This is a genomic window from Pontibacter mucosus (genome assembly GCF_003054055.1).
GTDB lineage: Bacteria > Bacteroidota > Bacteroidia > Cytophagales > Hymenobacteraceae > Pontibacter > Pontibacter mucosus.
This window is the reverse complement of record NZ_QBKI01000006.1, coordinates 288358-346028: the sequence shown is the minus strand read 5'-3', so window position 1 is coordinate 346028 and position 57671 is coordinate 288358. Positions and strand designations below refer to the sequence as shown.

Below are 57671 nucleotides of genomic sequence, written 5' to 3'. Positions count from 1 at the left end.
CATGTACGCCTCGTCGTCGCCCATATCTGGTAGTTCGCCCTGGCCGTTTTCCAGCACCTCCACGTGGCAGGTGGCGCAAATGGCCATGCCGCCGCAAACAGCCTGCACCGGAAATTCGTTGGCCTTCAGCACCTCCATCACCGACAGGTTCATGTCCAGAGGCGCCTCCAGTTCAACGCGCTCGCCGTTGTCCTGCGCTACATATATTGTGATTGCGTCTTTCATTACTGTAGTTCCTGAATGCCGTTAACAGTGGTATACTTTAACACAAACTTCTTGTCCGGGTAGATAATGTTGTATGCGCTCTGCGCCATCAGGGCCGCCTCGTGGAAGCCGCAAAGTATAAGCTTCAGCTTACCAGGGTAGGTGTTGATGTCGCCGATGGCATACACGCCCGGCACGTTCGTGGAGTAATCCTGGGTGTCCACTACAATGGCACCCTTATCCAGCTCCAGTCCCCAGTTCTCGATGGGGCCCAGCTTTGGCACCAGCCCGAAGAGCGGAATGAAGTAGTCCGTGTCTATTTTATAAGGCTCCTTGTTGTCCACCATCACCGTCACCGCATCCAGCCCATCCTCGCCGTGCACCTCGGTTACGTTCGACTTCAGTAGTAGCTTGATTTGGTCTTCCTCAGCCATGCTCAGTACCTTGGCAGCAGACTCAGGCGCACCTCTGAAGGTAGTGCCCCGGTGCACCAGCGTCAGCTCTTTGCAAAGGCCGGCCAGGTAGATGGTCCAGTCCAGGGCGGAGTCGCCGCCGCCGGCTATCACCACGCGCTTGTTGTGGAACACTTCCGGGTCGCGCACCATGTACTCCACGCCGTTCTTCTCATACTTCTCCAGGCTTTCGATGGCAGGCTTGCGCGGCTCAAAGGAACCCAGTCCTCCGGCGATCACCACCACCTTGCAGGCGATTTCGGTGCCGTCCACCGTGCGGACGATGAACGAGCCGTCCTCCAGTTTCTCGAGGTCCTCCACGCGCTCGCCCAGTGTAAAAGTAGGGTGGAAAGGTGCAATTTGCTGCTCCAGGTTCTTTACCAGGTCTCCGGCCAAGATCTCCGGAAAGCCTGGAATATCATAAATCGGTTTTTTAGGATAAATTTCGGATAGCTGCCCGCCAACGGCAGGGAGCGCATCTACCACATGACAACGCATCTTGAGCAGGCCAGCCTCAAACACGGCAAACAAGCCTACCGGGCCAGCGCCCACAATGCATATATCCGTTGTTATTTTGCTCATTATTTATGTTATAGTTTCAGTTAATTCAACAGGTAAAGGTAGCCACCATGCGGCATCTTCCATAGTAAATTTCATACTTTTTGAGGTGTTTACGATCCAATTTATACTTGCCGGCGCGCTACAAGCTCCTGTAAACGAAGCGCGTTGAAGGCCGCATAGCCCAGCTGGTCGTTATCGAAGTATACATACACGTCCAGGCCCGCCTGCCGCCATGCCAGGCATTGCCGCGCCCACTCCTGCAGTGCCTCTTCTGTATAGGACCCGCTATACTTCCCGTGGGGGCCGTGCAGGCGCACATACACAAAAGGTGCGGTAACATGAAAGGGCGTAACATGGCCGTCCAACTCATAAATACAAAAAGCGGCATTATGTTTTCGGAGAAGGTCCAAAATTTCATCCGTGTACCAGCTCGGGTGGCGGAACTCAAAAGTATACCTGTAGTAGGGCGGCAACTGGGCCAGAAAGTCCCGTAAGCGGCTGGCGTTAACTTTCCAGCCCGGCGGCAGCTGGAAAAGCACCGGCCCCAGCTTGTGCTCCAGGGCGTTGGCGCTATGAAAAAAGCGACTCAGCGGCTCCTGGGGATGCAGCAGTTTTTTCATGTGCGTGAGGTAGCGGCTGGCTTTCACGGAGAAGATGAAGTCGTCGGGCACGGCGTTGCGCCAGCTGGCAAAGGTCTCGGGCGTGGGAAGTTTATAAAAGGAATTATTGATTTCCACCGTACGGAAGAACCGGGTGTAGTAACCTGTGAAGTCCTTTTGACGTACGTCCTTCGGATAGAAAGTGCCCACCCAGTGTTTATAGTGCCACCCCGACGTTCCGATGTGTAGCTGCTGCTCCATAAGCCTTTTTTAAGAAGGCTTATACCTTCTGATCAGTGCAATTGTTCAGGAACAGGCAGATAGACGCAACGCCACAGAACCCGATTTTTGGAGGTTGAAACAGCTTTAGAGGTAAGGAAAAGTAATCCTAAAGCATACGTAAAATCGGTATATAGGGAAGCAGTTTATACTTTATAAATATTTAATAGTGTGCAAATAAGGGTGAACGTGCCCTTTTAAGAAGTGGAGTATAGAACTAGCTGTTTTACAGGAGCGTTTAATTAATAATAGGGAAGATAAACTTTTAATGTGCATATCATGAACTTGGACTATCGTAATGACCGCAACGCTTACGGGCAGCGTGATGTTGGCAGCAACGAGGAGAGCAGCCGCATAAACCCGACAAATGACCGGCAACGCAGCTACGGGCGTGATAACGCCAGCATGCGCGGGAACGATTTCTACGGTACCCAGAGCTACAGCAGCGACTATAGCCGTGGCAATTACAGCGCCTCTACCTACAACAGCGGCCGCAGAAGCCAGGGAGGGTATGCCACCACCCATCCGGAAGGGCGGGAAAAGCAGTATGTAGAGTTTCCTGACTACAGCAACAGGCCTACTTACGGTAGCTATGCTGGCAGCCGTTTGTACACAGACTTTATCGACCACAACTACGGTTACCCGGTTGCTGAGCCCGGCAGTACCAGGTACAGCACACTTGAAGAGCATAAGCCTGCCAGCAGATCCAAGAGCCATAAAACCGGTACCCGCACCCCTTTCCGGTCTGCTGATCAGTCGCGCTACAGCGAGAACGATGGCCGCCGCCGGTAGCCGTTTCCCGGAAGTATAAAAGTATAAAAAGCCTGCCCCAAGGAGCGGGCTTTTTCTTTTCCTAAACTTTGCCACAATAACCGACAGAGGCTGATGCCGTTTATACTTAGCAGGATGAACGTTACACTTAACCACATAAGCTATGAGAGACGAACGAGATAACAGCAACTATTACCACGGAGGCCTGCAATCGGGCCGCGATGTGTATGACTTTAACCGCGACACCCGCGACGGAGACTTCGGGAAGGAGCACCAGGACCGCTACCGCCATGGCCATAACCCGCACGATTTCCGCGACCGCCGGGACTTCGATACCAACCGCTTCCAGACATATCCGAAGCTGGATTACGACATGGAACAGAACTACTATGAGCACACGCAGGGCAGCGGGCATGAACTGACAAACGTCCGGCAGCGGTATGGTTTCCCCGGTTTTGAGAGCCGCGATAATGAGAACGATGACCGAATACGGCACATGCAGCGGGAGCGCCGGGCACAGCAGGAGCAGGAATACCGGTCCGGCAGGATGGGGGGCTACAGCGGGTCAGCCTTTGGCGGGGCCAACTACAGCACGCACGGCGACTTTGGAGGTGCTGGCCGTTACAATGCCATGAGTGGCAGCGGCGGAAACGCGGAGCACTTGCCCTCGGCTTCGGGGTACGGCAGCGGCCACAGCAACAATTCGATGCATCCCGACAGAAGCACCCATACCGACAGGGGAGAGCCAAATTACTTCCATCAGGACCGCAACCCACGCGAGCGCCGCTACTTTGAGGGCAGCAACCGGCACCAGGACGATTATGGACGCCGCACCGACAGAGGCGGTTACTCAGACTACGATCCGAACTATTAAGGTAACTAGAGATCTTTTAAGCGACAGCACCTGCCATCGGTGGGTGCTGTCGCTTTTTTAGTAATCGTAACTTTTTATACTTTAAAATCCATGTTGCGATTTATACTTTGATGAAGGTGTAAACTCACTTCCCCCCGGAAAGGAAGTTACTGCAATTGTACTTATAATATGATTCCCCTCCTGGGAGGGAAGTCAGTTAAGTTCTACAGAAAACTGTCCCCTTGAGGACAAACAAGAACGAGAGTTCGCTGTTTGAGAGCAGCGCTCAATAGGGGTGTAAGGCCAGTAGCAAAAGCCTTAGCTAAAAGCTAACACCCCTCCATAAACTGCGTTCGCAAACTACGCACTCCCCGTGCTCGTTTGTCCTCAAGGGAAGAATCTTGTTCTTAATATTTTCAACTTTCCTGTCATGAATTAGCGCTTTAGGTTAGAACTTAGAGGTCCTGCCTCCTGAGAGGGGAGTTTCATCGGAGCTTGTTTTTATACTTTGCTCCCTGCCAAAAACTTGTGTTCCGAATGTCTGTTATAAGTATAACTTTGCCTGTAAGATGAAAAACAGAACCGTAGCCCGTTTGCTCTATGCCGAGGAAACCACCTCCGGTGATTTGGTGGTGCGCCAGCCCTTTCCCACACAGCAGGTAACCCAGCTGGACCCCTTCCTGCTGCTGCACCACCTGGTGGTGGAAATGCCGGAGTACGTTGTTCCGCGCCGCGAGGGGGCCGGGCCTCACCCGCACCGTGGCTTTTCGCCGGTTACGTTTGTGTACAGGGGCGGCGTGCACCACCGCGACTCGCGCGGCAACAACAGCGTGGTTTACGAAGGCGGCACGCAGTGGATGAACACAGGCAGGGGCATCATCCACAGCGAGCGGCCGCCCGAGGATATCCTGGAGCGGGGAGGGATGCAGGAGATCGTCCAGCTTTGGATAAACACGCCAGCCGCCCACAAAATGGACCAACCGGAATACATTCCCCTGCCCACCGAAGATACGCCTGCCGTGGAGGTAGATGGGGTAAAGGTGCAGGTGGTAGCCGGTGAATTCGAAGGTATTAGAGGGCCTGTACGACCAAAGTTGCCGGTGCTGGCCCTGCGCCTGGAGCTAAAGGCTGGCGCCAGCTATACGTTTCCGGTGCCACAGGAGTATAACGCCTTTCTATACTTGCTCGATGGCGCCTTGCAGGTAGCTGGCTATGGGTTGGTGGAAGGCCTGCACCAGGTAATCTTCAACAGGGATGGGGAGGCCATTACACTCACAGCTAAAGCAGACACGCGCGCGCTCTTGCTGGCAGGCAGGCCGCTCGAAGAGCCGGTGGTAGCCAATGGGCCTTTCGTGATGAACACCGAAACCGAGATAATGCAGGCCATGCGCGATTACCAGATGGGCAAAATGGGCATCCTGATCGAGGACTAGTATTTTAGTCGTTCATCTGGAGCCAGGCCATGGCAGCCTCGGCGCTCGTAAACTGCTCCACGTGGCCAATCAGGCTATAGTTTTGCTGTGCCCTGCGCAGCAGATCCTCGAACGTGATGTAGCTGAATACATCGGGCTGCACCACGCGCACAAACTTTTGCAGGCTGCTTGCCAGCAGCTCGGGTATGATTTCCTTTATGATCCACTGCTGGTCCTCGAAGGTGACATGGGTAAGGCGGCGGGCGTCAACAAACCACAGTTTAATGCCATGGTCCAGGACTACCTGCCTGAGGTGGAGAAGCCCCTGGCGGTACTCGGCGCTGCTAACACCTCGTAGCCAGGTGACGCAAAGCATGCTCTCCTCGGGTACCAGTTGCAGTTTCAGGTAATCAATAGAACCAGCGGATTCCATGGCAGTGTTTTAGGTAAGGCTACTAGGTTTTAAGATATAACAAGATACGTATTACTATATACTAAAGTATATTTTTATACTTTGTAGCGGTAAAAGCAATTCAGAATGCAGAGACAAAACAGATGGCAACTCATAGAATAAGTATAAAAAACATGGTCTGCGACCGATGCAAACGGGTGGTGGCAGAGGAACTACAGAAACTGGGCTATACGGTGCACCAGGTAAACCTTGGCGAGGCGGAAGTGTCTGCCAGTGAGGGCAATCCGGATTTGGAGCAGATCCGGGAGATGCTGGAGAGCAACGGCTTCGAGCTGCTGGACGACCGCAAGACACAGTTGATAGAAAAGGTAAAGCTGGCCGTGATTGAGCTCGTGCGCGAGGCAGGGGAAAGCGACCTGCACATCAACACCTCCGACTACATCGCCGAGAAACTCGACCTGGACTATAACTACGTCAGTTCGCTCTTCTCCGCGTCCGAGGGCATCACCATCGAGAAATACCTTATTCTGCAGCGCATCGAGCTGGTGAAGGAGCTGTTGGTATATGATGAGCTGAGCCTGAAGGAGATAGCCTACAAACTTGGCTACAGCAGTGTGGCCCACCTGTCCAACCAGTTTAAAAAAGTGACGGGCCTTACCCCAAGCCACTTCAAAAAGATTAAAAGCGACAAGCGTAAGACACTGGACAGGGTGCAGGAGTAACCCAGGAAGTATAAACAGAAAGCCGGCAGAAGTATAAACTTCTGCCGGCTTTCTGTTTTAGGTGTGGCAAAGTATAAATTACTTTTGCGTACTGGGGCACACGAAGTTTGTGCGCGGCAGGCTCGTTTCGGCAATAGCTTTGTAGCCGCCTTTAATATCTACCAGGTGCTGATAACCCCTTGCCCGAAGTATAGACGCTGCGATCATGGAGCGGTAGCCCCCTGCACAATGAACGTAGAGGGTCTGGTCTTTGGGCAACTCCGCCAGGTGCTCGTTCAGGTAATCGAGTGGGGCGAAGTGCGCCGCCTGCAGGTGCTCCGCCTCATACTCGCCCGGCTTGCGCACATCCACAATAAAAATGCTGTTGTCCTGCGTATACCTTTCTTCCAGCTCTGTTGCCGTGATGGATGTAATCGTGTCCACTTCCTTGCCTGCCGCTACCCAGCTCTGGAAGCCACCCTTCAGGAAGCCGATGGCGTGGTCGTAACCCACGCGGGCCAGCCTGGTCACCACTTCCTCCTCACGTCCCTCATCTGCCACAAAAAGTATGGGCTGCTGAATATCGGGTATCAGGGCGCCTACCCAAGGAGCAAAACCACCGTCTATGCCAATGTTGATGGCGTTCGGGATAAAGCCTTTGGCAAAGACCTGGGGCTTGCGCGTGTCCAGCACCAGGGCGCCCGTTTCGTTGGCCGCTGCCTCAAAGGCCTCCGGCGAGAGCGCCTGCAGTCCCTGGTGCATCACCTGGTCGATGCTGGCGTAACCCTCCTTGTTGAGCATCACGTTCAGCGGGAAATAGCCCGGCGGGGGCAGCAAACCATCTGTCACTTCTTTGATGAACTCCTCCCTCGTCATGTCGGCCCGTAGGGCGTAATTGGCTTTCTTCTGGTTTCCTAACGTGTCGTGCGTCTCCTTGCTCATGTTCTTGCCGCAGGCAGAGCCGGCGCCGTGGGCCGGGTATACCACCACCTCATCAGGCAGAGTCATAATTTTATTGCGCAGCGAGTCGTACAGGTGTCCGGCCAGCTGCTCCTGCGTCAGGTCCGATTTTGCCGCCAGGTCAGGCCTTCCCACGTCGCCTATAAAGAGCGTGTCGCCGGAGAAGATGGCATGCTCGCGGCCCTGCTCATCCAGCAGCAGGTACGTGGTAGACTCCATGGTATGGCCGGGCGTGTGCAGCACTTTTATCGTCACATCACCCAGTTTCAGCTCCTCGCCGTCCTGTGCAATATGAGCATCAAACTTGGGCTGGGCGTTTGGCCCAAACACAATACTGGCCCCGGTTGCTTTCGCCAGGTCCAGGTGCCCGGAAACGAAGTCGGCGTGGAAGTGTGTCTCGAGCACGTACTTTATATCAGCCCCATCCCTGGCAGCCTTCTCGATGTATGGTTTCACCTCGCGGAGCGGGTCTATGATGGCAGCCTCGCCCTTGCTTTCGATGTAGTAAGCGCCCTGTGCCAGGCAGCCGGTATATAGTTGCTCTACTTTCATGGGTGCACGTTTTGTTGATGATAAAGGCAAATATCGGTAAAATCTATACTTTCTGCAGTGACTTTTATCACAATCATACTTACAGCACCTGGTGAAGTATAGGTCCTGGGAAGAGTGAACTATGCAAAAAGCCCCTCCTGCACTAACAGGAGGGGCTTTTTATAGGTTTATACTTTGTTTGTTACTGCAGGGCAGACACTCCCCTAAAGGCATTTACGCGACCGTGGCCAAAGTATGGATCACGGCCCGGCTTACCAATATCGTCGGCAGAGGCGCGTAGCGCGGCTCTCACGTGGGCAGGGTCCATGTCGCCTCCGTTAGCACCGATGATAAGGGCCGCCACGCCTGCTGCATGCGGTGAGGCCATGCTGGTGCCGGCAGACCAGTACCAGCCATTGTTGCCGGTGCTGAACACCAGGTCGAATACATACACATACTGTGTTACAGGCCCGATCTTTCTGATCTCACTTCCAGGATATGCGGCGTCGCCACCTGGTGCGGCAAAGTCAACGTCGGTTACGCCATAGTTAGAGTAGGAGGCCAGGTTATCGAGGTTAGCTGTTAACGGATTCATGGCCCAGCCAACAGGGGCGGTGGCAGAAATGGAAATCACGTTAGCCGACCCGGAAGGAATGTGGATCAGCGACTTGTCCTTCTGACCGTTGTTTGCCGCGTTACCAGCCGAGGCAATAAGCGTTACCCCTTGCTGTGTGGCATAGTTGGTAACCTTGCTGATGGCGTTGAGCAACTCCTGAACAGCCTTGGTATCGTTGATCACATTGCCGTCCTCATCCAGGAATTTTCCGTTAACCGGAAGTGAGGCACCTAAGCTCATGTTTACCACGTCTGCGCCCATTTCAACGGCATGCAGGATGCCTTGCATCATCCAGGAGAAAGAGCCGCTACCAGAATCGCGCAGTACCTTTACAAGTATAAGCTCAGCCTCCGGCGCCACCCCAATCACGCCAAATCCGTTATCAGCTGCGGCCACTGTGCCCGCTGTGTGGGTGCCATGGCTGAAGGTGTTGTTTAGCATGTACTGCAGTTCCTCACCTACTACAAAGCTCCTGCTGGCAGCCATATCAATGTTAGGCGCCAGGTCAGGGTGATCCAGGTCAAAGCCACCGTCCAGCACGGCCACACGAACTCCCTTGCCGCGGTGCCCGGCGTTCCAGGCTTCTGGTGCATCCACTGCGTCGTGGCCCCACTGGAGCTCGAAGTACGGGTCATTGTCGCCGCTGTAGGGTGGGTTTCCAAAGGCCTCCGCATCAAACGCCATCACCTTCATGTCGTCAGGGTTGTACCACTGTATCTCCAAATCAGGCACAACGGTCACGCCCTTTATCTTGCTGGCCTGGGCAGCAAAGGCAGGGTCGTCGGAGGTAACGGTAGCAATGCCCACGTTTTTCATGATGCCTGTCAGGTTGCCCTTCATGCCCTTCACCTGGCTGCTCAGATCAGCTGGCAGCTCACTGCCGGAGGCAATCAGCATGTAATGGCCTTTCTTGATTTTCACAGCCTGGCTTACTGCGCCGTTTGCAGCGTTGGAGGTGGCGTCAGCGTTGAGGGCTGATGAAGGTGTAGCCTGCTCCTCGTCGGGGGTACAAGACAGCAAAAGGCCTAGCGCTAGCATGGGTAATGCAGCACGTTTCGTAAGGTTTTTGTACATAAGAGTTTGTTATAAGGTGAATGGATGGTTTATCGCAACAAACGAGCTTTGTTGCTATTCGACCTTAAACTGAAAAAGTGTACAAAAGGATGATGTCTATAGGATTTTGTTTATTCATTTATGGTGAAAGAAACAAATTTAAGGGTGAATGGAAGTATAGAGGGTGTAAGCGTCTTATAAATTTGCATGGCTAAGGTTGGATATTTCTATTGATGTTTATACTTTGTTTTTACCAGGGCAGCCTGAACCCAAGGCTAATGAACCCCCTCCAATCCGATTTGTTTTCATGGGCTATGCCTGCTGTTACGGGCCCGAACGGGGTGATGTACCCCAACGTGGCGCTGTAGCCCAGGCGCGTGGTTTTTCCGCGCAGCGTACGGTAACCGTGCAGCAAGCCGGTGTCCATCAGCGTGGAGTGAAGCTGCAGGTACAGTTTCCGCCGCAGGGCTACCTGCACCCCAAGGCCGGCATAGAGCAGGTTATCGGCAGAGTAGGCAAAGGGCTCAGCCGCACGGAACTCTACCATGTTAGGCAGCACCGAAGTATAACCGCCCACCAGGCTTTCCTCGCCTATCGGCAGGTCGTTGTTAGTGTACATCACCAGGCCCTGGCGCAGTATCAGGCTCAGGTTTTTCCGCAGCGGTACAATCCCATTAGCATGAAGCGCTACCCGGAAGTAAGCGTCATAGTGCTTGCCTGCCATACTTTCCTCCAATTCGGCATGGTCGGGCCGTGCCCGCACCGAAAACCTGTTCCCGAAAACATAGCTTCCCTGCGCCTCGGTGCGCCAGCCGCGGGTAGGGTATACCTGCCTGTCGAGGTTGTTGTGGCGGAAGAAGGTGGAGAGGCTCCAGTTTCTCACTTTTAGCTGCTCCAGGTGGTTGATGTCCACCGTCAGGGTGTCGATGTTCATCTGGCCTGCCACTTGCGGGTAGAGGCGCGAGAGTTTGTATTCTAGCTGCTGCCCCAGGGTCCAGGTATTGTTAGTGGTGGTTTGCCAGCCCAGGGTAGCGGTGTTGCTGTTGCGCTGCAGAATCGCAATTTTGTTGCCGTTGTCGTTGAACAGCGGGAGATCGGTTTTGTAATACTGACTGCCCAGTTTGGCGGCCAGATGATAGCGGTAACCCATATACTTGAGGTAGTTCACGTCGCTGCGGATGTTCTGCCCAAGGTCTACCTCTGCCACAAAGCGGGAGCCCTGCCAGAGCAGGTTGCGGCGCGTTAGGTTTACCGTGGCACCGGCCCTGTTTTCAGAGTCATAATAGATGGCAGTTTTAAGCGCTCCCAAGGCCCCATCCTCCAGGTTTACCTGCAAATGATAACCGCTGTCGGCGGGCACCAGCGCATAGGAAACCTTGTTAAAGTGCCCTGTGCCGTACAATACTTCGATGCGGTTCTCGATGGTGCTGACGGTGGTCGGCTCGTTTTCACGGAGACGCAGCCGTCGGCGCAGGATGCGTTTTGGGGTGGTTTTCGAGCCGCTGATCAAGATTTGGTTCAGCAGCACAGAGTCCTGCAGGGTGCTCAGGTCAGGCTCGTGCATCGGATCCCGGAACGAGTTAAAGTAGGTGCCCAGGCTCCGGAGGCTGTCTTCGTACTGGCGCGCCACCGACTCCCCAATCTCTATGATCTTCTCCGTGTCGGTGAAGCTGCTGGTTTTATACCCCTCCAGGAAGGGCAACACGTCTATAAGCAGGTCTGTCTTCTTTTTCTCGCTTTCCAGGTTGGAGGCGCTTGTGAAAAAGGTGGCCTGCACCAGCACGTCCAGCATGGTCTTGAGGTTCTGCTCCGGCTCCAGCCCGCCGCCCACGTTTACACCAATCACGAAATCTGCACCCATGTCCAGCGCCTCCTGCACCGGAAAATTCTGCACCAGTCCGCCGTCCACGAGCATACGGCCATCCAGTTTAATAGGAGTAAAAACAGTGGGTATGGCCATACTGGCGCGCAAGGCCTCCGGCAGAAAGCCCTGCTGCAGCACCACCTTCTGGCCGGTGACCATGTCGGTGGCTACGCAGGCAAAGGGAATAGGCAGCTTGCGGAAATCCTGGGTGCTGTGGGCGCCGCGCGTCAGCCGGATGAGCAGGTTGTTGAGCGCCTGCCCTTCTATCAGGCCGCTCGGAAAACTGATGCGGGTGCCGTTTACAGGCAGCTCCAGCAGGTAGCGGCTGTAGTACTCCTTTTCCTCGAAGGCGATTTGGCTCAGGGGCACCTGGTTGCTGAGCAGCATCTCCCAATCCTGCTCCAGGGCAATCTGCTCAATCTCGCTGGCTGAATAGCCCAGGGCATACAGCGCGCCCACCAGGCTGCCCATACTGGTACCTGTCACATAATCCGGACGGATGCCCGCCTCCTCCAGTACCTTTAGAAATCCGATATGCGCCATGCCCTTGGCCCCGCCGCCACTCAGCACCAGCCCGATTTTAGGGCGCTTGGCGGGGCGCTCCGGCAAGGCCTGGGCTTCTATCCGTGCAGGCACGAACGTAGAAAGCAGCAGCAATAGCAGTAACAGGTAGTGCCTCATCAGCTTTGGAGAATTTTATACTTCCATCCTAACCTCCACAAACGGAGTTTAGTACGGGAGCCACGGAGCCGGAAAGTTAAGCAATTCTAAGCAAGCTGCTAACGTATAAAACGGATTCTGAACTGGCTACAAAAAAAGCCAGCCCTTGGAGGAGCTGGCTTCTGGAAAGTATGGCGCGGTTTTATCCGTTTATTCCTGGATCTTATAACCGGAGAAGCCATAGTACAGAATGTACAGGTAGCAAAGCAGCGGCACCAGGAAAGATATCTGCAAGTCGCCGGTGATGTCGGCTACGGCACCCTGAATAGGAGGCAGCACGGCGCCGCCCACAATGGCCATTACCAGCAGCGAGGATGCCTGGCTGGTGTGCACACCCAGTCCTTTGATGGCCAGCGTAAAGATGGTCGGGAACATGATGGAGTTAAACAGGCCGATGGAGATGACCGCCCACATGGCCACTGAACCTGTGGCAAAGCACGTGATAAGCAGCAGCACCACTACCGTAGCGGCAAAGTAACCCAGCGTTCTGCTCGGGATGAATTTGCCCAGCATCAGCACCATAAAGTTCAGGGCGATAAGGCCCAGCACGATCAGCGCCTCATTCAGGCCATAGGCCAGGGACAGCAGCACAAACACCAGCGCCGTTATGCCGCCCATCGCCAGGTATTTACCGCCCGAGTTCTTGGTGTCGGACAGGGCAATGGCTCCGAAGAAACGGCCCACCATGGCGCCTCCCCAATAAAAGGCCAGGAAGTGGCCGGCCTGCGCCTCATTCAGCCCGGCAATCTCGGGCAGCATGAAAAAGTTGATAAGCGCGCTGCCAATCGATACCTCGCCCCCCACGTAAGCAAAAATACAGATGATACCGAGCAGCAGGTGGCGGTGTTGCAGCGCTTCGGCACCCGGTTTAATCTCGTCGCCGGCATGGATATTGGGCAGCTTGGCCACTTTAATGAGCAGGGCAATGGCCAGCAGGGCAGCCGCCAGGCCCAGATAAGGCATCTTTACAGACTCAGCACCGGTTTCGGCGGCATCTACCGCCCCGAAGATAAGGTAGCCACCGATGATAGGGGCCACTGTCGTTCCCAGCGAGTTAAGCGCCTGCGTCATGTTCAGGCGGCTGGCTGCCCCTTCGGGCGGGCCAAGTATGGCCACGTACGGGTTGGCCGCAATCTGAAGGATGGTGATGCCCGAGGCAAGTATAAACAGGGCACCCAGGAAAAAGCCGTAGCTATGAAAAGAGGCCGATGGGTAGAAAAGCGTACACCCCACCGCGGCCACCACCAGGCCCACAATGATACCGTTCTTGTATCCGATGCGGCGAATAGGGTCACCCTTGGTAACGGAAAGTATAAAGTATAGGAGCGACACAAAAAAGTAGGCACCGAAGAAGGCCGTTTGGATGAGCATGGCCTGCCACAACTCCAGGGTAAACGCCTGCTGTAATTTTGGGATCAGGATGTCGTTGAGGCAGGTAATAAAGCCCCACATAAAGAAGAGCATCGTTACCGTCACAAGCGGGCCCTTGTAATTGGTGGTAAGGGCTTGTGCCGGTGGCGTGTTAATATCGGTGTGCGTTGAGCCAGCCATATAGTCTGATGAAAGTTAAAAGTTGAGTAAGTGTAAGTGTAAGTATAGTTTGCTGTGTGTTGGTCTGCATCGTTCGGTTAGTAATGCTCTTCAGGCGCAACAAGCGTCATTTTTTTGTATAGATTGTATGGAATCAAGTTAGTTATTCCGCACCGAGAGCCGGTACAGCGTCTGCTGCCGGTAGATTTCGCCCGGCCGAAGTATGGCAGACGGGAAAGCCGGTTGGTTCGGAGAGTCAGGGAAGTGCTGCGTTTCGAGGCAGAAGGCGTAGTGCTTTGTATAAGCCTGGCCGTTCTTGCCGGTAAGCGATCCGTCCAGGAAATTGCCGGTGTAGAACTGTATGCCGGGCTGGGTAGTGTATACTTCCAGCACGCGCCCCGAAACAGGCTCAAACACCTCGGCCGCCTTAATTATACTTCCGTCAGTGTTAGGGAGCACATAGTTATGGTCATAGCCACCACCCGGAATCTGCAGCAGGTGCTTGCCAATCGGCTGCGCCTCCCGAAGGTCCATCAGGGTGCCCGCCACGCTAGCCAGTTCCCCAGTCGGGATAAAAGTAGCATCAACCGGGGTATAGGAAGCGGCATTTATCTGAATGATATGGCCGCTTATGTCGTTGCTTTTGCCAGCTGAAAGGTTAAAGTAGCTGTGGTTGGTCAGGTTTACGGGCGTGGCTTTGTCGGTAGTGGCGCTGTAATCAATTTGCAGGGCATTATCATCCGTTAAGGTATAAATTACCGTGGCTATCAGGTTGCCCGGGTAGCCCTCTTCCCCATCCGGGCTGCGGTACGTTAGCTTCAGGGCATTCTGCTCGGGTAGTTCCTCCGCCTGCCACACCACCCGGTCGAAACCTGCGTTGCCGCCGTGCAGGTGGTGCGGTGGGTCATTTACCGGTAAGGTATACTCCTGCCCGTCCAGCGTGAACTTACCCCTGGCGATGCGGTTGGCAAAACGCCCCACAATACCACCGAAGTGCGGATCATTGGGAATGTACCCTTCAAGTTCGTTAAAACCTGCCACCACGTCCCCCATCTCGCCATTTTTATCAGGTGTTACAAAGGAGGTGACAATGGCGCCGTAGTTCGTGATCCTGACAAGAAGGCCCTGCTGGTTGGTAAGGGTATACAGGTATACTTGCTCACCGCCCGGCGCAGTACCAAAGGGTTCTTTCTGTATATGCATGCTATGTTGTTAGTAATGTGGGTGATGCCTTTTGCCTTTCTGTCAGCCCAGGCATACTTGTTTTCGTAGTCGGGGAGTTGGGCAAAATCGGGTTATAAGTTAGCTGGTTTAGCCCAGAAAGCCAATAAATGCGGCAGCAATGTGGGAAACTTTAGTCAAAATTGAGCGCTAACTTACCGCTTGCGGGAAGCTTTTCCAGAGCCGGGGCAGCTTCTTCGGCAGGGGAGGGGGCCAGGCTGCTGGCCAACACGCGCACACGTTTGCGTAAAGAGGTAGACTCCTGTTTTTCAGGAACATGAAACAGCTTGTGCAGCTTGTCAATGGCTTTGTAGGTGAGCTTGTAAACGGATTTCTGGTCAATGCCCATGATATCGGCCATCTCGTCGTACTGCAGGCCGGTGTAGTATTTCAAAAAGATGACCTCGCGCTGTCGCTCCGGCAATTTGGTTAGCAACTGGCTGATACGCTGGCTGTCCAAATCAGAGGTCTGCAGTTTAATGAGTTCTGCCTCATACGAGGTCTCCGTTCCAAGTTGAGAGTCATCGGGGAGTGACTGGAACCTGCTGATAAAAGTGGCCTTCTTGGCAAGCTCGCACCGGAAAGCCTTGAGCAGGTAGTTGCGCACGCTAGGAGGGGTGGAGAGGTTCTGCCTGCTCTTCCATACCTGGAAGAAAACCTGCTGCACGCAATCCTTCACCAGATCCGGGTCAGAAGAAAGGCGGTGCCCATAGCGGAGCATGACAGGAGCATAGCGCCTGTACAGCAAGGTGAATTCGTGCTCACTCCCTTCCCTAAACCTTTTCCATATTTCCTGCTCTTCCATACGAACCGTCGTAGTAATTGCGGCAGCCAGCCTGCAGCACTGTGCTTCTCCTTCGGCTAGGCAGTCCTTTTTAAGCGACAGATACGACAAATTTAGGAATATTGTGATACAATAAAAACTATAATAAGTTGCACGGAGATTAGTGTCAGAACAGCGACCGGCTTAGGTGCTGTGCTGTAGCAGGTTAGAGGTTGAATTGATTTGAAGAAGGTGCATTAGTACTCACTCATTTAATATGCCTAGCCATACCAGGGAGGCGTAAATCTGAAGCCAAAAGTAACCATAGCGGCTGCGGGTAAAGTATACATGAGGTGCATGTTCTGAACATCAGCATAACACAAGGCTCATGCGTGAATTTTTTTACTGGCTTTCCGACCATACAGGGCTTTCTGCCGAATTTTTTGCTCAGCTGCTTTACTCGGTAGGGATTCTCTTTGTACTGTGGCTTATCAGTTTGTTTTTGCAGCGCTTCATCAACAAGCACCAGGCCGACATCCGGAAGCGATACCAGTGGCGAAAGGCTACCAACTATAGCATCACGGTGCTTGGCTTGGTCTTCCTGACCTACATCTGGTTCGATGGTTTCCGCTCTATTGCCACCTTTCTGGGGCTGCTCTCAGCAGGTTTGGTATTGGCCCTCCGCGAGCCGGTGCTTAACATGGCCGGCTGGGTCTTCATTATCTGGAAGCGCCCGTTTCATGTCGGCGACCGCATACAGATTGGGGAGCATGTGGGGGATGTGATAGACCTGCGGCTGTTTCAGTTTACGCTGAATGAACTGCAGGGCTGGGTGAAGGCCGACCAGGCGACCGGACGCGTGGTGAACATCCCGAACATGAAGGTGTTTACAGAGCCGCAGGCTAATTATAATTTCGGATTTCCGTTTTTGTGGGAGGAGGTATCGGTGCGCATCACTTTTGAGAGCAACTGGCAGAAGGCAAAAAGTATACTTTACGAAATCATGCACGAGCATGCCGAGCAGCTGACAGAGGCTGCCCGGGAGCAGGTAAGGCGACAGTCGCAGCAGCACCTCATTTTCTACAATAACCTGGACCCGCGCCTGTACACCAGTGTGCGTGAAAACGGTATCGAGCTGACGATGCGCTTTGTGTGCAGCATGATGCGGCGGCGCCAAAGTGCCCACCTGATATGGGAAGATGTGCTCACCAGGTTCATGAGTGCGCCTGATATTCAGTTTGCCTTGCCGGCCACCCGCTTCTACCGCGGTGACGGCGGCCAGGAGCCAACGGACATACCCAGGCGGGAGTAGGGTTATACTTCCTCGTTGAAGAATAAGGTCCAGAACCTGATTTGCCGGATAGGTGAAGTATACTTCTGAACCTCTCTAAAATAAAAGACCGCCACCAGAAAAGGGGCGGTCTTTTATACTTTATACTTTGGGTGCGGCTAAGCAGCGGCAACGTTTTGTGCGGTTACATAGAAGTTCGGGTCTACCTCCAGTTTCGGCTTCTTCTTTTTAAGCTTCAGCTCCTGCCAGGTGGTGGTGGGTTCCAGCCACTGTGCCTCGCCGTTCACCGTCACCTTTACCGGCATGTTGAACGTATCTACCGTATTGGCCCAGCGGTACTGCAGGGTCTTGCCGTTCACTCTATACTCCAGCCTCGGAATGCGCACATCGCGCAGGTACTGGTCGAAAACCGGGGTCAGGTCGCGGCCGATGTGCTGGCTCAGGTAACTCTCGATCTGCTGCGTGGTCACGGTCTGGTGGTAGAAGTCCTTGTTGAGGCCGCGCAGGATGCTGCGCCACTTCTCGTCGTTGTTCACGATCTGGCGCAGGTTGTGCAGCATGTTGGAGCCCTTCGGGTACATGTCGCCGGAGCCTTCCTGGTTCACGTTGTATACCCCAATAATCGGGATGTCATTCTGGATGATGTTGCGCAGCCCAATCACGTACTCGTTAGCCGCCTGGGTGCCGTAGTGGTAATCCAGGAAAAGCGACTCGGAGTAGTTGGTGAAGCTCTCATGTATCCACATATCGGCCACGTCCTTGTAGGTAATGTTGTTGGCAAACCATTCGTGCCCGGCCTCATGGATGATGATGAAGTCGAACTTGAGGCCCCAGCCGGTGCCACTCAGGTCACGGCCCCGGTAGCCATTCTGGTAGCCGTTGCCATAGGTCACTGCGCTCTGGTGCTCCATGCCCAGGTAAGGCACCTCTATCAGTTTAAACCCATCCTCATAAAAAGGGTAAGGGCCAAACCAGTGCTCAAACGCCTCCAGCATCTGGTGCGTCTGCGCCCATTGTTTTTTCGCCTTGTCCAGGTTGTAGCGCAGCGGGAAGAAGTTCAGGGCCAGTTCTCCTTTCTCTCCTTTGTAAGTTTCCGCGTAATGGGCATAATCCCCGATGCTCAGGTTCACGCCATAGTTGTTGATGGGGTTGGCGACGTACCAATGGTAGGTCTTGCTGCCATCGGCATGCTCCTGCACGCCTTTGAGTTGCCCGTTGCTCACGTCCATGAGGCCTTTCGGGGCACGCACGCTGATGCGCATGCTGTCGGGTTCGTCGTACATGTGGTCTTTGCAGGGCCACCAGAGGCTGGCGCCATCGCCCTGGTTGGAGTTGGCTACCCAAGGCTTCCCGTTGGCATCCCGCGCCCAGGTAATGCCGCCGCTCCAGGGTGGGTTCTCGCTTACCTGCGGCTTGCCACTATAGTATACTTTTATCTCGCCTTCCGTGCCCGCCTGCTGCGGTTCCCGCAGCTGCACAAACCAGGCATTGCCATCCTGCTGCACCGGCACGTCTTTGCCCTGTTGCGTCACCCGGCTAATGCGCATGGGCGGCTGCAAATCCACTTGCATGCGCTGTTGATTTGGCTCCAGCACTTTGTAGCGGATGGTGTTGCTGCCAGAGATGCTGCTGTCCTGCGGGTTTACGGCGATGTCGAGGTGGTAAAAGCTGAGATCCCACCAGGCGCGCTCCGGGGTGATGCTGCCGCGCAGGGTATCCTGCCGGGTGAACTCCTGTGCCTGCGCAGCGGCGGTGCCAAGGCAAAGTATACTTCCCAGAGCCATTGTTCGTAGCAAGTGGCGTGTTTTCATGAACAAGCGTTTTGTGTTGGTATGAAAAGAAACATCCTGCCTAAAATATACATTAAGCAGGATGCGCTAGCTAAGATAGCTGATTTATACTTTCGGGCAACACGGTTGCCGCCATTTATACGTGCTACTCGGGATGCACCATGTCCTTGTACTCCGGGTAGCGCTCGATGTAGGCCTCCACCACCGGGCAGGAGGGGATGATTTTATAGTTGTTGGACCGGGCAAACTCCAGGCCCTCTTTAACCAGTTTGCCTGCCAGGCCTTTGCCGCGCTGGCTATCGGGCACAAACGTATGCTCGAAGTCGATGATCTGATCCTCGGTGTAAAAGTAAGTCAGTTCAGCCTCTTCCTCCCCGAAGGTTACATAGAACCGAAGCTCCTCCTCATCATGAATTATGGTATGGCTCATATTTCAGTTTTTTAGTGTGTATACTTTAACGCTTGCCGAAGCTACTTGTTCAGCCTATTGCCGTGGCTTGGCGCGTTCGTACTGCGGTGGCCAGGTATGCCCGGCACCCAGTTCCTGCGCCGCGTGCATCGGGAAGTAGGGGTCGCGGAGCAGCTCGCGCGCCAGCAGCACCACATCGGCCTGCCCGCTGGCCAGTATCTCCTCTGCCTGCCTGGCCTCAGTGATCATGCCCACAGCACCTGTCAGAATGCCTGCCTCTTGCTTCACCTGTTCGGCAAACTTCACCTGATAGCCCGGCCCAACGGGAATGGAAGCGCGCGGCACATTGCCTCCGGTGGAGCAATCAATCAGGTCGACGCCCAGCTTCTTCAGCTCTTTTGCCAGCGCTACTGAGTCATCTACAGTCCAACCGCCTTCGGTCCAGTCGGTGGCGGAGATGCGCACGAGGAGCGGGAGGTCCTTGGGCCATACCTGGCGCACGCGTTCGGTTACCTCCAGCAGCAGCCGGATGCGGTTTTCAAACGAGCCGCCATACTTGTCGGTGCGCTGGTTGCTGATAGGGGAGTAAAACTCGTGCAGGAGGTAGCCGTGGGCGGCATGTATCTCTGCAACCTTAAACCCGGCTTCCAGGGAGCGCCTGGCGGCTGCCTCAAAAGCATCGATTACATTTTCAATTTCGGACAGCGAGAGCTCGTGCGGCACAGGGCCATTTTCGGAGAAAGCGATAGCGCTGGGAGCTACGGTTTGCCAGCCATTCACCTCCTCCGGGAAGATAGGGCCGCCTCCTTCCCAGGGTCGGTGGCTGCTGGCCTTCCGGCCGGCGTGGGCCAGCTGAATGCCCGGCACAGCACCTTGCTCCGAAATAAATTTTGTGATGCGCTGGAGCCCTTCAATATGTTCGTCTTTCCAGATGCCCAGGTCATGTGGAGAGATGCGCCCTTCCGGTACCACGGCCGTAGCTTCTGATAAAACAAGAGCAGCCCCGCCCACGGCACGGCTGCCCAGGTGCACCAGGTGCCAGTCGGTGGCAAAGCCGTCCTGGCTGCTATACATGCACATGGGCGATACGACAATCCGGTTCTTCAAGGTAATGTCGCGTAGGGTGAGGGGGGAGAAAAGTATAGACATAGTTTAAATCCTGTTTTAAAAGTATAGGTCAGTACAAGTTAACAGCTACTCTGCTGTAAGGTTTCGGGTTTAGGAGTATGGTGCAGATGGTTGTTGTGCATATAAATTCTGCCCCTTGGTTGTGCGCAAGTATAAGCAAAAGTATGGTCCAGTGTACCTAAGCCCGCGCCGCAACATAAGTGCTAGCGTGCCGCCTCAGCCAGTATGCGGTTCAGGTCGGTCAGAATGCTGCCCACGTCGCGGATGGTACGGTCGGTGCGGATGCTGCGCAAGGTGCCAAGGCAATGGTTCTGCCGCTCTTCGGCCTCCCGTATACTTGCCGACAGGGCCGGGCGGTGTTTCTCCGGAGGTCCCACCATCGTCTGGCTAAACAGGCTGATGCAGACCGCCGTGGCTTCCATGGCCTGTTGCAGCGCCAGCGTGTCCTGTAGCTCGCTTTCAAAGATGCGGCCAGAGTTCAGGTCCGCGATGCCGCGGCGGATACCCCTGATTTGTGTGGTGATATGCTCGAGTCGCTTCACGCCGATGGCCAGTCGGCTGAGCCGCGTGCGCTTGCGCGTCAGGAAGGGGTTATACTTCAGGCTCTGCTCGGCCAGTTGCAGCGATTTTATACTTTGCTCGGTGGCGGCGATGAGCGCGTCGGTTTCCTGGCGGCCCACCAGTTGCCCTTTCTCGGTTTGCCGCAGCTGCCTTGCCAGAAACTGCAGTGTCCTGGTGCCCTGCTCGCCCAGCGCCAGCATGCTGTTCTCTACCTCCGGGATGGCGTTCTGCGGCACAATCAGGGCGTTAATCAGCACCGCCACCACCGAGCCCACCACGGTTTCTACAATACGCTCCACTGCATAGCCATCCTCCTGCAGCCCGAACGCCAGCACCAGCAGGGAGCTGACCGCCACCTGCGATACTATCTGCGGGTTCATGCGCAGCGCCCTGGAGATGCCCATCCCGATAATGATGACCAGGAAAATGGAGAGCGTGCTGATGCTGAGCCAGTGACCAATCAAGAGGCTTACGGCCACGCCCCCGATAATGCCGATAATGCGCTGGGTGGCTTTCTCCACGGAGTCGGCCACGGTCACCTGCACGGTAAGGATAGAGGCAAGCGGCGCAAAGAAAGGGTACTCAGAGCCCAGCACAGTGGTGGCCACAACCCAGGACACGGTGGCAGCCAGCGCCGTTTTAACAATCTGCAGGGACAGCCCGATGCGGGCGAAGAAATTTATGACTTGGGGCATACAAAACTATACCGATGGCAAGCCCCAAAGTTATGAAATAGCGATGAGACCAGCGGTAGAAGGAGCTAAGGCAAGGGGGGCGGCCTCAGGAGTTAGGCCCATGGAGTATACGTTGGATGGCGCTTTCCTCGAGGGGCTTTTGCAGGAAACCTGCCAAAAAATCATAGCTCTTGGCCCTTCTGGTATCCATGGAATCGACGGAGGAGGTGAGGATGTAGAGCTGGCAGCTGCGTTTCAGGATCTCAGCGTACGGGCACAGCCTGTCCAGAAAGTGCCAGCCGTCCATCTGGGGCATGTTCAGGTCCAGGAATATGACATCGGGTATACTTTCAACTTCCTCCTGTTGCAGGCCGGGCAGCAGCTGATAGATTGCGTCGCAGGGGTTCTGGAAGGATTCATACTCCCGCGCAAACCCTTCTGCTTCCAGCATGGTCTGGGCAAGGAATATACTTACCTCGTCATCATCAATGATATACACTTTCTCGAACACGGGATCCCTATTGCAAGTACATAGCGCTTCTGCGGCAAGCTGCATTCGTGCCCGCCTGGTGCAGGCAGGGCATGGCGGCAAGCCAACGGGATGTACGGGTAAACCAGGCCGGGGTACCTCAGGATTTATACTTGCTTAGTAGAGGGAAGCATAAATTTAGCCAGCGGCCATACAGGGTATCTGCAAAAGCACTTTACCTGAAAACCGGGCGGGGAAAGTATAAAAGTATAAAATTAAAGTATGGGGAGCCGGAGGGTAAAGGTAGTGCCCGCGCCAGGGGTGCTTTCCACCTCGATGCGCCCGCCCAGCAGCCGGACCTGCTCCTTTACCAGGTAGAGGCCAAGCCCTTTGCCGTCTATTTCGTGGTGGAAACGCTTGTACATCTTAAACAGCGAGGTGCCTACCTGCTCCAGGTCCATGCCGGTGCCATTATCCGCCACCGAAATCACCGCTTCGTTATCGTGCTGCACCACTGAGACGACCACTTCAAGCGGTCGCCCCGGTTGCCTGTACTTAATGGCGTTGGAGAGCAGGTTGCGAATAATGCTGGTCAGGAAAGCCTTGACGGTAAAAAGGTGCAGACTTTCGGAGCCGGCCATTGTTACGGTAGCCTCGGCATTGCTTATTTCTTGTTGCAGATCACTCAGGCAGAGCTGCACCAGCTCCTCCACGTCGCACAGCTCGCGGGGCTCGTCGCCCTGGTGGTGCAAGGTAAGCATCTGGTTCAGGTCGCGCACCATGCCGTCCAGTTGCTGCGCCGATTGCAGGATAGCGTTTACAGCCGTTTGCTTTGTTTTCTCGGGCAGGTTGTCTTTTTGCAGGAGCTTGCCCAGGCCCAGCAGGCGGGCAATGGGGCTCCGGAAATCGTGGGCGATGATCTTGCGGAACAGCTCCAGCTCCTCGTTCTGGCGCTGCAGTTCCTGCGAGGTTTGCAGCAGGGCCCGCTCGCGCTCTTTCTGCAGGGTGATATCCTTGGCGATGCCCAGTATGCCCACCATCTCCCCGTCCACCTTCAGCGGGAAATTCGTAACATCCAGAAAAACAGACTCCCCGTTCTCCCGCAGCACCACGGTTTGGTAACGTTGCGGAGCTCCCTGGCTGGCGGCCCTGAAGTACCCCACCGATTCCTCCCAGTGCTCCGGGTGAATGAAAAGGCTGAAGCTTTGCCCGACGAGCTCCTCCCGGCTGCGCTGCAGCACCTGGCACACGGTGTTGTTCACCGTATGGAAGGCATTATCCATCCCGATCGTGTAAATCGCGTCAGGGTAATTGTTGAAGTAGCGCCTGTTCAGCTGTTCCAGCCTCATAGACTCGAGCCCGGCGCTATGTTGCAGGGGTGAGTAGAAAACGTTCATCGGGTGTTAAGTTTGTGTTGTGTAGTGTAATAGGGTGGTAGTGGTAAAATGCTGTTGGCTTAGTAGCTCCTCTTGAGCTGCAGAACCCATTGGTCTTCCAGGGGTTTTTGCAGAAAGCCGGCCACCAGGCTGCTGCTGTTGGCGCGCCGGCGCTCCTGCTCGTCCACCGAGGAGGTCAGGATGTAGATGCGGCAGCGGCCTTTCAGAGCCTCCTCGTACGGGGCGAGGGCCTCTATAAAGTCCCAGCCGCTCAGAAAGGGCATGTTCAGGTCCAGGAAAATAACTTCCGGGAGCGCCTCCTCGTTGCCTTCCGCGCTTTCCAGCAGGCTCTGCAGGGCCTGCTGCGCATCCAGGAAACCCCTGCATTCGGTGGCAAAGCTTTCGGCCTCCAGAATTGTCTCTGTCAGGAAGATGCTCACTTCGTCATCATCCACAATGAAAACCTTGTTATACATGTTTTGCTCCTAGATATATCTTAAATGTGGTGCCCTGGTCGGGGGCACTCTCAACTTCTATTTTACCGTTCAGGGCCTGCACCTGCGTTTTTACCAGATACAAGCCAATGCCTTTGCCGTGGGTGTTGGGGTGGAAGCGCTTGTACAGCTGGAAGAGCTGGTGCTGCACCAGGTGCATGTCCATGCCCGAACCGTTGTCGCGCACGGTGAGCACATAGCCCCGCTTGTCGCGCTCTGCCTTTATGCTTAGTTCCAGCTGCCTGAAATCGGATTTATACTTCAGGCTGTTGGAGATCAGGTTGTACAGGACGCTGTACAGGTAAGATCGGATGGACATGAGCCGGAAGCTGGGGTCCACCTCTACCTGCACCTGCGCCCCGGTAAGGGCTATCTGATGCTCAAACTGATCCAGCACCTGCTGGCAAACATGGCTGATGTATACGTTTTCGCGCTTGGTCACGCGGCCGTCCTCGCGCAGCGACAGGATCTCGTTAATGTCTTTCACCACGGTGTCGAGCTGTTCGACGGAGGCATGTAGCTTTTCGAGGGCGGCGTCATAGTGGGCCGTTTCTTTGGGCAGCCTGTGCACCAGCTGAACAAGGCCCAGGGCGTTGGCAACCGGGGCGCGCAGGTTATGCGAGATCATGTAGGTGAACTGCTGCAGGTCCAGGTTGTGCTTGTACACATCGTCGGCCAGCTTGATGAGGAGCCTTTGCGACTTTACGGTTTCCGTGATGTCTTTGGCGATGCCCTGCGCCCCCTGCAGCTCTCCCCGGAAGTATACCGGCATGATGGACACACTGACGTTACTGGTTTCGCCTTCTTTGGTGATGAGGCATACTTCCTGCGTCAGGGCCTGGCCTGCCCATACTTTCTTCATGGCCTCTGCCGCTGTCTCCAGCGAGTCGGGGTGCAGCAGCGAGTAGTAGGGCCGGTCGAGCAGTTCGTGGGCGTCGTAGCCGGTGAGCTTGTGCAGGTGCCCGTTCACCTTTTTAAAGGTTCCATCCAGGTTCAGGGTGAAAACAGTATCGGGGTGCTCGAAGAACAGCGACTTGTAGTAAGCCTGGTGGTGGTCCAGCTCATAGGCCAGCTGTGTGGCCGCTGTTACATCGCGGGAGCTGGTAAGAATGCCGCGCACGTGCTCATCGTGCAGCATGTTTTTTCCGGTGCCCTCCAGCCAGCGCCACTCGCCGCTCTTGTGCCTGAACCGGAAGGCAGGTACCTGGGCCGGTTCAAAAAGCAGCAGCCTGTTCAGCGCCTCCTTTACTCCTGCCAGATCCTCGGGGTGGATGAACGCAAAGGCTGGCTGGCCGAGCAACTCGTGCGGGGTATAGCCAAGTATAGCCGTCACAGACTCGCCCACAAACGTATAGGCATACTCCTCACTCAGCACAGCGATCAAATCTATGCTATTACCCACAACAGCGCGATAAAACTCGCGGGAGTAATCCTGGTCAATCTCTTTTAGTACAGGAGGTTGCAAGCGGCTGTTTTTATGTTTTGGCTAAAAGTTAGAGGAGCATCATTTGTTAAATCGTCATCAAAAACCGCTGTATGGCTGTGCGAAAACAATGCATAACTTCGCACGAATATACACAAGATTTACAAACCAAGTTCTGTTTTATGCTATTTTAATAAAAACTTCAAATCCAGTCCAAAGTATGGGTGGGCAATAAAAAAGCGCTGCCTTGTCTATAATTAATAAACGAAGCGGTAGTGTTTTTTATTTATCCTTTGATTTTTACCTTTCGCACTCAGGCAGTAAAACCGGCGTTTAATTATCCCGTATAGCCGGGCCTAAGTTACGTGTCACCTCACCTTAAATCAACCGCTTGCCTATGAAGCTTTATGCCCCTATCGCTTGTTTTTTCCTGTTTTGGCTTTTGTTATGCAGCGGGCGGCTGCAAGCGCAGGTAGTGACAACCGATCCGGCCTTCCCAACAGCAGACAAGGCGGTCACCATCACCTTCGACCTGAAGCAGGCCAAGGACAGCCGGGCGAAGGGCCTGTTCGGTAAAACCGGCGATGTATACCTGTGGTCGGGGGCGGGGACTTCCGAGGATGCGAATGCCTTTGAGTACCAGCCAGCCGGACAAACCAACTGGGGCGCCCCCTTCGAGCCGGGCAGAATGACACCGCTGGGTAATGACAGGTGGCAGATTACGCTGGTACCTCGGCAGTACTTTGGTGTGCCGGCAGGTGCGCCAATCCGCAAACTGGGGCTGCTGCTGAAAAACGGAAACGGCACTGCCCAAACCGAAGACATCATTATTCCTGTTTATGAAACGGCTTTTCAGGTGGCTTTTCAGCAACCGGAACGGGAGTTTTTCTTTGCCGCACCTAACAGCACGATACAAGTGGAGGTAAAGGCCTCGGAGGCAGCCGACCTGCGCCTGCTGCACGATGGCGTGGAAGTACGCCGGGCAAAGGGAACTGACAAACTCAGCTATACTTTACGCACTGGCGCTGACCGGGGGCTACGCCACCGCCTGGTGGTGGAGGCGAAAACAGAGACAGAAAACGCCACGGATGTACTGGAGTACATGATTAGGCCGACTTCTCCGGTGGCTGCCCTGCCCGCCGGCATGCAGGATGGCATCAATTACGTGGAGGATGAGGAGGTGGTGCTGGTGCTCTACGCGCCCCGCAAACAGTATGTGTACGCGGTAGGGGAGTTTAACGACTGGCAACCGAGACAGGAGCACCTGATGAACCGCACGCCGGACGGGGAACGCTACTGGCTGCGCCTGACCGGTCTCCCGGCAGGGCAGGAAGTGGCTTACCAGTACCTGGTGGACGGCGACCTGGCCGTGGCTGACCCTTACGCCGAGAAAATCCTGGACCCGGAGCACGACCGTTTCCTGACTGCGGCCAACTACCCGAATCTGAAGCCTTACCCGGAAGGGGCAACGGGCATTGTATCGGTGCTGCAAACCCAGCGGCCCAAGTATAAGTGGCAGGTACCTGACTTCGAACGGCCTGCTGTGGAGCAACTGGTGGTGTACGAGCTGCTGCTGCGCGACTTCGTGGCTACCCGCAACTACAAAACGCTGGCCGATACCCTGGGCTACTTTAAAAGGCTGGGCATAAACGCCATTCAGCTCATGCCGGTCATGGAGTTCACCGGAAACGAGTCGTGGGGCTACAACCCGACCTTCTTCTTTGCCCCGGACAAGGCCTATGGCACGGCAGACGATTTAAAAGCGTTTATCGATGCGGCGCACCAGGCAGGCATTGCCGTGATACTGGACATCGTCCTCAACCAGGCGGACTACGAATTCCCCTACGTGAAGCTGTACTGGGATGGCGACAAGCCTTCAGCCGACAATCCATACTTTAATCCGCAGGCTACGCACCCTTATAGCGTGTTTTTCGACTTTAACCACGACAGCCCGGCCACGCAGGCCCTGGTGCAGCGCGTGACGGAGTTCTGGCTCCAAGAGTATAACGTGGATGGTTTCCGCTTCGACCTCTCCAAAGGCTTTACCCAGAAGCAAACGGGCGATAACGTGGATGCCTGGAGCGCCTACGATGCCGACCGCGTAGCAACCTGGAAGCGCATCTACGACGACATCCGACGAATAGACGAGACCGCCTATGTCATTCTGGAGCATTTTGCCGACAACACCGAGGAGAAGGAACTGGCTAATTACGGGATGCTGTTCTGGGGCAACGCCAACCACGATTTTCGTCAGCTGGGTAAAGGACAAAATGCTAACCCGCAGTGGCTGTCGCACAAGGTAAGAGGGTGGGAGCAGCCGCACGTTATCGGCTACCTGGAGAGCCACGACGAGGAGCGCCTGGTGTATGACGTGAAGCAAAACGGCAAGTCCACCAGCAGCTACAGTACCCGCAACCTGCCCACGGCCCTGAACCGCGCCAAGCTGGCCGCCGCCTTTGCCCTCACCGTGCCGGGACCCAAGATGCTCTGGCAATTCGGGGAGCTGGGGTACGATGTGTCGATAGAGGAGAACGGCCGCACCGGCAACAAGCCGATCCGTTGGGAGTACCAGAACGACCCCGAGCGGGCCAAACTCTACCAGGTATACGCGGAGCTGATCAAGCTTAAAACCTCACAGCCCGCTTTTGCAACCGAAGATTTTTCTCTTGATTTGGCTAACATCGTCAAACGCATCACCCTTCGCAGTGAGGAGATGAGCGTGTTTCTGATCGGTAATTTTGATGTGCAGCAGCAGACGGCCCCGTCAGGTTTCCCGCAGGCGGGCACCTGGTACGATTACTTCAGCGGAGAGGAGCTGCTGGTAACCGATCCGCAGAGGGAGGTCCTGCTTGAGCCAGGCGAGTTCAGGCTTTTCACGACCCAGCAACTGGACCAGCCGAAACCGAACCTGCTCCCCTGGGGTCGCATTATACTTTCCGCTGACGAACTGCTGGTGGCCGGCACAAGTATAAAAGTATTTCCTAACCCCACCCCCGGCGCTGTGAATTTATACCTGGAGAGCGATTACCGCGGACAGGTGCAGCTGCAGGTGCTGGATGTAACGGGCCGGGTGGTTTACCGTGAATCGCTGGCTAAAACCCAGGAAGTATGGCAGCAACCGCTTCCCCTACATACAATGCCGGGTGGTTTATACTTCCTGCACCTGCGCGCCGGTGATACCTACCAGGTGCAGAAGCTTGTGAAGGTGACGGAATAAGTAAAGATATACTTCTAAGTATAAGGCCATGTGAGGTTAAGATGTTTGCCTACTCAAGAAATAAGTATGCCTGCAGCAATACCGCAGAGGGCATACTTTTCTTTTTAAAAAGATTTTGTTTCGGGAGGGATAAAAACGAGGTGATAGTGCTATAGTAGTTAGTGAGCAGGCACTGAACTATGATTAACGCTTAGAAACCGAATGAAGTACCCGAACTATACGGCTATAGATTTTGCTACGGATGAGGACTTCATCGAGTGGGTGCAGCACCCTACAGCAGAGGGAGACCTCTGGTGGAGTTCTTATTTGGAGGAGCACCCCTGGCAGCGGGCAGCTGTAAATGAGGCTCGTGAGATGGTGCTTCATTTATCTCATGACCTATTTCCAACCACGGATACGGAGCTGGATGAGATATGGGAGCAGCTCACTTATGCGCGTCAAGGCTGTCACAATTTTGACGAGGAGGCAGCCGGAGAAACGGCAATCCCACATCCTGAAAAGAACAAGTATACTTTCTTTTGGGCCGCTGCGGCAGCTGTGTTACTGCTAGTTAGCAGTTATCTGTTGTTTCAACCCCTGGAAAGTAACATTACGTATGCCACAGCAGCCGGAGAGCGGATGCACTTGCGCTTGCCTGACAGCTCTACGGTAGTGCTCAACGGAAACTCCAGGCTTGTGGTGCCGGCTAGCTGGCCAAAGTATAAAGCACGTGTGGTACAGCTACAGGGGCAGGCTTTCTTCAGCGTTACCCATCAGCACAACAAACAGCAATTTTTGGTGAAGACAGCCGATGGGCTGCAGGTGGAAGTGTTAGGCACAGAGTTCAGCGTGTCCAGCAGAGGCCAGCAGAAACAGGTGATCCTGGAAAGTGGCAAAGTGAGCCTGACCATGAAAAGCCAAGGGAAAGAAGCAAAGCTTGAGATGGTGCCTGGCGAGCTTGTGGAGGTTACCGGAGCTAAAGGTATTACCAAAAAGAAAGTGCAGACAGAATTATACACAGCCTGGAAAAGTAACCACCTGGCCTTAGAAAACAGAACCTTGCAGGAAGTAGCGCAACTGCTCCACCATAGTTATGGTTATACCGTGTCAATCCCGGACACAGCCTTACGTCATCAACGCATTACCGCCTACCTTAACGACAATACCCCAAACCACATCCTGGCTACATTAGCAGAAACCCTGGATGTGGAAATACAGCAGCAGCACAAACATATTACAATAAGCTATAACTGATTATTAACTAGATACCTATGTGGAAAAAAACTACAAACCGAACAAGGAAATACGGCCTCATCACGGCAGCGTGTTTCCTCTATTTTTCGGGAGCAGCCCAGCAGCATTACACGAGTGAGGTGGCCTTAGCTGCCAGCTCGGGTGTGGTAGGGCAGAGCTCCTCTACAAAGTCCTTGGGCGATGTGCTCAAGGATTTGCGCAGCAAGTATGGTATCCAGTACTCCTACAAAGCTGATGTCGCCCAAAACCTACAACTGCAAGTGCCTAATGGCCTAAGTGAAGGGCAGGATGTGGAGGTTGTGTTACAGAACATCTTAACTCCGGCAGGGCTCACCTATAAAAAGGTGAACAAGGTGTACATCATTGTTAAGGATGCTACTCCGGCGCCTGTAGCCACACCAACTGCTTCCCCTGCTAAAACCTCGGAAGCCAGGCAGGAACAGTCCATCCACGGCACGGTAACAGATGATACAGGAAACCCGCTGCCAGGTGTAACGGTAGTGGTGAAAGGCACTACCCGCGGTACTTCTACCGACGTCAATGGTACCTTCTCCCTCTCTGTGCCATCTAACTCTACCCTGGTGCTAAGCTTTATCGGCTTCCGGACGCAGGAGGTCATTGTTGGCAATCAGTCTACTTTTAATATTACCATGCAAACTGATGCCAAAGCTTTGGAAGAGGTTGTGGTAGTAGGCTATGGCACGCAGCGCAGGCAGGATGTGACAGGCTCGGTAGCCTCTATCTCCCCAGAGGAATTTAACAAGGGAGTGGTGGCCACGCCGGATCAGTTACTGGTAGGCAAGGTGGCCGGTCTTACCATTAACCGCAACAGCGGCGATCCAACAGGCGGCTCTAACATCCAACTGCGTGGTCCTTCTTCGCTTACGGCGGGCACCTCGCCATTTTACGTGATCGATGGCGTTCCCGGTGTATCCATTGACCTGGTGGCCCCAGACGACATTGTATCGATGGATGTACTTAAGGATGCCTCTGCTACGGCCATCTATGGTTCCAGGGCTGCAAACGGCGTGATCATGGTGACCACAAAGCGCGGAAAAGCAGGTAAGCCAACCTTGGCGTACAGCGGCTATGCTGCTCTGGAAACAGTTGCTAACCGAGTAGATGTGCTTAGTGCCGATGAGTACAGGAAGTTTCTGAGCGACAACAACATGAGCGTAGCCGAGAGCGAGGACGGGTATAGCACCGACTGGCAGGACGAGGTTCTCCGGAACGGCATCTCCCACAACCATAACCTCAGCTTCACGGGTGGTTCGGAACAAACCCGGTATAACGCCTCTGTCAACTACTTTAACAACCAGGGTATTGTTAAGAAAAATGATATAGAGCGCGTAGTTGCCCGATTAGGAGTTGATCAGGATGCTTTTGATGGCCGGGTGCGCATCGGTTTATCAGCGGTAAACAGCTTCATTAACTCCAGCCACATCGACTATGGCATATTTAACGGCGCTGCCCGTTACTTGCCTGTTTCGCCTGTAAGATCTGACGATCCTGCTTATGCCAAGTATGGCGGGTATTTTCAGGTGCCGGGCCGGGTGAACTATAACAACCCAGTGGCTATACTTAACCAGCGCGACGAGGAGCGCTCCCGCAACATTATACTGGGCACGGGCAAGGTAGGCGTAGACCTGCTACCAGGACTGGTGCTGGACCTGATGGGATCCCTGCAGCTCGAAAACTACGACCGTAGCTACTACATGAGCCGCGAAGACTACTCGCCGGCTGCATTAGGTATGGGCCGGGCAGAGCGTACAGCGCTGAAACACAAGGAAAAAATCTTCGAATCTTTCCTGAACTACTCTAAAACGCTGAACGAGAAGCATGAGGTGAAGGTGCTGGCTGGCTACTCTTATCAAAACGCCATTCGTAATGATGGCATCAATGCAGCCAACACCATGTTTACTTCCGATGACCTTGGTTCTTCAAACCTGAACCTGGGCCAGGGGGAAGGACTGCTGCACTTCCAGAACTACCCCGTTAAGGAGTTCTCCACACTGGTTTCCTTCTTTGGCAGGGTAAACTACAACTTTAGCGAGAAATACATGTTCAGCGCCACGGTGCGCCGCGATGGCTCCTCGCGCTTTGGCATTAACAACCGCTGGGCAACTTTCCCTTCCTTCGCCTTAGGCTGGCGTCTGATTGAGGAAGGCTTCCTGCGTGACCAGAACCTATTCAGCGACCTGAAACTGCGCATTGGCTATGGTGTGTCAGGTAACCAGAACATTGCACCCTATGCCAGCTTGACGCGGTATGGCGTACAAGCCGATCAGTTCTTCTACAAAGGGGAGTATATCAACAGCATCGGTGTGACGCAAAACCCGAATCCGGACCTTAAGTGGGAGAGCACTGCCATGGCGAACATTGGTTTGGACTTTGCCCTCTGGAATGGGCGTATCAGCGGTACGGTAGAGTACTATGACAAGCAAACGGATGATATGCTCTACTATTACACCGTGCCTATGCCGCCTTACCAGTACAATACCCTGCTTGCCAACGGTGCCAGCATGTCGAACCGAGGCGTGGAGGTAATGCTTAATGCCGTGGTGCTGGAAGGCAGCAACCTGAACTGGAACACCAGCTTTAACCTGGCACATAACAAGAACGAAATCGGGGGGCTTTCTTCCAATGTCGGTAACCTGACCGTTTCGCAGCGCCTGGAAGGCAGCATCGGACTGGATGGCTGGACAGGCCAGACCGTGTCGGTGGTGCAACCGGGACTCTCTATCGGCACCTTCTACACGCCTAAGTATATCGGCTACGATGCCGAGGCACGCAAAACAATTTACCAGCGTGCTAACGGCGAACTCGTAACAGCCGACCAGCTTAAAGCACCGGACGATTACCAAGTAATGGGCAATGCCTTGCCTAAACTCACATACGGCTGGATGAACAACTTTTCCTATAACCGCTTTGACTTAAGCTTCTTTATCCGGGGCGTGTACGGGAACAAGATATTTAACGCAACACGTGCTGACCTGTCGCGCTTGCTGCAGGCTGGGGTAACGAACCTGTCGCCACATGCTGTGGAGGATGGGATCTTTGAGGCGCCTGTAGCATCCAGCCGCTGGATAGAGGATGGCTCCTTCCTGCGCCTGGACAATGCCACACTGGGTTATAACCTGAATGTAAGCGGGCTAAAATACTTCTCCAGCGCCCGTGTATACTTGTCAGGCCAGAACCTGTTCACGATAACCGATTATACTGGTGTAGACCCAGAAGTAAACCTCGGTGGATTGGCGCCGGGTATTGACGACCGCAATTATTACCCTAAGACCAGGTCTGTCCTTATCGGCGTGAACCTGAGCTTTTAGTCCAACACTTTAAAAAGAAACGAACATGCATAAGATTATAAAAAGAGGTTTCCTATTGCTGGGGTGCATTGCCGTAGGAACTATGCCAGCCTGTACCGATCTGGACGAGGAAGTATACTCTGTCTATACGGATAAGAATTTCCCGAAAACACCTGAGCAATTTGCTGCTTTAACAGGACCGGTGTATGTGGCCGCGCAGAAGTTCTTCGACACCAACTTCTACGACATGCAACAGACCGGGACCGACGAGGTGGTGGTGCCAACCCGTGGTGGCGACTGGGCTGACGGAGGACGCTGGCAGGCCATGCACTTCCATACCTGGACCCCCTCAACCGACCTGATGCGCAACTCCTGGGACTGGGGCTTTAACGCTATCGGCACCTGTAACCGCATCCTGACCATGCTGGCAGATGCACCGGAGTCGGAAAGCAAGCAGCAGACCCTGGCCGAGATAAAAACCATGCGCGCCTGGTACTACTACAACATGATGGATGCTTTCGGCAATATTCCAATTGTGACCACTTTCGACCAGTCGGCGGCGGCGCCGGCGCAGGAGAGTCGAGCGGAGGTATTTGCCTTTATTGCATCCGAGTTGGAGGAGAACGCTCCATTGCTGAGCGAGGACGTAAGCATTACTACCTATGGCCGCCCTACCAAATGGATGGCGTATACGTTGCTGGCCAAACTATACCTTAATGCGGAAGTATACACCGGCACCCCCCAGTGGGACAAGGTAGTAGAGAATTGCAACAAAGTAATCGAGTCTGGTAAGTATGCGCTGGAGTCATCAGCAACCTATTTTGCTATGTTCGGGCCAACTAACGGAGCACAGTTTAAGGAGCCAATCTTTTCGGTACCCTTCGACGCCATCAAAGCCAAAGGTAACCTGCTCTTTAACAAGACGCTGCATTACGGCCACCGCACTACTTACGGCCTGACCACAGACCCCTGGAACGGCTGGACCACCACGCCTACGTTCTTCGATAAGTTTGAAGACAGCGACCTCCGTAAATCGCAGTGGCTCTACGGGCAGCAGAAAAATGCCGAAGGAGGTAACCTGATCTACAACGGCGTAAATGTGGTGCTGGACCCTTATTACTTCCCTGCCTTTGACCTGGGTGGCGAAGACGACAAAGGCCGCCTGGCCGGTGCCCGCAACGTGAAATATCAGCCAGACCCTAACGCGGTGAGCAACAACGCCAACAATGACGTGATCATTTTCCGTTATGCCGATGTGCTGCTTATGAAAGCCGAGGCTATTTTGCGAGGCGCCTCTAACGGGACCATGGCTGAGGCGGTGGACCTGGTGAACCAGATCCGCGACCGGGCCTTTAACAACAACCCGGCGAAGCGCTTTACGGCTGCAAACCTTACGCTGAACGCGCTTTATGATGAGCGTGGCCGTGAGTTGGTAATGGAAATGACGCGCCGTACTGATATGATCCGTTTTGGCCGCTGGGAAGAAGCTAACCTGTTTAAGCCGGCCAATCCCGGCGAGACTTATAAGCGCCTTTTCCCTATCCCGACCACAGCGCTGTCTGCGAACCCGAACTTGGTACAAAATCCTGGTTATTAAACTAATTGAGTTATGTTAAAAAGAACGATATTCTCCAAACTTTTGACGTTGCTTGCGTTGTGTTCTTTAACCTTCGCAACCGTATCCTGTGAGGATGAAGACTGGAAGTCACTGGATGATTTAGCAGTTACTATAAACCAGATTACCCCTGATACGGTGTTCTTTGGAAATATGTACAGCGTCAATGTGATTGCCAATAAAGCCTCAGAACTGCGCATTTCACTGGGACAGGCAGGAGGTGGCAATTCTGTGTTTGATACGGTTATCACCAACCCGGGTGGCAAGTTTGTCTTTACCAAGGATATCCCTGTTCCTGAAAGTGGGGAATGGGATGGCGATTATACTTTGAAAGTGAGCTCCGGCTCTATTGAGAAAGTAAAGAATGTGCACTTCAAAGAGGCACCCGGCTTTCCTACGCTTTGGGTTCCTGGTTCTCACCAGGGCTGGGATCCGGCAAGCGCTCCTAAAATTATTTCCCTAGGCAAGGATGATAAGTATGAGGGATATGTAAATTTCCCTAATTCCAATACCGAGTTCAAATTTACAAGTCATCCAAACTGGGACAATACAAATTACGGAGCCGGTGAAGGTGGTGCCCTTTCTACCGATGGATCTGCCGGTAACCTTACAGCTTCAGAGCCAGGCTATTATTTGCTCAAAGCGGATCTGAATGATAATACCTGGTCAGCCACTAAAACGAGCTGGGGTGTTATTGGTGATGCAACAGCCGGCGGATGGGATAGCGACCAGGACCTTACCTACGACGCGAAAGATATGGTTTGGAAGGGCACGCTTACCCTGAAGGCAGGCGAAATAAAGTTCAGAGCCAACGATGGATGGGATATCAACCTCGGAGATGATGGTGCGAATGGATCCCTTGAGTATGGAGGTGCTAATATAAAAATTGCCGCCGCTGGTACTTATGAGATTGAATTAAACCTAAGTGAGGCCGGTAATTATACTTACACTATTAAGTAAGTAATAACCGAACCAAGTATAAAAACAGCCCGGAGGCCTAAGCCTCAGGGCTGTTTTCGTTTATAGTAAAGTATAAACCAGCTGCAGCGTGTAAGCTATAGTGTGTTCTATACTTTGGGCTATACTTGCTGAGCGGTTATTTATACTTTCTCAGGCTATTCCTTTATACTTCCAAACCTGTTGCCGAAGAAGTCGCCCTCGTTCCAGGTAGGTCGTTGCGCGTCCTGGGCTACCAGGTAGCCGATCAGGAAGTTGAGCTGCACATACTTTTTGGCCGCGTCGAAGTCGAAGGTGCCGCCCTCGAAGTTGTCCTGCGGTTTGTGGTAATACTTCTCGCGCCATACTTTTACCGTCTCGTCGAGGTTGTTTTTGCCGTCTGCGGTTTTGTTGCCATACTTGATGTGGAGCGCCGGCACGCCCTGCACCACAAAGCTATACTGGTCGCTGCGCACAAAGCGGTTCTGCTCCGGCTCCGGGTCCTCTTCCACGTCCAGGCCCAGGTAAGTGCTGGCCTTTTGCACCTCTTCCTGCAGCGAGGAGTGGGCAGCCCCCAGCGGCACCACCGACAGCAGCGGCGCAATCAGCGTGGGCATGTCGGTGTTCACGTTGGCAACCAGTTGCGAAGCAGGCACGGTAGGGTGCTTGGCAAAGTAGGCCGAACCGAGCAAGCCCATTTCCTCCGCCGTTACCATCACAATCAGGATAGAGCGCTTCGGCTTTTGCTTTAAGTTGTTGTACACCCGGGCAATCTCCAGCAGGCTGGCCACGCCGGAGGCGTTGTCGTGGGCGCCGTTGTAAATCGAGTCGCCGTCTATGGGCCTGCCCACGCCAATGTGGTCGAGGTGGGCGCTGTGCACCACATACTCGTTTTTCAGCACTGGGTCAGAGCCTTCTATCTTACCGACCACATTCGGGCTTTCGATGTCTTCGTAGCGGTTGCTGTAGCTGGTTTGGATGCTGAAAGGCAGGTCGGCCGAGGCAGGCTGGCCGTTGCGGAGGTTAGTGGCTACTTGCACCAGATCGAGGTTCGCGTCTTCCATCAGCTTTTGCAGCACGTTGAAGTGGAGCATGCCCAGCACTTTTATACTTTCGTGGTAGCTGCGCGAGGCGGCTACCTTCCCGTCAGCCCCCATCACGCTGGACATGCCGCGCGTAGAGAACTCAGGCAGGTTGCTCGACGGGTTTAGGGAAGCTACCAGCACACCTACAGCCCCGTTCTTGGCCGCCGTATTGAGGATGGTCTGGTAGTCGGTGCTGTAAGAGGCTACCGTGGAGGGGAAGCCCTCAGGCGTGCCGCGCAGAATCACCACGATTTTACCTTTCGCGTCGAGGTTGGCGTAGTCGTCGTAGTTCATGTCGGGGGCACTGATGCCAAAGCCCGCAAACACCAGCGGCGCATCCACGGTCACCTGCTCCTGCCCGGCATTCGGGAAGATGCTGAAATCCTTACCATAGGCCAATTCCTCCACGCCGGTTTCATCTGCGGTGAGTTGCATGGTGGCATCGGGGTTGGTGAAGGCCGTGCGCACGCGAACGGTTTGCAAATAGGTATTGTTCTTTCCGGCAGGTTGCACGTTCAGTTTGCGGAACTGGTCGGTTACGTAATCCACCGCCATCTGGTAACCGGGGGTGCCGGGCTTGCGGCCCAGCAGCTTGTCGTCGGCCAGGTAGGCAATGTGGTTGCGGATATCGGTTGGCTTCACTTTCTCCATCGCCTTGGCCACCTTCCTGGGCACCTCCGGCGACTGGGCAAGGGCTGCAGGCAGGGCCAGAGCCAGGCAAAGTCCCGTGGCTATACTTCTCAGTCTCATGGTTGATTTGTTGATCATCCTGTAAATAAAACAATTCAGCGGCAGTTATCCCACCTCTACTAGCCCGGCGGTGAAAAATCAGGCACTTTTCGTATCGCAGAAGGTTGTAAACAAGTATGGAACGTATGCGGGCTGATTTTCAGATGGGTAAACCATCGGGGGTAGGATGGTTAGGTTATCGCACTGTATTCCTTATCTTTATACCCTATCGATTGCCCGCCATACTTTCTGCTAGCAGCAGCAAGAGGTATATGTTTAACTACCTTTCCGGTATACTGTTAGATGCTCATGAACCTGGATAAAACACTTGACCTGATCCGGCAGATTGCCGAAAGCACCGTTCGCGGCGAGGCCGACGCGGTAGACAAAGAAGCCCGGTGGCCGGAGCAAAGCATGCGCCAGCTGCAGCAGGAGGGGCTGGGAGGCTTTGTGGTGCCGCTGGAAAACGGCGGGCTTGGACAGGGGCTGCTGGGCTTGGCCCAGGCATGCGAAATCCTGGGGGAGGAGTCGGCCTCTGCGGGGCTTTGCTTTGGAATGCATTGTGTGGGCACAGCCATGATAGCGGCCAAAGCCACTGCGTATCAGAAAAAGCACTTCCTGGAACCCATCGCTGCCGGCGAGCACCTGACCACCCTGGCGCTGAGCGAGCCTGGCACAGGGGCGCATTTTTATTTTCCGCAGACACAACTCTTATCGGTTTCCAAAGATGAGTTTATGCTGCGCGGCGAGAAAACTTTTGTTACTAACGGAGGGCAGGCCGATTCTTACGTGATCTCCACGATGGGCGTGGACCCGGAGGCCATGCAGCATGAGTTTTCCTGCGTAGTGGTGGAAGCCGGCAGCCAGGGAATGAACTGGGGGAAGGACTGGGATGGCATCGGCATGCGGGGCAACTCGTCGCGCAGCCTGGCGCTGAAAGATGTGCGTGTGCCGGCACGAAACCTGTTAGGGGAACAGGGCGACCAGTTGTGGTACATGTTCCAGGTGGTGGCGCCCTATTTCCTGACCGCCATGTCGGGCACGTACCTGGGACTGGCACAGGCGGCCTTTAACCAGGCGCGGGAGCACATGATGCACCGCACCTACCGCCACAGCGGCATGTCGCTGAGCCAGAACCAGCTCCTGCAACACCGGCTGGGCACTTTATGGGCAAAAATCGAGCGCACCCGTCAGTTAATCTACCATGCTTGCCGGCAGTACGACAGCGGAGACGCGTCGGCTATACTTTCCATCATCTCCTCCAAAGCCGAGGTGGCGCACTGCTGCGTAGAGGTGGTAAACGAAGCCATGACCCTCTCGGGCGGCATTGCCTACCGCGATAACTCCCGCCTTGAGACCCTACTGCGTGACGCCCGTGCCGCACATATCATGGCCCCTACCACAGATGTCCTTTATACCTGGCTGGGGCGCGCCTTGCTGGAGCAACCCATCCTCGAAAGCTAAGCCGCCATGACTGAGATTCTCCATACCGGACTGTACCCTAACACACTCGACCTCCTGCAAGAGCACTTGCAGGGGCAGGAGTTTGTGTTTAAGGAAGTGGGAGAGGGGGAGGTACGGAAAATGGATGGCAACCTCAAAAAGTATGGGGCGCTGCTGGTAGGCGAGGAGACGAATAACCCGGTGCGGGTAGCGCAGGAAGCTTATGCCCGCGACAAAAACCTGTCGGTGCTGCTGATAAACGATGAGCGCAACTATGTGCGGGTGAAGCAGTCGCTGCAGTTCTCGCCTTTTGTGGGGCCGACGGTGGTATGCGTAGCCAACACGGTGCAGGAGCGGCTGGCGGCCATGGTACAGGACGCGGCGCAGCGCACCGAGCAGCGGCGCAGTTTCCAGACCTTGCGCAAGTCCATCGGGCCGGACCTGGACTTTAGCGTGGCGGCGCTGGAGAAGGTGCGCGGCGACTATACGGCCCGCGTGCTGGAGGAGGCTCCTATCGGCGCGGCGCTGGTATCAAAGTATGGCAAGGTACTGACGATTAATGCCTATGCGGCCCACCTTTTCGGCAAAACGGAGCGTGAGATTTTATCCGGCCCCTTGCTGGCGCTCTTCCCGGAGCAGGTGCAGCCACGGGTAGAGCAGTTCGTCAACCAGCACCCTATCACAGAACCCAAGCGCGTGTTCGAGTTACCACTGGCTGCCGGGCCAAAGTACCTGGAGATTTCACTGGCAGAGGTGGACGACCGTAACCGGGAGAACTTCAAAATCCTTATCATCAACGACATTACCGACACCATGCTTTCGCAGCAGCGCACGCAGGCCCACCTGGAGGAGCTGGAGCGGATGAACACAAACCTTAAGCGCCTGAATGCCGACCTGGACACGTTCATCTACACTGCCTCCCACGACCTCAAAGCGCCCATACTCAACATTGAGGGCCTGGTAGAGCTGCTGGAAGGAGGCCTGGGCAACAAACGCCAGGAGGTGGCGCAGGAACTGGAGCATATCAAGGCATCGGTGCAGCGCTTTAAAAACACGGTGGAGGACCTGACGGAGGTGGCCCGCATCCAGAAAAGCTTTGAGCAGGAGGCCACGCTGCTGCAGGTGGCGCAACTGGTGGAGGAGGTAAAGCAGCTGATCTCGTTCGATATAAAAGCCGCTGACGCTGTGATTGAAGTGGATTGTTCCTGCGCCCCGCAGCTATACTTCTCGAAGCGGAATTTCAAAAGTATACTTTACAACCTGGTGAGTAACGCCATTAAATACCGTTCACCCGACCGCGTACCACACATCCTCATTAGAACCTGGCAGGAGGGAGGCAACTTTCTGCTACAGGTACAAGATAATGGGCTGGGCATTCCACCGTCGAAAAAGGAGAAGGTGTTCGAGCTTTTCAGGCGCCTGCATACGCACGTTAAAGGCACCGGCATTGGCCTGTACATCGTCAAGCGCATCGTGCAGAACAACGGCGGAAGTATAGCCCTGCAAAGCATAGAGGGCGAGGGCAGTACGTTCACGATATCCCTGCCGGTGAAAGCATCTGTGTAGCTTAGGCTTCCTTATCTTTGTCAACCTTGCTTGTCAGTGCATCCGCGGCGAGGCCCGTGGCAACGGCATAAATTCCGTGCAGCAGCGCATCTTTGCCAACCGCTTCTGGTTCCCATTCCGTTACGGGTTCCGACAGGTCTAGTGATGGCAGCATGAGGAGAGCCGCGCCCCAAACAGCTCCAAAATGGGTGGCCGTGCCGGCAGCGCCTCTACTCCCAAACTCCGCCAGCAAGGCTCTTGGAATGCCCCAAGCTGTTCCGTAGGTAAAGTGCATCAGGTTATTAACCGTTTCCTTCGACTCCTCGTCTTCGGCCTTCACGCCAAACACTTTCTTCGCTGCCTTGTAAGGCGTATCGCTGGATTCGCGTCCGCTCAGCTGCATCTCAATCATTTGGGCAATGGTCATCACGGCTGTCCCGATAAGCCCGGCTACAATGCCTTTGCCAATCGCCCCGGCTACCCGGGCTGCTGTGGTGTCTTCTGTTGTTGGTTTGTCTGTTCGCATAGCTTTTCAGGTTAGTAGGTTTTATACTTACTCTGTAGGGGAGGTTTGTGTTTTGGCTGAGCTTTATACTTGCTGGTTTATACTTTCATAGCCACTGCTTCCCGCAACTGGACACAAGCTATACTTACTAGCTGCTGTTCATCCTCTAGTTCCCACAAACGTCTCGTTGCACCTCCTACTTGGCTCCCTCCCAGGCCGGGAGGCCTCGCCTTGGGGGAAGGGGCCCTCGATAAGGGCATCGCGCTGTCTACATTTCCTTTGCTCCTGACGTCGCAATTTCGCTGAAGCGAAACCGGAAATCTAGAAGGCGCTCAGCCCAAAGGCTGGGAAGCTGTTCGATAGCCACGGCTAACGGAGCTTCAGCTAAAGTCCCCCTTCGAACGGGGTAGGGGGATGTTAATCGCCTGCAGATAATTCCCCTCCTCGGAGGGGCAGGGGTGGGTTTATACTTGTAGGGACAGGTCGCGACCTGTCCGCGCGAGAACGTTTGCTACAGCACTTATACTTTAGCTACAGAAATAACAGGCTCCCCTCCTTGGCCAAGGAGGGGAAGGAGGGGTTGGACCCGGTATTGTAGAAACGCGGACAAGGATGTCCGCAGCAGAAGAAGTTCCGGACTAAGAAGTCCGGAACAGCAAAAAGGATAGAGGCCCTGGACAAAAGAGGAGGGTTGGGGAGGGATTACTTACACCCACAACAACCGCGCTCCACTTTCCCCCCCTGATAATGCTTCTCAAAAAACTCATCGCACCAGAGGCAGATGTTCTTGAGCTGGGCTGTCCGCTTGCGGGCGTACTCCTGGGATATGCCTATATTTTCGCCCAGAGCCAGGGGATTGCCTTCGTTTATCTTCTGCCATATTTCCGATTTAGACACCCGCTGCAGCACGTCGGCCACTTTTTCGGTGCGGGCATCGCCGAGTGGGATGCGGGTGCCGGGGCAGCAGGGGTTTATCTTCCAGAGCTGGATGGAGATTTCCTGCGGGATGTCATCGGCACCGGTCAGAAAGCCTTTGCCGCCGGAGAGGATAGCGCAGAAGTTATGCTCTGGGTCCTGTTTCCAGATGCCTTTTTCGTAGGCGCGGCCGCGGGCCCAGTTGCCGCCCAGCCACATATCGATGGTGGCTCCCCAGTAGCCCCAGCTGGCTTTGTGTTTGGTGATGTAAGTGCTTTTTTCGATGAGCGGGTCTTTGTCGTCGCCGTTCACGCCGCGGCTATGGAACATCTCGGCCAGTTCCATCAGGCGGGCGCCGGCGTGTTTGTGGTAGCGGTCAATGCTGGAGATGTCGAAGCGGGTGACGCCTTTTTCCAGCAGGGTGTCCAGTATCTGCTCGTTCAGCAGGTCGCCGTTGGTTTGTAGCATGATTTGCACGCGGCCCTGGTAGCGCTCCTGCAGGCGGTCGAGGATGGCGTAGAGCAGCTTTTTATCCGCCAGGGGTTCTCCACCGGATAGTATAAGCCGCCCCATGCTCGGGGGCAGGTTATCGATAATGGCCATGCACTCCTCCTCCGAGATGCGCTCGCCGTGTGGACCGGAATTGTTATAGCAGTGGTCGCAGTGGTCGTTGCAGAGCTGGGTGAACACCCAGTAAACCGATTCGATATGGTGGAAGTCTTGTGTCATGGTTGATAAGGGGTTTGCTGTTCAAGCGCACTCCAGAAGGCCAGTTCGTCGCGCACTCCTGTTTGCGGGTCTGCGATGAAGGCCTCCCGGGAAGTATAAACCTGCAGTTTGCCCGCCGCCATGTAGGCAAACCGATCGCCCACGAGCAGCGACTCCTTCACGTCGTGCGTCACAAACAGGGCGGTAATGCCATACTTTCGGGCCAGGCGCAGAAACAGCCGCTGCATGGTGGCGCGGGTCTGGGCGTCGAGGCTGGCAAAGGGCTCATCGAGCAAGAGCACGCGCGGCAGAAAGATGATGGCGCGGCCAAAAGCCACCCGCTGCCGCTGCCCGCCCGACAGTTGCGCGGGCTTTTTCTGCGCGTGCTCCTGCAACTCCAGTTCCTGCAACATTTGCGCTACCTTCTGCTGCACGTGGGTCTCCGCCTCTTTCCGAACACGCAAACCATAGGCAATGTTCTCAAACACTGTGAGGTGCGGAAACAGCAGGGGCTCCTGGAATAGGTATACCATCTCCCGCTCGCGCGGCGGCACGGCATCCATACTTTGCCCGGCCCAGTTTATACTTCCGGCGTCTGGCGTCAGCAGTCCGGCCAAGGCTTTGAGCAAGGTGGTTTTGCCGCAACCCGAGCGGCCCAGCACCGCCAGCACCTGCCCCTGCGGCAGCTCCAGCGATACCTGGTCGAGGACGGTGTGCGTGTGATAAGCTTTATGTAAGTTTTGGATGGTCAGCATCAGATTCCTCTAAAAACAAATTTTTTATTCAGCCACAGCAAGAGGGCAGGGGGCAGCATGAGGAGCAGTGAGGCGAGCGCCGCATGAAATATGTTCGCCTCGTTCACATACTTAAACACGAGTATAGTCAGTGTTTTTATTTTGCCCAAACCGATAAACTGCGTCAGGCCATACTCAAACCAGGAAATGAGGAAGGTCTGGAAAAAGCAGATGAGCAGCAGTGGCTTTGCCAGGGGTAGCAACACCTTCTGCAACGTATAAACCGCCGAAGCACCCAACGTTTGCGACTGTTGCTCCAGTTGCAGTACCTCCTGGGTCCAGAAACTCTGGAAGAAAATCACGGCAAACGGAAAAGCCAATATAAGCTGACCCAACAGCACGCCAATGACCTCGCCGCTCATGCCAGTTAACAGAAAAAAGCGCTGCACCAGGATGGCCAGCACCACCGGCGAGAGCACGAAGGGCCAGTAAGCCAGCAGCAGCCAGCGGTTTTTATACTTTGCCCGGGCAATTTCCTTGCTGATAACAAAGCCTGCCAAGGTGGAAAGTATAGCCACACCCATACCCAGCAGAAGCGAGAGCAGCAGGCTTACCTGCAGTTCGCTTTGCCCCACCAGCAGCTCCTGCCAGTTGCTCAGGGTGAAGCGCTGCGGCAAAATGCTGGGGTAAAACCAGGCCTGCCCTACCGATAGCATCCCGAAAAAGAGGAACGGCAATAGGATAGCCGCGATAAGTATAGCGGTAAGGGTTTTTCTAAGCATGGCGCTGCAGTTTTTTAAAGCTGATAGAAAGCAGGAGCAGCACAAACAGGGTAAAAGCCACGCTGATGGCATAGCCCTGCGGGATGTCGAGGAGGTTGAAGCGCTGGAACTTCTGCACCGCCAGCACCGACACCATCTGGTGTTGCTGGCTGCCGATAAGGAGCGGAATTTCGTAGGAGCCCAGGATGAAGATAAAGTATAACAGCAGGTTGGGTGCAGCGGTTTTAAGTAGCGTGGGGATGGCGATATGCCTGACAAAGTATGATTTGCCGGCGCCCAGGTTAGCCGATACTTCCTGCAGTGGCTCCAGGTTTTGCTCCCGGTAAATGGCATGGAAGAGCAGCGTCAGAAAGGGCACGGCCATCAGCACATGCGCTAGGATAATCCCAAAACTCAAGGTATCGTGCACCAGACTGGGAAACTGCTGCAAATCCGATATCCATCCTGATTGATACACTACGCGTGATACCAGCCCCGACTTGGTGAAAAGTTGAAACACCAGAAAGCCCATCACCATGGCCGGAATCGTGAGGGGCAAGTATAAAAAGTAACTGAGCGAGCCGCTGCGAAGGCTTTTCTGAAAGTATAAAGCCAGGAACAAGGCAGCGGCTGTGGCGATGGAAATAGCCACCAGACCAATGTATAAGCTGTAGGCCAATGAGTGTAGCAAAGCGCCACTGCTCCATACTTGCTGCCAATGCTGCAGCGTAAAACCAGTACTCAGCGCACCCGCTAGACCGAAGCTATAAGCCAGGCCATACGCCAGCCCGCCTGCCACCGGCAGCACCGCCAGCAACAGGAAAAAAGCCCGCAGGTATACTCCGGCGCCTGGCTTAGTTTTGCTCGATAACTGCTGTCCTAAAGTCGTCATACAATCTTATCATATACTCGGGTGCCAGTTCCTCAAAAGCCCTGTCCTGAATGGCAGTGCGGTCGGGAGCATGCCGGCGGGCGGGGATGTTGCGGAACTTCTCCTGCCATTCGGCTGGCAGCTTTTCCGTTGCCAGCACCGTGCCGTCGCCCCATACTTCGGGACTGGCTTTCCGGTACTGCGCCTCCGGCGACTGCAGAAAGTTTATCACCACCAGCGCCCCCGGCAGGTTACCTGACCTCTTCAAGATGCCAAGGTAGTGCGTGTTCTGGATGGTGCCCGGCTCCGGCACATAGGCGCGGGAGCTCTCGGGAAAAACGCCCTGCAAAATCTTGTTGTCCACCTCGCCGTCGTTGTTGCTGAAGGTAAAGTTCACCTCGCCGTTGGCGTAGAGCTGGTGCAGCTGCGAGAGCGTAGCCGGAAAGGTTTGTCCCTGCTTCCAGAAGTATGGTTTCAGGTAGTTGATTTTCTGCCAGAGTTGCTGGCTATATTTTTTATACTTTGCCTCATCGAACTTACCGGCCAATTCCTCCTCTCCGGCCAGGGCTATCAGCCAGGATTTTAGCAAGGTCATGCCGGTAAACTCGTTCGGAATAGTGAAAGTGCCGGGGTTATTTTTGATGTAGCTTTCCAGCTCCGAAAAGGAAGTGGGTGGCGTCTGTACTTTCGCGGCGTTGTAAATAAAGGCCAGCTGCACATTGCCCCAGGGCGCTTCCATGCCTTCCACCGGTTGCTGAAAATCGCGGGCAATAAAAGGGTTTTGCCAGTTCACGTACTGGTTGTTAGGCAGCAGCTCCGTAAAGGGCCCGTACAGCGCGTCGAGCTGGCGAAGTTGGTAAAAGGTCTCACCGTTTATCCAGGCCACATCCATCTCGCTGACGGTTTTGCCTGTCTCCTTCTCGCCCAAAGCCAACCCCACAATGTCTTTTCCTTGTCCGGAATTGATGTCGAGCGTGATGCCATACTGCTTCTGCAGCTGCGGCTTCACGTAGTCTTGCATGTACTTGTTGATGAGCGGGTCGCCCTGCCACATCATCAGCTGCACACTAGTGCCTTTGGCCGCGGCTTCTATACTTGCCCAATCCGCCTCCTGCACGTTCAGCTGCTCTTGTGGCTTATCGCTCCCGCAACCGAAGGTCAGGAAGGTGATGAGTAGTAAAAATATGCGTAGGTCTTTCATGATTTACCCTTCCCCCAGCCCCTTCCCTAAAAACAGGGAAGGGGGGAGATTTATAATGTTGTACTTTATGCCGTAAGTTTAGCGCAAGCGCAACTTGTGGCTGTACTTGAAGCAAGTCTGTGACTTGCATTGTTTAGCTGTTCGGGACTCCTCAAACCTGAACACCCTCTGCTGCGGATTCCCGAATCCGCATAATCAGTGTGGGGACATGGAAGTCCCCTTCAGCTTGCTTTCGGACTTGGAAGTCCGAAAGAGCGATAGCGATTTATTTACCGAATAACGGACTTGCGCCATGTATACCAACTTTCTAACTCTCTAACTCCTAAACTCCTAAACTCCCAAACTCTCAAACTCCTAAAACACATACCTCACCCCAAACTGAAACTGCCTTGGCGGGGCGGCGTTGCGGCGCACCAGCACGCCACTGCTGGCCGGACCCACCTGAATCTGGTTGCTCTGCGTAGCGTTGTTGCTGTAGCCGCTCAGGTTCTCGGCGTTGAAGAGGTTGAACACATCCGCCCGCACTTCCAGCCCGCTGCTTCTATCCGCCCCGAAAGGTATGAAATACTGCACACTTGCATCGAAGGTGTTGGACCAGGGCAGACGGTCGGAGTTGCGTTCCTCGCCGGGGTGACGGTCAGAGTTGCCGACATAGGCATCCCCAAAAGCAGAACCATCACCGTTCAAATCGTTAGTGAAAATCGGGTCGCCATTGTTGTTCAACACAGGGTTTCCACCTTGGTCCACGACCTTGTATTGTGAGGCATCCGGTATGCGGTTGATGGGTTGGCCGCTTTGCAGGAGCGCCGCCACGGTGAGCGTCAGGTTTTGCACCGGGTAGTAAGTATAAATGGCGTTGATGACGTGGCGACGGTCGTTGATGCTCGGGCCCCACTCGGCTTCGAAGTTGTTCGCATCCATCGCCCGGAAATTGATGTCCTCAGTGTTGTTTTCGAGGTAGGACAAAGTATAAATCAGGCGGTAGGAGAACTTGTCGTCAGCTTTGTCTTTCTGCAGGTTTAAGCTGGCGGCGTAGTAGTTACTTTCTCCCCCGGATTCGGTCATTACTAGGTTCTGGGCCACGCCTTCCACCCGCTCACCATCCATAAGCGCGTAGTCGCCATAGATGGGGAGCGGGCGCGTTTCGTCGGCCCAGGTGCTGCTGCGCGCAATGCCTTCTTCCTGGCTGCGGTGGTAGTCCCAGGCGGCGGGGGCATTGAGGTTGACGGTGCGGAAGAGGTTGCGGCCGCGGTTGTATACCAGGTCCACGTAAAACAGCTGCTGCGGCGTCATCTGCAGCTGGTACCCCAGGGAGAACTGCTGCGTGTAGGGGTTATCGTAACCGTTGGGGTTGAGGATGCGGCGCTCGTTGCTGAAGAGGTTGCGCTGACTAGCAAAACTTTCGGCTGGCGGCCCCTGCAGGTAGCCGTAGGGCAAGCCGGCATTGTTGCTTTGGCCGACGGTCAGGTTGCCGTTAAAAGTCACACGGTCCAGGTCGGTATCAGACGGTAATATGCCTTGCTCTACCAAGTAGGAAAGCTGCTTTTTAAAGGCTTCCGAGTTGTTGTTTTGCTGCAGGGCATCGCTGTAGACAGTGTAGAGAATCTTGTCGTAAAACAAACCGAATCCGCCGCGGAGGGTGCTGTTAGGCGTGAGCTGGTAGTTAAAGCTAAGCCGTGGCGCCAGGTTGTTGAAATCGCCCTTCTCGTTTCCGCCTTTGGAGAGGTTGTCGTAGTCGTAGCGCAGGCCGAGGTTCAGGTTCAGGCGTTCGGTGGCTTGTAGTTGGTCTTCTAGGTATAACGTATAGATGTTCTGCCGCTTGCCAAAGGAAGTCGGCCGCAGCTCCACAGCATACCGGGTCACCAGCACATCCGAAGGAATATCATTTATACTTAGCCCTGAGCCCGGGTTAGCTGCGCGCAAGCGCTCCGGTTGTCCCTGCGTGAGCTGCACGGTATAGCTGCCGTTGGGGTTGCCGCCACCAAAGAGCGCGTGAGCGGTACTCAGGATTTCGGCTCCGGCTTTAAAGGTATGGCTGCCCCGCGACCAGGTGGCTTTCTGCTGCGCTTGCCAGGTATGCTGTATACTTTCGAACGCGTAGCCCGGGTGGCCCAGCACGGCCACGGTCTCGCCGGTAGGGCCCAGCACGGTCACATCGGGGCTCGCAGGGTTTTCGGGCTGCACATAATCCCAGCGGAAGCGGGCATACTGCAGGTTCGTTTCCAGCGTCAGGTTGCCGGAAGTATAGACGTTGGTGTTGGCCAGATTCAAGGAGTTGCGCACCTGGTCGCTGGCGGCGGAGGGAAAGTTCAGGCCTCCCGTTAAACCTCCCGCTTGCCGGCCGATGCCCACGATGCCCACATTTGCCCGAAGCGCCGAGTGGAAGCGCTGGCTCCAGTAGTGGTCGATTTTGCCGGAGAGGTAGTTAAAGTGGTTTTTGCCACGCACCGTTTCGTTCACGCCCAAAGCCGGACTGCGCAGGATATTATCCTTCAGGTCGGTGGTGTGCTCGTAGTTGAGAAAGTAAAAGGTCTTGTCCCGGAGGATAGGGCCGCCCACACCAAAGCCTGCCTGGTAGCGCTGAAAGCCGTCCTTCACCTGGTTGCCGGACAAATCGCGCTGGGCATAAGGAGAGGAGGCATCCAGAAAGCCGGGACGGGTGAGGAAAAATGCCTCGCCCTGCAGTTTATTACTGCCTGACCTGGAAGTGATGTTGATGTTGCCGTTGCCCGTGTTGCCAAACTCGGCCGAATAGTTGTTTGTCAGCACCGATACGTTCTGCACAAAGCCAATTGGCATCGTGAAGCGCGGGCCACCTAAAAATTGCTCGTTGTTGTCCAGCCCGTCGATAAGGTAGTTGTTGAACAGCGGGTTAGCCCCGTTTATACTGACGTTAGGCGCCTCGGGGAAAAAGCCTGTGGCCTGCGTGACGTTGGGCAGGCGGTACAGCATCCTGGACACATCACGCCCCTCCACTGGCAGCTCCCGAATCTCGGAAATCCGCATCTCGGACGATACCTCGGCATTGTAGAGGTTGATGCGCGTGGTGCTGGGACCATACACGGTCACACCCTGCAGCTTTACTTCGCGCTTAAACGGCAGCACCAGCGTAACCGTGCGGGTAAAGTTGGAGCGAAGTATAATCGGCTCAGAAGAAACAAATGTATAGGTCTCGTTCTCCGCAGAAAGAATGGTATAGGCACCGGCGGTGTTGAGTCCGCTGAAGGTGGCAATGCCTTTGCTGTTGGTGGTGCGGGTGGCGCTAAAACCAATGGCCTCGTTGGAAGCTGTCAACTGCACCTGTGGCACCGGCTCCAGCTTTGGGTTGAGCACCGTTACCTCAATGGCACCTTGTGCCAGGGCAGCAGCCATGGGAAGGACGCACCCCAGTAAAAGTAAAAGAAAGCGCATGCGCATGTAAAAGCGTGTTAGCTGATAAAGTAAAACAGGAGAGATTGCTCAAAGTATAGCCTATACTTTGAGCTAAGTGGCATGTTGGGATTAACAGCTAACAGGCGGGCCACGCAGTCCGGTGGCAACAGGTGTGGTTTGTGGGGTGCAGGAAGTATAAGCTGTAAAGAATAATCTGACAGCAAACAGCAGCTCACGCAGCCAGGCGGCCAATTTGCCTAGGGTATGCTGCACACTCAGCACCAGGATGTCCTCAGCATTGTCGGCATCCGCAAGTATGGGCGCAAGTATAGCGGTGGTGGCTGCAGCTGTTTGCTCGCAGAGCTCCTCAAATACGAGCGAGGTGTTCCAGGAGATGGCCGAGAAATCCAGTAGCGGCGACGTATGGCAGTGCATCCCCATCAAATACACACCCCCGTCTGTTGCCTGCCCGAACACGAAATCCTGTTCCTGCAGCGCTTCGGCTGCGGCACGTAATGTGACTGGTGTCAGGCCTGGCGTATCGTTACCGAGACAGATAATCTGCTCATACCCTTGTGCAAAAGTCTGGCTGAAAGCATGGTGCAGCCGCTCGCCAAACGTATGGCCTTGCTGCCGCGAAGAATCGATAATTACCAGTTGGAGCCCTGCCTGCTGCACTAATTTCCGGGTATGGTCGATGAGCTTTGCTGCGATAGCTTCGCTTTTGCTACGGTTGTGGCAAAAGCGTTTTACCTGCGCCTCTTCGGAAGGGGTACGGGTAAACAGCAAAACAGCGGTATGTGCGTGTGCAGACTTCAACTCCTATACTTTACAGGAATCCCTGCAAAATGTTCCTACAAATATAGGGTTAATTCGATATTGGTTCTGGGTGGGGAGTTGGTGGGGTAGAGCCGGGTCCAACCACCCCTGGCCCCTCCTTGTCTAAGGCGGGGAATTTTTACCCCACCCCAGCCCTCCCCTAAAAACAGGGGAGGGTGTTTGATTCAAGCTCCGTTAGCAGCGGCTATCGAACCTGTTCCCAGTTTTTCTGTGAGGCGCCTATGCGAGTTTTTCCGGTGACGAGCGACAGCGAGGCAGCCCGAGGTACGAGGGCAGGAAAAGCTCCCAGCGCCGAGCAGGAAAACGAGCCCTCTCGGGCTTGAGAGCTCCAAAGCCAGAAATGCAACGGTAGGTATGTTAGTCTGGAGGATGAACGGAAGCTAGAAAGGATAGCTTGGTTCAAACTAAAGGAAGCAGCGGCTACTAGAGGGCACAAACGGACGCTTGCGCCAGGCAGGGCAGATAATATAAAGCATAACTCCCCATTCTATTACTAAAAACCTCCAACAAAACACCACCTATTCTTCTTTATTGTATAAATATACAGCAGCAACAGGGAAATTAAGGTAAATTTGAGTAGGCAGTCATACTTCTGCCGCGCTATTCGATGAGAGAGCCACACGCAACAGGTGATTTTTGCATCCGGACCCCGGGGCGCCGCATTGTCATTATCGGCAACGGCATTTCGGGTATCACCTGCGCGCGCCACATCCGCAAGCGCGACAGCGAGGCACACATCACTATCATCTCCGGTGAAACAGAGCATTTCTTCTCCCGCACCGCGCTCATGTACATCTTTATGGGCCACATGACCTATGCGCATACCAAGCCTTATGAAGATTGGTTCTGGGAGAAAAACCGCCTCCACCTCGTGCACGACTGGGTAACAAGTATAAACTTTGAGCAAAAGGAACTGCAGCTACAGCAACAGGAGCCACTCACGTATGATATTCTGATTCTGGCGCTGGGCTCGAAACCCAACAAGTTTGACTGGCCCGGACAGGGGCTGCAGGGGGTGCAGGGGCTGTATTCGTACCAGGATTTGCAGATGATGAACGACAACACTGCTAACTGCCAGCACGCTGTGGTAGTGGGGGGTGGTTTGATAGGAGTGGAGATGACCGAAATGCTGCTGAGCCGCAATATACCAGTCGCTTTTCTGGTGCGGGAAGAGGGCTTCTGGCGAAGTATACTTCCCAAAGAAGAGTCGGATTTGGTGATGCGGCACCTGCGCGAACACCACGTGGACCTGCGGCTGAATACTGAGTTGAAAGAGATACGCGATGATGGCACTGGTCGGGTGAGTGCGGTAGTGACGACGGCAGGAGAGGAGATTTCTTGTCAGTTTGTGGGGCTGGCGGTAGGTGTGCAGCCGAACATCGACCTGGTGCGCAACACGGAGCTGGTGGTAAACAGGGGCATTTTGGTAGACCAGCATTTTGCCACCAATATCCCTAATGTATTTGCCATTGGCGACTGTGCCGAGTACCGCGTGCCGGTGCCGCAGCGCCAAAGTATAGAACAGGTATGGTACACCGGGCGCATGCACGGCGAAACACTGGCCCACAGCCTCACGCACCAGCCTGTCAAGTATAACCCCGGTCCCTGGTTCAACTCGGCCAAGTTCTTCGACATCGAGTACCAGACGTACGGCATGGTACCAAACCGCTGGAAACAGCCGGTAGATTCGTTTTATTGGGAGCATGCCGACGGTATAATCGCTTTCCGGGCTGTGTTTAATGGAGAAGATAAACGCCTGCACGGGGTAAACGGCCTGGGCCTGCGCCTGCGCCACGAGTTTTTCGACCAGGCGCTGCGGGAAAACTGGACGGTGGAACAGGTGCTGGTAAAGCTAGACCAGGCTAACTTCGACCCGGAGTTTTCTGACAGGCATCACCGCGAAATGTTGCAGGCCTATAATGAGCAATTCGGCACGAATCTGGAGCCGGAAAAGAAAGAAAAGAAAGGACTGCTGTCCTACTTTTGGAGGTAGATTAAAGTATGAAGGCGATACAGAAATTAGGCTTGGGTATTTTCCTGCTAGCGCTGCTGCTCTTTAACGCATTGCTGTTTATGGGGCAGTTCCGGCTAACGGAGGCGCAGCTGCAGGAGTCGGTGAAGCAAGAGCATGTGGAGGTGCTGCGGCAGGAGCTGCAGCCAATGTTGGGTGAAACTTATTCGTCCAGCTTCAGCTTCGCCACCGACTTTAACCGCCTTCTGGATAACTACAATGAGGAGCAGCAGCGCAGCCAGCAGTGGGACCGCGTCATCTGGGACGACTATGCCTTTGCTCTCGCCAGAGTAGCCAGTCAGGGCTTTGTGGAGAACAACAAGCTCCTTTTGCTCTTCCTGACGATTATAGTGGGGGCAGCCGGCGCGCTGCTCTACATCTTGCCGCAGTACCGGGGCGAGCCGGCCGGCGTGAAGAATAACGGCGTCATGTTCTCCTCAAACAAATCACGTGGCGTAGTGGGGATAACGATTGGCGTGTACTTAACCGCCATTTATGTACTGCTCTACTGGTACCCGGAGTATATCGTGAACTGGGCCCTGCTGGTGGACCCGCTAAGTTATACTTTGTCCGGAGGTCCGGCCAGTCAGTGGTTTTTGTATGGTACGATTTATACCTTGGCTATTCTGGTGATGGGCGTGCGGATGTTCCGCAAGTATAAAGGCAACAACTACCAGCTGCTGCGCACCGCCTCGGTGATGTTTTTCCAGCTAAGCTTTGCTTTCCTGATTCCGGAGATACTGGTCGTGCTGAATTTGCCCTGGTACGACCTGAAAAACATCTGGCCACTCGACTACGACTTTTTCTTTGAGTATAGCGTAGCCAGCATGTTGGGCAGCGGCAGCGCGGGCCTGTTCCTGTTTATCTGGGGGATACTCCTGATTATAGTGGCCGTGCCGCTGTTTACCTATTTCTATGGCAAGCGCTGGTACTGCAGCTGGGTGTGTGGCTGCGGCGGCCTGGCCGAAACCGCCGGCGACCCCTACCGCCACCTCTCCGACAAGTCCCTGAAAGCCTGGAAAGTGGAACGCTGGATGGTGTACCCCATACTTGTTATCATCACTGTCATCACCTTGCTGACCATTGCCAATTATTTTACCGAATTTGCACTTCTGAAGCAGTCCACTGACATGCTGCACCAGTGGTACGGCTTCCTGATAGGGGCTGCCTTTGCCGGGGTGGTGGGTGTGGGCTTTTACCCGCTGATGGGCAACCGCGTGTGGTGCCGTTTTGGCTGCCCGCTGGCCGCCTACATCGGTATCGTGCAGCGCTATAAATCGAGGTTCCGCATCACGACCAACGGGGGCCAGTGCATCTCCTGCGGCAATTGCTCTACCTACTGCGAAATGGGCATTGATGTGCGCTGGTATGCGCAGCGGGGACAAAACATTGTACGGGCTTCCTGTGTGGGCTGCGGTATTTGCGCCAGCGTGTGCCCCCGTGGTGTCCTGAAACTGGAAAACGGGCCGGAGCAGGGCCGCATCACCGACATTCCTTTCCTGACCGGAAATGAATCCATCAAAGTGCTGAATTAATGAACCTACTGCTTATACTTTGCCTGCTGGTTTACGGGCTTGCCATGCTGTTTATACTTTTATACAGCGTCGCGCAGGCGCACCTGTTGTACCGCTTCCGGCAGGTCCGCAAGCAGGGCAATAGGCCAGCGCCGCCTGCCCCAGACGTATGGCCTCCGGTAACGGTGCAGCTGCCGGTGTACAACGAAAAGTATGTGGTGGAGCGCCTCATCGATGCCGTGGCCGCCCTGGATTATCCTGCAGACAAGTTGGAAATTCAGCTGCTCGACGACAGCGACGACGAGACCACGGACATCATCCGGGAAACGATTACCCGGTACCCACACCTGAACCTGCAGCACATCCGCCGCCCCGACCGCAGCGGCTTTAAGGCAGGCGCCCTGAAGTATGGCCTGGAACTAGCCCAAGGGGAGTTTATCACCATTTTTGATGCAGACTTTACCCCACAACCCGGCTTTCTGAAACAGACCATTCCATACTTTTCCAACGCCGAGCTGGGCATGGTGCAAACCCGCTGGACGCACCTGAATATGGATTACTCCATCCTTACCCGGCTGCAGGCCCTGGCCCTGGATGCGCACTTCTTTATCGAGCAGGTGGGCCGCAACAGCCAGCACGCCTTCATCAACTTTAACGGTACAGGCGGCGTGTGGCGCAAAACCACCATTCTGGATGCCGGCAACTGGCAGGACGATACCCTGACCGAAGACCTGGACCTGAGCTACCGCGCCCAGCTAAAGGGTTGGCAGTTTTTATACTTGCCCGAGGTGGAGTCTCCGGCGGAGCTGCCGCCCGTGATGAGCGCGCTGAAGTCGCAGCAGTTCCGCTGGACCAAGGGCGGAGCAGAGGTGGCTGTAAAGCATTTGGGCTCTGTGTTAAACTCCGGAAAATCTGCTAAAACCAAGTACCACGCGTTGGCGCACTTGCTCAATAGCGCCGTATTTGTGGCGGTGCTGCTGGCCTCGCTGGCCAGTATACCGCTGCTCTGGGCGAAGGTAAACCACCAGTTGCCCCCTGAAGCTCTGGAGGTAGCAAGGGTGATGTTGCTGAGTTTTGTGGTGATCAGCCTGGTATACTTTCAGGCCGATGCCCTGGGCAAGGCCACAGGTAGGAACCGTGTTGTTGGCTTTGTGCTGTACTACCCGTTGTTCCTGTCGGTGTCGATGGGGATGGCGCTGCACAATGCCGTGGCGGTGTGGGAGGGCTGGACCGGCCGCAAATCCCCTTTTATCCGCACCCCGAAGTTTAACCTGGAGGCGCGAAAACATACCTGGCAGGAGAACTTTTACCTTCACCTGAAAATGCCCCTTACTACTTATCTGGAGGGCTTGCTGGGGCTTTTGTTCCTGGCTGTAGCTACCTGGAGTGTGGTGCAAGGAGAGTATGTGATGCTCATTTTCCACAGCATGCTGGCGGTGGGGTACCTGCTCGTTTTTTATCATTCCGTACGTTCTTACAAACACGCCTGAGCCATGCCGCCAAAACTGCTTTTCGTATACAATGCCGAGACAGGCTTCTTTAACAAGCTGGTTGATTTCGCGCACAAGATTATCTCGCCCAAAACCTACCCCTGCAGCCTCTGTGCCCTGACCTACGGCAACTACACCATGTTTCCGGAGTGGGCGGAGTACCTGAAAACACTGCCTTACGAGTTTGAGTTTATCTATAAGAATGAGTGGGAGCACACGGAGGTGTACAACAAATACCCACTGGTGGCCCTGCAGCAGAATAGCAAGGTGGAGGTGCTGCTGACGGCGGAGGAACTGGATGGCATGGAGTCCTTGGATGTGCTGAAAAACCGGCTGAACCAGGTGCTGCAGCGGGTGCCTGAAGTATGAAATTTTGCATTGCGAAAGCGTCCGCTTGTGCTCTTTCTTTCGAACTCAAAGTATAAATTACATAGAGGCACTTTGCTCAAAGCCCTTAAATTACCACGATGAAAAAGCTCCTGTACCTTTCCCTGTTTATACTTTTAGCCGGCTGCACATCGGGTGGCTCCCGCAACATGGACTACGATGCCTTTGGCGCCTACTGGTTTCAAGGGAAGGCGGAAATCAACTCCTATAATTTAGAGCAGTACCGCTACGGCGAGAAGCGTGACGGAGAGGCGGTGCTGATTTTTGTGACTGAGGATTTCTCCAGAAAGAACCAGGTAAAGCTCGATAACCCGGAGGCCAATGAAGACGACGCGCAGAAGGTGCTGAAGCTGAACCTCACCAAGAAGTTCGTGACCGGCATTTACCCGTACTCGATGATGCTCTCCGTCTTTACGCCCGTCTACGACCATGTTCCGGCCGTGAAGGTGACGGCCAGCGTGCAGGAATGGTGCGGGCAGACCTTTACGCAGTTAAACCGCAAGAGCGGCAAGTATGATGCCCGGCTGTTTTCTTACTTCGAGCAGGAAAGCGACCAGCACTTCACCCTCGATGCTGTTCCGGAAGATAACCTCTGGACCGTGCTGCGTATGAATCCTGACCTGGTGCCCAAGGGGGAGGTAAGCCTCATCCCGGCCCTGCTGGACCAGCGCCTGACGCATGAGCCGCTGAAAGCGCAGGAGGCTGACATCGAAATCATAGAGGCCCGGGAAAGCATGGGCGGCATGCCGGCGGCTAACCTGAAGGTGCTCGAGGTAACCTATAAAACCTATCCGCGCATCCTGCGCATTTTCTATACGACGGCCTTTCCCTACGAAATTGCCGGCTGGGAAGAGGTACATAAGCTGAAAAACGGGCAGGAGGAAACCAGCCGTGCCACCCGCAAAGCTAAAATGATAACGGATTACTGGACCAAGAACAGAAATGAGGATGAGTCGCTACGGCGGGAATTGAAGTTAGAGTAGTTGCTTACGCTGTTCCGGACATCCTTGTCCGGAACCTGCTCTGCTGCGGACTTCTTAGTCCGCGTAAGCCATACTTTTATACTTTGGCTATGCTTTTCACTTAGCTATACTTCCATTCACTTGCAGGCCACTTGCTGGCGCGGGTTTGCAACCCGTGCCTATGTATGATGTTGGGTTTGTAAATCAACTGGCTTGAAGAGCCACACTTATACTTTGGCTATACTTTATAATTTACGGTTTATACTTCCCTAGCCGCTGCTTCCTTCCACTTAAACCAAGCTATCCTTTCAAACCACCACTATTCCTCTAGTTCCCACCAACCTATCGTTGCATCTCCAACTTGGCTCCCTCCCAGGCCGGGGGGCCTCGCCTTGGGGGTAGGGGCCCTCGATAAGGGTATCGCGCTGCTTTCGCTTCCTGCCCTCGTACCTCGGGCTGCCTCGCTGTCGCTCGGCACCGGAGCCTCTCGAGGCGCTCGACCCCAAGGCTGGGAACGGAATCGATAGCTACGGCAATTACTACTGTCCCCTTGAGGGGACTACAGGGGTGTAAAGCCAGTGGTAAAAGTTTTCGCTAAAAGTAAACACCCCTATTGAGCTCTGGTCGCAAGTTTCGACTCTTGTCTCACTTGTCCTCAAGGGGACAGTTTCGGTAGAACATAATAACTAAAGTCCCCCTTTGAAGGGGCAGGGAATGCAAATCGCCTGCTGAGAATTCCCCTCCTCGGAGGGGCTGGTATGGGTTTATACTTGGTAGGGACAGGTCGCGACCTGTCCGCGCGAGAACGGAGGCTATGGAATTTATACTTCAGCAACCGTAACTACAGGCTCCCCTCCTTAGACTACCGAGAACGGGAGTTCGAAGGTAGCGAGCGTAGCTCTGAGGGGATAAAGGGGTGGTTGGACCCGGCACGGCAGAAATCCTGCTCATCCCAAAATCCTGCAAATCCTGATGCAGACAAAGTATAGCCCGCACCAGACGCTCGCGGGACCTGAGGACACCGCGAGGTCTTTAGCCTAAAGCTAGAAAGCGATGGCTTGAAGCTTGAGAGCGTAGCGTTAAGGGGAAATGGGTGGTCGGAATACAATAACTATGAAAACTATACTTCACCAGTAGCCACGGCTTTACCCTTCTTCCTACAAGATCCTTTC

The 57671-nt window shown here is 54.6% G+C and carries 45 protein-coding genes (1 of these 45 running past the window's edge); 17 read left to right on the top strand and 28 right to left on the bottom strand.

Annotation, left to right across the window (positions count from 1 at the left end):
- The 3 genes from C8N40_RS13650 to C8N40_RS13640 all read right to left on the bottom strand — a co-directional run.
- Positions 1-225, bottom strand: partial view of a 2Fe-2S iron-sulfur cluster-binding protein gene (locus C8N40_RS13650; protein ID WP_092099184.1) — the 5' portion only. The gene continues 105 nt to the left of window position 1, outside the view; the window shows 225 of its 330 coding nt (coding positions 1-225); it begins with the start codon at positions 223-225; the stop codon falls past the left edge of the window.
- Entirely contained in the window at positions 225-1238 is a 1014-nt protein-coding gene (locus C8N40_RS13645; protein ID WP_108212324.1) for an NAD(P)/FAD-dependent oxidoreductase, read from the bottom strand. The genes C8N40_RS13650 and C8N40_RS13645 overlap by 1 nt, the downstream gene beginning before the upstream one ends.
- 101 nt (positions 1239-1339) lie before the next feature.
- Positions 1340-2077, bottom strand: coding sequence for a DUF72 domain-containing protein (locus tag C8N40_RS13640; RefSeq protein ID WP_108212323.1), 738 nt, complete (start codon positions 2075-2077; stop codon positions 1340-1342).
- A 297-nt stretch (positions 2078-2374) separates the two neighbouring features.
- On the opposite strand from C8N40_RS13640, the gene C8N40_RS13635 reads away from it, so the two are divergent.
- Positions 2375-2887, top strand: a complete 513-nt coding sequence (locus C8N40_RS13635) for a hypothetical protein (protein WP_108212322.1) — start codon at positions 2375-2377, stop codon at positions 2885-2887.
- Here the strand turns inward: C8N40_RS13635 and C8N40_RS22695 are convergent.
- On the bottom strand, positions 2857-3024 hold the full coding sequence (locus C8N40_RS22695) for a hypothetical protein (protein WP_170114106.1): 168 nt from the start codon (positions 3022-3024) through the stop codon (positions 2857-2859). The two genes, C8N40_RS13635 and C8N40_RS22695, sit on opposite strands and share 31 nt — an antisense overlap.
- 5 nt (positions 3025-3029) lie before the next feature.
- Here C8N40_RS22695 and C8N40_RS13630 point away from each other — a divergent pair, with 5 nt between their 5' ends.
- Together C8N40_RS13630 and C8N40_RS13625 are read left to right on the top strand one after the other, a co-directional pair.
- Complete coding sequence (locus C8N40_RS13630) at positions 3030-3740, top strand: hypothetical protein (protein WP_108212321.1); 711 nt, start codon at positions 3030-3032, stop codon at positions 3738-3740.
- 548 nt (positions 3741-4288) lie between these two features.
- Complete coding sequence (locus C8N40_RS13625; protein ID WP_108212320.1) at positions 4289-5152, top strand: pirin family protein; 864 nt, start codon at positions 4289-4291, stop codon at positions 5150-5152.
- A gap of 4 nt (positions 5153-5156) precedes the next feature.
- On the opposite strand, the gene C8N40_RS13620 is transcribed toward C8N40_RS13625, so the two are convergent.
- On the bottom strand, positions 5157-5564 hold the full coding sequence (locus C8N40_RS13620; protein ID WP_108212319.1) for a hypothetical protein: 408 nt from the start codon (positions 5562-5564) through the stop codon (positions 5157-5159).
- A 122-nt stretch (positions 5565-5686) separates the two neighbouring features.
- Between C8N40_RS13620 and C8N40_RS13615 the strand changes: the two genes are divergently transcribed.
- Positions 5687-6265, top strand: coding sequence for an AraC family transcriptional regulator (locus C8N40_RS13615; RefSeq protein ID WP_108212318.1), 579 nt, complete (start codon positions 5687-5689; stop codon positions 6263-6265).
- 78 nt (positions 6266-6343) lie between these two features.
- On the opposite strand, the gene C8N40_RS13610 is transcribed toward C8N40_RS13615, so the two are convergent.
- The 6 genes from C8N40_RS13610 to C8N40_RS13585 all read right to left on the bottom strand — a co-directional run bounded on the left by C8N40_RS13610 (position 6344) and on the right by C8N40_RS13585 (position 15544).
- A complete protein-coding gene (locus tag C8N40_RS13610; RefSeq protein ID WP_108212317.1) occupies positions 6344-7756 on the bottom strand; it encodes an MBL fold metallo-hydrolase in 1413 nt (470 codons plus the stop codon).
- A gap of 181 nt (positions 7757-7937) precedes the next feature.
- Positions 7938-9389, bottom strand: coding sequence for a S8 family serine peptidase (locus C8N40_RS13605; RefSeq protein WP_245905121.1), 1452 nt, complete (start codon positions 9387-9389; stop codon positions 7938-7940).
- A 265-nt stretch (positions 9390-9654) separates the two neighbouring features.
- Positions 9655-11949, bottom strand: a complete 2295-nt coding sequence (locus C8N40_RS13600) for a patatin-like phospholipase family protein (protein WP_108212315.1) — start codon at positions 11947-11949, stop codon at positions 9655-9657.
- Positions 11950-12138: 189 nt separating this feature from the next.
- A complete protein-coding gene (locus C8N40_RS13595; RefSeq protein WP_108212314.1) occupies positions 12139-13539 on the bottom strand; it encodes a sugar MFS transporter in 1401 nt (466 codons plus the stop codon).
- Between the two features lie 138 nt (positions 13540-13677).
- A complete protein-coding gene (locus C8N40_RS13590; RefSeq protein ID WP_108212313.1) occupies positions 13678-14721 on the bottom strand; it encodes an aldose epimerase family protein in 1044 nt (347 codons plus the stop codon).
- A gap of 151 nt (positions 14722-14872) precedes the next feature.
- Positions 14873-15544: an RNA polymerase sigma factor gene (locus C8N40_RS13585; RefSeq protein ID WP_108212312.1), complete on the bottom strand. Its 672-nt coding sequence runs from the start codon at positions 15542-15544 to the stop codon at positions 14873-14875.
- Between the two features lie 346 nt (positions 15545-15890).
- Between C8N40_RS13585 and C8N40_RS13580 the strand changes: the two genes are divergently transcribed.
- Positions 15891-16814: a mechanosensitive ion channel family protein gene (locus C8N40_RS13580; protein WP_108212311.1), complete on the top strand. Its 924-nt coding sequence runs from the start codon at positions 15891-15893 to the stop codon at positions 16812-16814.
- Positions 16815-16951: 137 nt separating this feature from the next.
- Here C8N40_RS13580 and C8N40_RS13575 read toward each other — a convergent pair whose 3' ends face one another.
- From C8N40_RS13575 to C8N40_RS13540, 8 genes are all read right to left on the bottom strand, one after another.
- Positions 16952-18604, bottom strand: a complete 1653-nt coding sequence (locus tag C8N40_RS13575) for a M1 family metallopeptidase (protein WP_108212310.1) — start codon at positions 18602-18604, stop codon at positions 16952-16954.
- A 124-nt stretch (positions 18605-18728) separates the two neighbouring features.
- Positions 18729-19013, bottom strand: coding sequence for a GNAT family N-acetyltransferase (locus tag C8N40_RS13570; RefSeq protein ID WP_108212309.1), 285 nt, complete (start codon positions 19011-19013; stop codon positions 18729-18731).
- 54 nt (positions 19014-19067) lie between these two features.
- Positions 19068-20141, bottom strand: coding sequence for an NADPH dehydrogenase NamA (namA, locus tag C8N40_RS13565; protein WP_108212308.1), 1074 nt, complete (start codon positions 20139-20141; stop codon positions 19068-19070).
- Between the two features lie 182 nt (positions 20142-20323).
- On the bottom strand, positions 20324-21376 hold the full coding sequence (locus C8N40_RS13560) for an FUSC family protein (RefSeq protein WP_108212307.1): 1053 nt from the start codon (positions 21374-21376) through the stop codon (positions 20324-20326).
- An 85-nt stretch (positions 21377-21461) separates the two neighbouring features.
- Positions 21462-21866, bottom strand: coding sequence for a response regulator (locus tag C8N40_RS13555; RefSeq protein ID WP_170114105.1), 405 nt, complete (start codon positions 21864-21866; stop codon positions 21462-21464).
- A gap of 233 nt (positions 21867-22099) precedes the next feature.
- Complete coding sequence (locus C8N40_RS13550; protein ID WP_108212305.1) at positions 22100-23221, bottom strand: PAS domain-containing sensor histidine kinase; 1122 nt, start codon at positions 23219-23221, stop codon at positions 22100-22102.
- Between the two features lie 59 nt (positions 23222-23280).
- Positions 23281-23676: a response regulator gene (locus C8N40_RS13545; RefSeq protein WP_108212304.1), complete on the bottom strand. Its 396-nt coding sequence runs from the start codon at positions 23674-23676 to the stop codon at positions 23281-23283.
- Positions 23669-25159: a sensor histidine kinase gene (locus C8N40_RS13540; protein WP_108212303.1), complete on the bottom strand. Its 1491-nt coding sequence runs from the start codon at positions 25157-25159 to the stop codon at positions 23669-23671. The genes C8N40_RS13545 and C8N40_RS13540 overlap by 8 nt, the downstream gene beginning before the upstream one ends.
- Positions 25160-25592: 433 nt before the next feature.
- Between C8N40_RS13540 and C8N40_RS13535 the strand changes: the two genes are divergently transcribed.
- The 5 genes from C8N40_RS13535 to C8N40_RS13515 all read left to right on the top strand — a co-directional run bounded on the left by C8N40_RS13535 (position 25593) and on the right by C8N40_RS13515 (position 35450).
- The gene (locus C8N40_RS13535) at positions 25593-28334 is read left to right on the top strand and encodes an alpha-amylase family glycosyl hydrolase (RefSeq protein WP_245905120.1); all 2742 of its coding nucleotides are present in this window, start codon (positions 25593-25595) and stop codon (positions 28332-28334) included.
- A 201-nt stretch (positions 28335-28535) separates the two neighbouring features.
- Positions 28536-29567 (top strand): FecR family protein, encoded by a 1032-nt coding sequence (locus C8N40_RS13530; RefSeq protein WP_108212301.1) that lies wholly within the window; start codon positions 28536-28538, stop codon positions 29565-29567.
- A gap of 17 nt (positions 29568-29584) precedes the next feature.
- Positions 29585-32896: a SusC/RagA family TonB-linked outer membrane protein gene (locus C8N40_RS13525; protein ID WP_108212300.1), complete on the top strand. Its 3312-nt coding sequence runs from the start codon at positions 29585-29587 to the stop codon at positions 32894-32896.
- A gap of 25 nt (positions 32897-32921) precedes the next feature.
- Positions 32922-34472: a RagB/SusD family nutrient uptake outer membrane protein gene (locus tag C8N40_RS13520; RefSeq protein ID WP_108212299.1), complete on the top strand. Its 1551-nt coding sequence runs from the start codon at positions 32922-32924 to the stop codon at positions 34470-34472.
- A 12-nt stretch (positions 34473-34484) separates the two neighbouring features.
- Positions 34485-35450 carry a cadherin repeat domain-containing protein gene (locus C8N40_RS13515; RefSeq protein WP_108212298.1) on the top strand — a complete coding sequence of 322 codons (966 nt, stop codon included), beginning with the start codon at positions 34485-34487 and terminating at the stop codon, positions 35448-35450.
- Positions 35451-35605: 155 nt separating this feature from the next.
- On the opposite strand, the gene C8N40_RS13510 is transcribed toward C8N40_RS13515, so the two are convergent.
- Complete coding sequence (locus C8N40_RS13510) at positions 35606-37261, bottom strand: M28 family peptidase (protein WP_108212403.1); 1656 nt, start codon at positions 37259-37261, stop codon at positions 35606-35608.
- Between the two features lie 288 nt (positions 37262-37549).
- Between C8N40_RS13510 and C8N40_RS13505 the strand changes: the two genes are divergently transcribed.
- Complete coding sequence (locus C8N40_RS13505; RefSeq protein ID WP_245905119.1) at positions 37550-38704, top strand: acyl-CoA dehydrogenase family protein; 1155 nt, start codon at positions 37550-37552, stop codon at positions 38702-38704.
- Between the two features lie 6 nt (positions 38705-38710).
- Positions 38711-40249, top strand: coding sequence for a sensor histidine kinase (locus C8N40_RS13500; protein ID WP_108212296.1), 1539 nt, complete (start codon positions 38711-38713; stop codon positions 40247-40249).
- A 1-nt stretch (position 40250) separates the two neighbouring features.
- Here the strand turns inward: C8N40_RS13500 and C8N40_RS13495 are convergent, their stop codons facing one another.
- From C8N40_RS13495 to C8N40_RS13460, 8 genes are all read right to left on the bottom strand, one after another.
- Positions 40251-40754 (bottom strand): hypothetical protein, encoded by a 504-nt coding sequence (locus C8N40_RS13495; protein WP_108212295.1) that lies wholly within the window; start codon positions 40752-40754, stop codon positions 40251-40253.
- A 681-nt stretch (positions 40755-41435) separates the two neighbouring features.
- Positions 41436-42377, bottom strand: a complete 942-nt coding sequence (locus C8N40_RS13490; RefSeq protein ID WP_108212294.1) for a radical SAM protein — start codon at positions 42375-42377, stop codon at positions 41436-41438.
- The gene (locus C8N40_RS13485; protein WP_108212293.1) at positions 42374-43111 is read right to left on the bottom strand and encodes an ABC transporter ATP-binding protein; all 738 of its coding nucleotides are present in this window, start codon (positions 43109-43111) and stop codon (positions 42374-42376) included. Before C8N40_RS13485 ends, C8N40_RS13490 begins: the two co-directional genes overlap by 4 nt.
- Positions 43111-43872 (bottom strand): ABC transporter permease, encoded by a 762-nt coding sequence (locus C8N40_RS13480; RefSeq protein ID WP_108212292.1) that lies wholly within the window; start codon positions 43870-43872, stop codon positions 43111-43113. The genes C8N40_RS13485 and C8N40_RS13480 overlap by 1 nt, the downstream gene beginning before the upstream one ends.
- The gene (locus tag C8N40_RS13475) at positions 43865-44743 is read right to left on the bottom strand and encodes an ABC transporter permease subunit (protein WP_108212291.1); all 879 of its coding nucleotides are present in this window, start codon (positions 44741-44743) and stop codon (positions 43865-43867) included. Before C8N40_RS13475 ends, C8N40_RS13480 begins: the two co-directional genes overlap by 8 nt.
- The gene (locus C8N40_RS13470) at positions 44706-45923 is read right to left on the bottom strand and encodes an ABC transporter substrate-binding protein (protein WP_108212290.1); all 1218 of its coding nucleotides are present in this window, start codon (positions 45921-45923) and stop codon (positions 44706-44708) included. The genes C8N40_RS13475 and C8N40_RS13470 overlap by 38 nt, the downstream gene beginning before the upstream one ends.
- Before the next feature lie 354 nt (positions 45924-46277).
- Positions 46278-49295 carry a TonB-dependent receptor gene (locus C8N40_RS13465; protein ID WP_245905118.1) on the bottom strand — a complete coding sequence of 1006 codons (3018 nt, stop codon included), beginning with the start codon at positions 49293-49295 and terminating at the stop codon, positions 46278-46280.
- Positions 49296-49424: 129 nt separating this feature from the next.
- Positions 49425-50114, bottom strand: coding sequence for a TIGR04282 family arsenosugar biosynthesis glycosyltransferase (locus tag C8N40_RS13460; RefSeq protein WP_108212288.1), 690 nt, complete (start codon positions 50112-50114; stop codon positions 49425-49427).
- A 628-nt stretch (positions 50115-50742) separates the two neighbouring features.
- Here C8N40_RS13460 and C8N40_RS13455 point away from each other — a divergent pair.
- The 5 genes from C8N40_RS13455 (at position 50743) to C8N40_RS13435 (ending at position 56520) form a co-directional block, all read left to right on the top strand.
- On the top strand, positions 50743-52128 hold the full coding sequence (locus C8N40_RS13455) for an NAD(P)/FAD-dependent oxidoreductase (protein ID WP_108212287.1): 1386 nt from the start codon (positions 50743-50745) through the stop codon (positions 52126-52128).
- Positions 52129-52136: 8 nt separating this feature from the next.
- Entirely contained in the window at positions 52137-53681 is a 1545-nt protein-coding gene (locus C8N40_RS13450; protein WP_108212286.1) for a 4Fe-4S binding protein, read from the top strand.
- Positions 53681-55150 (top strand): cellulose synthase family protein, encoded by a 1470-nt coding sequence (locus C8N40_RS13445; protein WP_108212285.1) that lies wholly within the window; start codon positions 53681-53683, stop codon positions 55148-55150. The genes C8N40_RS13450 and C8N40_RS13445 overlap by 1 nt, the downstream gene beginning before the upstream one ends.
- Before the next feature lie 3 nt (positions 55151-55153).
- The gene (locus tag C8N40_RS13440) at positions 55154-55519 is read left to right on the top strand and encodes a hypothetical protein (RefSeq protein ID WP_108212284.1); all 366 of its coding nucleotides are present in this window, start codon (positions 55154-55156) and stop codon (positions 55517-55519) included.
- Between the two features lie 98 nt (positions 55520-55617).
- The gene (locus C8N40_RS13435) at positions 55618-56520 is read left to right on the top strand and encodes a hypothetical protein (RefSeq protein WP_108212283.1); all 903 of its coding nucleotides are present in this window, start codon (positions 55618-55620) and stop codon (positions 56518-56520) included.
- Positions 56521-57671: the final 1151 nt, after the last annotated feature.

Excerpts from the sequence above, each read along its gene's own strand:
- C8N40_RS13445 (WP_108212285.1), top strand. The coding sequence starts at position 53,681 with ATGAACCTACTGCTTATACTTTGCCTGCTGGTTTACGGGCTTGCCATG.
- C8N40_RS13530 (WP_108212301.1), top strand. The coding sequence starts at position 28,536 with ATGAAGTACCCGAACTATACGGCTATAGATTTTGCTACGGATGAGGAC.
- C8N40_RS13545 (WP_108212304.1), bottom strand. The coding sequence starts at position 23,676 with ATGTATAACAAGGTTTTCATTGTGGATGATGACGAAGTGAGCATCTTC.
- C8N40_RS13435 (WP_108212283.1), top strand. The coding sequence starts at position 55,618 with ATGAAAAAGCTCCTGTACCTTTCCCTGTTTATACTTTTAGCCGGCTGC.
- C8N40_RS13505 (WP_245905119.1), top strand. The coding sequence starts at position 37,550 with ATGAACCTGGATAAAACACTTGACCTGATCCGGCAGATTGCCGAAAGC.
- C8N40_RS13600 (WP_108212315.1), bottom strand. The coding sequence starts at position 11,949 with ATGAGGCACTACCTGTTACTGCTATTGCTGCTGCTTTCTACGTTCGTG.
- C8N40_RS13480 (WP_108212292.1), bottom strand. The coding sequence starts at position 43,872 with ATGCTTAGAAAAACCCTTACCGCTATACTTATCGCGGCTATCCTATTG.
- C8N40_RS13575 (WP_108212310.1), bottom strand. The coding sequence starts at position 18,604 with ATGAAAACACGCCACTTGCTACGAACAATGGCTCTGGGAAGTATACTT.
- C8N40_RS13620 (WP_108212319.1), bottom strand. The coding sequence starts at position 5,564 with ATGGAATCCGCTGGTTCTATTGATTACCTGAAACTGCAACTGGTACCC.
- C8N40_RS13580 (WP_108212311.1), top strand. The coding sequence starts at position 15,891 with ATGCGTGAATTTTTTTACTGGCTTTCCGACCATACAGGGCTTTCTGCC.
- C8N40_RS13485 (WP_108212293.1), bottom strand. The coding sequence starts at position 43,111 with ATGCTGACCATCCAAAACTTACATAAAGCTTATCACACGCACACCGTC.
- C8N40_RS13515 (WP_108212298.1), top strand. The coding sequence starts at position 34,485 with ATGTTAAAAAGAACGATATTCTCCAAACTTTTGACGTTGCTTGCGTTG.
- C8N40_RS13490 (WP_108212294.1), bottom strand. The coding sequence starts at position 42,377 with ATGACACAAGACTTCCACCATATCGAATCGGTTTACTGGGTGTTCACC.
- C8N40_RS13640 (WP_108212323.1), bottom strand. The coding sequence starts at position 2,077 with ATGGAGCAGCAGCTACACATCGGAACGTCGGGGTGGCACTATAAACAC.
- C8N40_RS13610 (WP_108212317.1), bottom strand. The coding sequence starts at position 7,756 with ATGAAAGTAGAGCAACTATATACCGGCTGCCTGGCACAGGGCGCTTAC.
- C8N40_RS13525 (WP_108212300.1), top strand. The coding sequence starts at position 29,585 with ATGTGGAAAAAAACTACAAACCGAACAAGGAAATACGGCCTCATCACG.
- namA (WP_108212308.1), bottom strand. The coding sequence starts at position 20,141 with ATGTCTATACTTTTCTCCCCCCTCACCCTACGCGACATTACCTTGAAG.
- C8N40_RS13625 (WP_108212320.1), top strand. The coding sequence starts at position 4,289 with ATGAAAAACAGAACCGTAGCCCGTTTGCTCTATGCCGAGGAAACCACC.
- C8N40_RS13645 (WP_108212324.1), bottom strand. The coding sequence starts at position 1,238 with ATGAGCAAAATAACAACGGATATATGCATTGTGGGCGCTGGCCCGGTA.
- C8N40_RS22695 (WP_170114106.1), bottom strand. The coding sequence starts at position 3,024 with ATGTGGTTAAGTGTAACGTTCATCCTGCTAAGTATAAACGGCATCAGC.
- C8N40_RS13475 (WP_108212291.1), bottom strand. The coding sequence starts at position 44,743 with ATGACGACTTTAGGACAGCAGTTATCGAGCAAAACTAAGCCAGGCGCC.
- C8N40_RS13560 (WP_108212307.1), bottom strand. The coding sequence starts at position 21,376 with ATGCCCCAAGTCATAAATTTCTTCGCCCGCATCGGGCTGTCCCTGCAG.
- C8N40_RS13605 (WP_245905121.1), bottom strand. The coding sequence starts at position 9,389 with ATGCTAGCGCTAGGCCTTTTGCTGTCTTGTACCCCCGACGAGGAGCAG.
- C8N40_RS13450 (WP_108212286.1), top strand. The coding sequence starts at position 52,137 with ATGAAGGCGATACAGAAATTAGGCTTGGGTATTTTCCTGCTAGCGCTG.
- C8N40_RS13630 (WP_108212321.1), top strand. The coding sequence starts at position 3,030 with ATGAGAGACGAACGAGATAACAGCAACTATTACCACGGAGGCCTGCAA.
- C8N40_RS13590 (WP_108212313.1), bottom strand. The coding sequence starts at position 14,721 with ATGCATATACAGAAAGAACCCTTTGGTACTGCGCCGGGCGGTGAGCAA.
- C8N40_RS13495 (WP_108212295.1), bottom strand. The coding sequence starts at position 40,754 with ATGCGAACAGACAAACCAACAACAGAAGACACCACAGCAGCCCGGGTA.
- C8N40_RS13510 (WP_108212403.1), bottom strand. The coding sequence starts at position 37,261 with ATGAGACTGAGAAGTATAGCCACGGGACTTTGCCTGGCTCTGGCCCTG.
- C8N40_RS13595 (WP_108212314.1), bottom strand. The coding sequence starts at position 13,539 with ATGGCTGGCTCAACGCACACCGATATTAACACGCCACCGGCACAAGCC.
- C8N40_RS13615 (WP_108212318.1), top strand. The coding sequence starts at position 5,687 with ATGGCAACTCATAGAATAAGTATAAAAAACATGGTCTGCGACCGATGC.
- C8N40_RS13635 (WP_108212322.1), top strand. The coding sequence starts at position 2,375 with ATGAACTTGGACTATCGTAATGACCGCAACGCTTACGGGCAGCGTGAT.
- C8N40_RS13585 (WP_108212312.1), bottom strand. The coding sequence starts at position 15,544 with ATGGAAGAGCAGGAAATATGGAAAAGGTTTAGGGAAGGGAGTGAGCAC.
- C8N40_RS13500 (WP_108212296.1), top strand. The coding sequence starts at position 38,711 with ATGACTGAGATTCTCCATACCGGACTGTACCCTAACACACTCGACCTC.
- C8N40_RS13470 (WP_108212290.1), bottom strand. The coding sequence starts at position 45,923 with ATGAAAGACCTACGCATATTTTTACTACTCATCACCTTCCTGACCTTC.
- C8N40_RS13520 (WP_108212299.1), top strand. The coding sequence starts at position 32,922 with ATGCATAAGATTATAAAAAGAGGTTTCCTATTGCTGGGGTGCATTGCC.
- C8N40_RS13570 (WP_108212309.1), bottom strand. The coding sequence starts at position 19,013 with ATGAGCCATACCATAATTCATGATGAGGAGGAGCTTCGGTTCTATGTA.
- C8N40_RS13465 (WP_245905118.1), bottom strand. The coding sequence starts at position 49,295 with ATGGCTGCTGCCCTGGCACAAGGTGCCATTGAGGTAACGGTGCTCAAC.
- C8N40_RS13440 (WP_108212284.1), top strand. The coding sequence starts at position 55,154 with ATGCCGCCAAAACTGCTTTTCGTATACAATGCCGAGACAGGCTTCTTT.
- C8N40_RS13550 (WP_108212305.1), bottom strand. The coding sequence starts at position 23,221 with ATGAACGTTTTCTACTCACCCCTGCAACATAGCGCCGGGCTCGAGTCT.
- C8N40_RS13455 (WP_108212287.1), top strand. The coding sequence starts at position 50,743 with ATGAGAGAGCCACACGCAACAGGTGATTTTTGCATCCGGACCCCGGGG.